Here is a 56,746-nt window from a genome sequence, read left to right as displayed (position 1 = left end):
CCAGCGGAACTGGTAGCCGTCGAGCCCGTTCCAGGAGCAGCCGCCGCGCTGGTCCTGGACCGAGGACTTCGCCGCCGTGCCCGCCGCGGACTTCACCTTCGGGACGAGTCGCGCCACGGTGGCCTGCGTCACCGACTTGCAGGCGTCGGGCAGCTTCGCGAACTTCGCGGCGGCGGCGGGAGCCGCCGAAGCGGACGTCTTGCCCGAGCCCGCGCCGTCCGGCTTCTTGGACGAGTCCGACCCCGACGAGCAGCCGGCGACGAGCAGTACCGGCACGGCGGCACAGGCGAGAACTCGGGCGATTCGCGGTGCTGAACGGTGCATGGGTCCTTCGCTCACTTCGTTGCTCCGACGGGGCGGTGGGCCGGCCGGGGCCGGGAAACGGACAGCCTACGGGGCGTCCGTTATCGGACGATCCGCTGTCACTTGATCGTCTTGACGAGCACGTCCGCCACTTGCTCCGCGCCCTGCTGCAGGTCAGCGCTCTGCGGAGCGGTGGCCTTGTCCGCCGACCACTGCGCGTACGAGACGGTCACGAGGACATTCGCCGTACGGAAAACGAGAGTGATGTCACGGTGCACCCCCGAGTCGCGGGTCATCAGCTCGTCGTCGAGGAAGGCCGCGTCGCCGACATCGGTGAGCAGTCGCGGTGCGAGATCGGGGGAGGTCACCGGAGAGGTCGCCGGAGAGGCCGGCGCGGTGGTGGGCGTCTGGCCCGGCAGACCGGCCGGGCTGCCGGGCGGCGCCACGGGCGGCGTCGTCGCCGGAGCGCCCGGAGCGCCCGGAGTGCCCGGGGTCGTCGGGATGCCGGCCTGCAGCACCTTGGTGTCGTAGTCGGACTCGGCCTGCGCCTCGTCGCTCACCCCGGGGTCGTACGACACGACCCGCTCGAAGTCGATCTGCAGATAGCGGTTCCCCTGCGACGTCTCACCGGTCCAGGTGCAGCCGACCCGCCGGTTGGTGTCGTAGGTGAGCTCGGCATCACCCGTGTAGTCCGGTGCGTTCGGCACCAGCTTCTTGAGCGTGTCGGGTCCGAGCGAGCCGCACGGCTCCGGCAGCTTGCGGTACTTGCCGGGCGGCGCGGGGACGATCGTCTGGTCACCGGTCGCGGACTTGGCGTCCACCGCCGCCGGGTCCGCATCGCCGTCCGCGGTGCAGGCACTCAGCCCCGAGACGGCCAGTACGGCCGCGCAGACGATGCCCAGCAGTCCTCGCGATGGCTGCACTGGCCAGGCTCCTTCCGCCGGGGGGTGCCCCGAAATCCCTTGGCGCGCGCGTGCGTGCCGTGGACACAATGTCTACCGCACCTGCTGACGCGGCTGCGTGGCCGCCTGTGGTTATCGGGCGTTTCGTCCACATTATTGATGTCGTCACGGCGTGATTTCGTTGTGCCCATTTGTCCGTTCGAGAAGGGGGATGGAGATGTCCTACACCGAGGTGCCCGGCGTCCGGGTGCCGATCCGCATGTGGACCGACCCGGCTTCCGTCGAGGACGGCGCGATGCAGCAGCTCCGCAACGTCTCGTCGCTGCCCTGGATCAAGGGCCTCGCCGTGATGCCGGACGTCCACTACGGCAAGGGCGCGACGGTCGGCTCCGTCATCGCCATGCACGGCGCGGTCTGCCCCGCGGCGGTCGGCGTCGACATCGGCTGCGGCATGAGCGCGGTGAAGACCTCCCTCACGGCCAACGACCTGCCGGGCGATCTGTCCCGGCTCCGCTCGAAGATCGAGCAGGCGATCCCGGTCGGGCGTGGCATGCACCAGGAGATGGTCGACCCGCGCCGTATGCACGGCTTCCCGACGGCGGGGTGGGACGAGTTCTGGGCGGGCTTTGACGGGCTGGCGAAAGAGGTCAAATTCCGTCATGAACGGGCCACGAAGCAGATGGGAACGCTCGGCGGAGGCAATCACTTCTGCGAAGTAACGATCGCCGATGACAACTCCGTGTGGCTCATGCTGCACTCCGGCTCCCGCAACATCGGCAAGGAGCTCGCCGAGTACCACATCGGCGAGGCGCAGAAGCTGCCGCACAACCAGGACCTGGCCGACCGCGACCTCGCGGTCTTCATCTCCGACACCCCGCAGATGGCGGCCTACCGGCGCGACCTCTTCTGGGCGCAGGAGTACGCCAAGCGCAACCGCGCGATCATGATGGCACTCTTCCAGGACGTGGTCCGCAAGGAGTTCAAGAAGGCCAAAGTGACCTTCGACGACGTGATCAGCTGCCACCACAACTACGTGGCGGAAGAGCGTTACGACGGCATGGACCTGCTCGTCACCCGTAAGGGCGCGATCCGGGCCGGCTCCGGTGAGTTCGGCATCATCCCGGGCTCGATGGGCACCGGCTCGTACATCGTGAAGGGCCTCGGCAACGCCGACGCGTTCAACTCCGCCTCGCACGGCGCGGGCCGCCGGATGAGCCGGGGCGCGGCGAAGAAGCGGTTCACGACGCGCGACCTGGAGGAGCAGACGCGGGGCGTGGAGTGCCGGAAGGACTCCGGCGTCGTCGACGAGATCCCGGGCGCGTACAAACCGATCGAGAAGGTCATCGAGCAGCAGCGGGACCTGGTCCAGGTCGTGGCGAAGCTGAAGCAGGTCGTCTGCGTCAAGGGCTGAGACACGTCGGTACGGCGGTGGGGGCGGGTGTGATCACCTGCCCCCACCGGCATGTCCTGCTCAGAGCTCGCGGTGGACCTTGTAGTTGGAGGCCTGGGCGCGGGGGCGGACGACGAGGAGGTCGATGTTGACATGCGCGGGGCGGGTGACGGCCCAGGCGATGGTGTCGGCGACGTCGTCGGCGGAGAGGGGTTCCGCGACGCCCGCGTAGACCTTGGCGGCCTTGTCGGCGTCGCCGCCGAAGCGGGTGACGGCGAACTCGTCGGTCTTCACCATGCCGGGTGCGATCTCGATGACGCGGACCGGGTCGCCGCACAGTTCGAGGCGGAGGGTCTCGGCGATGACGTGCGCGCCGTGCTTGGCGGCCACGTAGCCGCCGCCGCCCTCGTAGCTGGCCAGGCCGGCGGTGGAGGAGAGCACGACGACCGTGCCGTCGCCACTGGCGGTGAGGGTCGGGAGCAGAGCCTGGGTGATGTTGAGGACGCCGAGCACGTTGACCTCGTACATCGCGCGCCAGTCGGCGGGGTCCGAGGTGGCGATGGTGTCGGCGCCGAGGGCGCCGCCCGCGTTGGCGACGAGGACGTCGCAGCGGTCGAGGGACGCGGCGAAGGCGTCCACGGCGGCGCGGTCGGTGACGTCCAGGGCGTGCGCGGCGGCCGAGTGGCCCGCGGCGGTGAGCTCCTTGGCGAGCGCTTCGAGGCGGTCGGCGCGGCGGGCAGTGAGCAGCACGTGGTAGCCGGCGGCGGCGAGCTTGCGGGCGGTCGCGGCACCGATGCCGCTGCTCGCCCCGGTGACCACTGCGGTACGGATGCTCATGTCACGGCGCCTTTCGACTGCGGATGGCTTGCCCATCGAGCATAAGTGGCGGGTCGGTGGCGTCCGCCGTCCGGATCGGATCTTCATTAGCATCGTCGTGCCCGGGTGTTCCGGCCGGGCCGGATCGTTCATGGAGGAATCAGTTCAGTGGTCGGCACGGGCACGGACGCCGCTGCGGCGCGGGTGGCGGAAGCGGGGGCGCGCCCGGCGCGGCGGCGGTTGCTGTGGCCGGTGGCCGTATGGCTGCTGACCCGGCTGGTGCTGGTGTCCGCGGCGCTGCGGCTCGGCCCGTTCAGCAGCAAGGACGGCCCGGACGTCTCGGTGTCGAAGGTGTACCGCGGCTGGTACGACGTGCTGAGTTCGGGCAGCTTCCCGCACGACGACGTGTCCTGGCAGTACCCGCCGGGCGCCGCGCTGCCGATTCTCGCCCCGCGGCTGGTGCCGTTCCTGGACTACTCGCACGCGTTCATCGTGCTGTGCGCGGTGTGCGACGCGGCGGTGCTGGCGGCGCTGGTGTACGCGGCCCGGTACCCGGACGGCCGGCGCAGTGTCGCCGGCGTCTGGATGTGGGTGGCGGGGCTGCCGCTGCTGAGCACGGTGCCGTGGAGCCGGTTCGACGTGATGGTGACGGCGGTCGCGGTGGGGGCGCTGCTGGCGGCCGGTACGCGGCGGGTGTGGGCGGACCGGGTGTTCGGGGTGCTGGTCGGGATCGGCGCGGTGGTGAAGGTGTGGCCGGTGCTGCTGCTCGTGGGTACGGCGCGCGGGCGGCGCACCCGGCACGCGTGGGTGGCGGCGGCGGTGTCGGCGGTGCTGGTGACGGTGGTCTTCCTGCTGGCGATGCCGGGCGCGCTGTCGTTTCTGACGTATCAGGGGGACCGCGGCATCGAGGTGGAGTCGCTCGGCGCGCTGCCGTTCCATCTGGCGCGGCACTTCGGCTGGTCGGGGCACTGGGCGCCGCGCGACGGTTCGATGGAGTTCATCGGCCCGTATGTGCAGGTGGTGGCGCGGGTGAGTGCGGCCCTGACGGTCGTCGCGTTCGGCTGGCTGCTGTTGTGGCGGGTGCGGTCGCGGGTGGGGCGTACGGAGGCCTGGGTGCTGCCGGACGCGGCGCTGACGGCCGTTCTGCTGTTCGTGGTGACGAGCCGGGTGATCAGCCCGCAGTACATGGTGTGGCTGGTGGGCCTGGCGGCGGTGTGCCTGCTGCACCGGGGGACGACGCAGCGGCCGGTGGCGTGGCTGGTGCTCGCCGCGTGCGTGCTGACGACGGCGGTGTTCCCGTACCTGTTCCGGGATCTGCTCGGCGGCTCGGTCCCGGCGGCGCTGCTGCTGGCGGCGCGCGATCTGATCCTGCTGGGGGCTGCGGTGCTGTCCGCGGCGCGGCTGTGGCGGGGAACGGTGCCGCCCCGGCGGACGGTCAGCGGACCTTGAAGCCCTGCTCGGTGAGCCAGCGGAAGACGTCGGGGACCTGGGACTTCCAGACGGCGGTGCCGTGGCCGCCGGCGCCCTCCGCGATCTGCACGACCTTGACCTTCGTCGGGGTCTTCGCCGCCTTCCGCAGGGCCACACCGTCCTGGTAGCCGTCGCCCGAGGCGCCGGAGATGTAGAGCGCCGTGTGCGGCGGGTGCGCGGCGTGCTGCAGCATGAACAGCGGGTTGGCCTTCTCGCGCAGCACCGGGTCCTTGGCGGTGAGGGAGTCCTTCTCCGCGGCGGGGTTGTTGTACCCGGACAGGCTGACGCCGGCCGCGTACCGGTCGGGGTGCTCGATGGCGAGGCGCGCGGCGCAGTGGGCGCCGGCGGAGTATCCGACGACGGCCCAGCCCGCGGCGTTGTCCTGGACGCGGAAGTTGTCGGTCACCATGCGGCGGACGTCGACGCTCAGCCAGGTGTCGGCGTTGACCTTGCCGGGGATGTTGGCGCAGCCGGTGTCCTGGCCGCCGAGCAGCGTGGTGCGCGGTGAGATGAGGATGAACGGGGCGACCTTGCCGCTCGCCATCAGGGGCTTGAGCTGCGACTGGACCTTGAGGGTGCCGTACCAGGCCTTGGCGGAGCCGGGGTAGCCGGGGAGCATCTCGACGACCGGGAACTGCTTGTCCTTGAAGGCGGGGTCGTTGTACTGCGGCGGCAGCCAGACGTAGACCTCGCCCTGGACGCCGGACACCCGGCCCTTGAGGTCGGCCTGCTGGACGTCGTCCATGTTCGGGCCCTTGGCCTGCTTGAACTTCTGCTCGATCTTCGGCTCGCGCTTGGCCTGCGCCGCGCCTCCGTCGGGACCGAGGTCGGCGGTGGCCTGGACGTGGGTGCCGGTGCCGAGGAGGTCTTCCCAATTGTCGTACAGGTTGTTGGAGTTGTTCACGATCACGAAGACCATGAGCACCGAGGTCACCTGGCAGAGCAGCAGCATGCCGAATCTGGCCGCGTGCCGTACCGCCCGCGGTCCGCGCAGCCGGCTCCACAGGGTGAGCGGCAGTGCCAGGGCGACCAGCACGAAGAGGATCGTGCACAGGAAGAACGGGGTCCCCGTCAGGCTCATCACAACTCTCGATTCCCAATCTTGGGCGCAGTGCCCCGGCCCAGCGTTCCGCCCGCGTGTGAGCCTCTCGCCATGACGAGACGGAATTCGGGCTGTCTGGGTTGCCCGGCTTCTCCCCGGTAATTGGGACGAGGGTCACGCCGGTTACGGGCAACGGCGGCGGTGTGATCCACGGCACCCCGGCGGGCCGGAACGGTGGGTGGAGATCCGGAATCACAACAGGCGTAAGCGTCGCTTCGCCCTGTCGGGCCGGATGAAGAGGGGGACAACCCCGTGAAACGTTGGCCCATGGCAGCGGCCGCCGTCCTGGTGCTGCTCCTCTTCGCCGGTTACGGTTCGCGGCCTGTTCCGTTCAGCGGCAGCGGTCCGGACTTCCCGCACAGTTCGGCGGGGACGGCCGCGTCGGTCCTGACCGGCACGCACGCACCGTTCACGGAGCAGCGGACGACGCTGGCGAGCGGTACCAAGATCGGTGTGACGACGTACCGGGGGAAGAAGTCCGGGTTCACGGGCAAGGTCTGGGTGTGGGCGCCGCCGCAGTACTACGACCCGAAGTACGCGAAGAGCGCGTTCCCGGTGCTGATCGCGCTGCCCGGGGCCTACGGCTTCCCGGAGAACTACTGGACGCGCGGCAGCCTGGGCCTTCAGGAGGACGTGGCGCGGTGGACGTCGCAGGGCAGCAGCCTGCCGTTCATCATCGTCATGCCGGTGATGAATCCCGGGCCGCACTATCACGACTGCAGTGACATCCCGGGTCAGCAGAAGATGGGGACCTGGATGACGAGCGATGTCCCGGACCTGGTCCGGGCGAACTTCCGTACGTTCAAGGACCGCGACGGCTGGGCCTTCATGGGCTCGTCGTCGGGCGGTTTCTGCGCGCTGAAGAGCGTGCTCCAGCACCCGGAGACGTTCAAGGCGGCCATAGTGAGCGGCCCCGACATCGTGCCGGACTCGTCCCTGTGGCGCGGTCACCTCGACGCGAAGCAGGCGAACAACCCGCAGGTCCTGGCGCAGCGGCTGATCGACCGGCACGGGCCCGAGGTGTACCTCGCGTTCCAGGTCGGGACCGAGGAGAGCCGCGGGGAGCTGGCGAAGGTGAAGCAGTTCATCGCCGGCTACGGGACCGGCCCGGTCAGGACCCGCCTGCAGGTCATAGTGGGCGGCGGCCACAACGGGCTCTCCTACCTGCGGGGCATGGGGCAGGGCTCCATGAAGTGGATCAGCGACCATCTGCGGGGCCCGGCACCGGCGGCGTGACGGCCCTGCCGGTCCGGACCGGACGTGGCGTCGGCCTCAGCGCCGGAAGGCGAGGACGCGCCGGAGCAGTGCGGTGGCCCGCCAGTACGCGTCCAGGGCGAATCCGGCGGCGGCGGCGAGCGCCAGCACGGGCCGGGCGAACGGCGGGGCGGTGAGCTGACGACCGGTCGCCATCGTGCTGGATGTCGGAAATGTAGCCATATTTGGACGGTAGCGACTGGTCCGGCGCATGTCCTGCCAGACGCACCCGAACCGCGCCAATGCCTTCCGATGGACGTTACTCGCTGCGCGAGGCCAGATACGCCCTTGCTTTCACCAGTACGGCCGCACGGGCGCCGAACGCCACGCATTCCCCCCGGCCCGGAGATCCGCACCCGCATTCCGCCGTCCGGGTTCCGTTCCAGCGCGACGACGTCCTTGGGCGCGAACGTCCATCCGTCGATCCTCAGGTCGGACACACCCGTGAACGACAGGAACATCTCGAACGCGTTGAGCCCCTTCTCCGTCCATTCGGGCAGCGGGTGATCGGGAAGCCGGTCCAGTGCGAAGCCGAGGGTGACGCGGGCAGGGCCCCCGGTGGTTGCCGAGCGCTACGCAGCGGGTGTGGCGGGTGTGGGGAGGAGGGTGCGCAGATCGGCGATCTCGTAGCCGCGGGCGCGGACCGCGTCGATGATCAGCGGGAGGGCCAGGGCGTCGAGGATCGGGCCGCGGCCGTTCGGGTCGCCGACGTGCATCTGGATGATCTCGCCCGGCGCCAGGGAGTTCAGGGCACGGTTGACGGCCTTCTGCACGGTCATCCCGCCCGCCGTGCCGAGGTAGCCGTTGGTGTCGTCGGTCCACTCGATGTTGGCGAAGCCCATCGCGTTGACCTCCGCGACCTGCTGCGCGTTGGTCTCGCCGTAGGGGAAGCGGAAGAACGGCAGCGGCGCCGTCCCGATCGCCGCGCGAAGGGCCTGGTCGGCGAGGCGCACCTCGCGCTCCCGGCCCGAGCAGGTCAGGTCGGCGAAGTGCGGGTGGCTGTAGCTGTGGCTGGCGATGCCGTGTCCGGCCGCCGCCATCGACCGGGCCGCGGCCGGGTGCAGTTCGGCGAACTGGCCGGTGAGGAAGAAGGTGGCCGGCGCCTGGTAGTCGTGCAGCACCTTCAGGACGGTGTCCAGGCCCGTCTCGTCCCACGCCGAGTTGAACGTCAGCGCGACCACCTGACGATCGGTGGGCATCGTGCGGACCGTCCTGCCGAGGAGGTTCGACGGCAGCGCGGCTGTCGGCGTCGTGCCTGTCGTGCCTGTCGGGCATACGGCTGCCGGTGCGGGTGCCGCGGCGGCCACGACGGCGAGCCGGTCGGGCCGGTCGGGCCGGTCGGGAGGAGTCAGGCCGGTCGCGGGGACGGCGGCCGACGCGACGATCGCGGCCATGGCGGCGACGGTGGTCAGCACCCGGCCGAGGATCCGGGGCGGCTGTGAGCTCGGGAGAGCGGTGCGCTGGTTCATATCGCGGTCAGCGTAGGAGCGTCCGGCACGGTGGACAGGACGGCGCGAGGCGGGGCGCGTGTCGTTCGCCGGGGTGGCCCATCCCGGGGCATGCCGGGCCGCCGGTACGGCGGACTGATCCATCCGTGTGAGGGTCCCGTCCTTGACGCGAATTGCCGTGCGACGGCGTACTACGTTGCTGGTCCAGGCATATGCCGTAGGGCCGAGGCGAGGATGAAACGGGCATGGTTGCGACACCGGTTGACGGCACGGGGGACGGTCGGCCGGCGCGACCGCGCTCGGCCTCGCAAGCCGGAGCCCCGCCCGCGCCGACGCGCCGCCCGCCGGCCCGCACCGTGGGATGCCCCGTCCGGCGGTCACCGGTGCCTTCGCGCGCCGGGACTTCAAGTGGCTGCCCATCACGGATCAGAAGGCGGCGCTGACCTTCGACTGCGGCGCCGGCCCGGACGGCGCCGAGATGATCCTCAAGACGCTGCGGGACCGGCGGGTACCGGCGACCTTCTTCATGACCGGACGCTTCGCCGCGGACAACCCCGCGCTGGCCCGGTACATCGCGCGCCGCTACCCGGTGGGCAACCACTCCATGACCCACCCGTCGTTCCCCACCATCACCCCGCAGCGGCGGGCCGAGGAAGTCCAGTCGGCGGCCGACGCGATCGAGACGGCCATCGGCAGGCCGTCCGAGGCGCTGTTCCGCTTCCCCTTCGGGCTCCGCACCCGGCCGTGCATCACCGAGGTCAACGCCGCCGGCTACGTCCCGGTCAAATGGACGGTGGACACCGCGGGCTGGAAGGGCACGATCGGCGGGGCGAGCACGGCGACGGTCGTCGACCGGACCCTGCAGGCCCTGCGGCCGGGCGCGATCGTCCTGATGCACCTCGGTGCCACGCCGGAGGATCACTCCGCAGTCGACGCCACCGCGCTGCCCGACCTCATCGACGCCATCAGGACCCGCGAATACGGCTTCACCACCCTCCGGGGCCTGCTCGCCGCGCGTTGACCTCCCGCTCACCCGTCCGGCAGAAAGCGATCATGGGCCAGATCTCCCGCAGGACCCTGACCACGGCCGCCGCGGCCGGGGCGGTGACGGCCGGGTCCGTCACGATCGGCGGCGGCACGACGTCGTACGCGGCGTCCGGGCGCCGCGACGGAGCACAGAACGGGCGCCGGCAGTTCCGCGGCATGTGGCTGACCACCGCGTTCAACCGCGACTGGCCGTCCCCCGGGCTGTCCCCTGCCGGGCAGCGGCGGGAGTTGGCCGGGCTGCTGGACATCGCGGTCACCCGCCGGTTGAACGCGGTCGTTCTCCAGGTCAGAGGGCTGGCGGACGCGCTGTGGCCCTCGCCGTACGAGCCGTGGGCGAAATGCCTCACCGGTGTTCAGGGACGCGATCCGGGCTGGGACCCGCTGGACTTCGCCGTACGCGAAGCGCACCTGCGCGGGCTGGAGTTGCACGCCTGGTTCAACCCGTACCGGATCGCCACACACCCTGACCCGACACGGCTGTCGGCCGCCCACCCGGCGCGGCTGCACCCCGAGTGGGTGGTGCCCTACGGCAAGGCGCTCTTCTACAACCCCGGGCTTCCCGAGGTCCGCCGCTTCGTCCAGGACGCGATGCTCGACGCCGTCGCCCGCTACGACGTGGACGGCCTGCACTGGGACGACTACTTCTACCCGTACCCGATCCCCGGGCAGACCTTCGACGACGACGCCGCGTACGCGCGGTACGGCGGGGACTTCCCCGACCGGGCCGCCTGGCGGCGCGACAACATCGACCTTCTGGTGCGCGAGACCGGGCTGCGGATCGAGGAGCTGAACCGGTCCCCGCTGGGCGGCGGTTCACCGCGCGAGCGGCGGGTGCGCTTCGGCGTCAGCCCGTTCGCGATCTGGCGCAACCGGACCACGGACCCCGAGGGTTCCGACACCCAGGGCGCCGCCGAGTCCTATGACGGCATCTACGCCGATACGCGTACCTGGGTGCGGCGGGGATGGATCGACTACATCGCGCCGATGATCTACTGGCATATCGGGAACGATGTGGCCGACTACGCCCGGCTTGTCTCCTGGTGGGCGGAAACATGCCGTGGCACGAACACGCATCTGTACATTGGTGAGGCTCTGTACAAAGCGGGCAACCCGGCTCAGTTCAGCGCCTGGCAGGATCCGGCGGAACTCTCCCGGCATCTCACTTTCGGCCACCGCTTCCCCGAGGTGCGCGGCAACATCTACTTCGCCTCGAAGGAAGTGGCGGCCGACCGGATCGGGGCCATGCGGCGCGTAGTGGCCGACCACTATCCGACCCGGGTGCGGACCCCGCGCTGACCCCGGCCGGCCCCGCGCCGATCCGGTGAACGACGATCGCGCGGACCCCGGTCGAAGCGGTCCGCGCGATCGGAGGGTCACATCCGGCGGTCTTGTCCGACCGCGCCGACGGCCGTGATCACTCGACCGAGACGCTCGAATCGGCGTCGACCGAGGCTTCCGCGCCCGGCTGGATGGTCGAAACCTGATCGTTCGCGTCGGTGTTGCACTCCCAGGTGTCCCACACCACGACGACCTTGTCCGTGTTGTTCTTGACCGGCATGGGATCCGGCGTGGCACTCGAACCGCCATTGGACGAGTCGGGGGGAGTGAGGTCGAAGCAGCCCACCGGGTCGACGTGGTCGACGCCGTTGATGGTGAGGGTGCCGGTGGCAGCCTGCGCGGAACCAGGCACCGCCACCATGAGCAGGGCGGCGGAGGCGAGAGCGCCCAGAATCGTAACCATGTGTGACCGCATCATGACTCCCTGTCAGGGGGAGTCGACCTTATCCCGCCGAGGTGGGCATATTCGCCCCGAAAGTGCGCATTCGGGCGTACGGGCGAAATCGGGCGAAGCGTGGCAGGTCAGGGCCAGACCAGGCAGTACAGCTGGTGGCCGGCCTCATGGCAGCGGGACGCGAAGCCCTGCCATTCATGGAGCATCTGGTAGATGACGAAGGCATCTCGGGGGCCGCGCCGGTCCGGGACGGTGGACCAGATGAAGGCGGCGGCGCCGAGTTCCTCTTCGCCGGCCTTGCGGAGGGGTTCCACAACGCTCATGGGGAGCTTGACGACGGCGTAGTCCGGGTGGAGGACGACGAGTTCCAGCGGCGGGACCTTGGCCGGGGGTATGCCCTCGATGCCGGTGAGCACCATGGCGGCCATGGTCTCCGGCTTGACCTTGGTGTACATGCCGTTGCCGAGCTCGTCACCGCCGAGCTCCTCGGGGCGCATGGAGATCGGGACCCGGGCGGCTGTGGCGCCATCGGGTGCCCCGAAGTACTTGTAGGTCACCCCCACTCGGCCACCCCTGCTCCCACTCTCCGCGGCTGCTCTGCGATCGCGATCGGCGGACCGACGACGCCTGCCGGTGGGCCGGGCGTGTTGGGGCTCGTGGTCGCCCGTTCCCTCGCCCAGTTCGCCACCGCGCTGCATTTCACTACCCGACCATTCACAGACCCAACCGCGCAACCCGATCATCGTCTCAGATGCCGGGTCGAGACCTGCGCGCGCAACGCCCGGCGTTTGAGAGCATGTGCCTGTGAGCTATCCGTACGAAGCCCCAGTTTCGCAGGTTCTGTTCGACCGAGCTGCCGCCGTGACGCCCGGAGGTGTGAACTCCCCGGTCCGCGCCTTCCGCGCGGTGGGCGGTACGCCCCGGTTCATGGTGTCCGGGAAGGGTCCGTACCTCACGGACGCCGACGGCAGGGAGTACGTCGACCTCGTGTGCTCGTGGGGTCCGATGATCCTCGGCCACGCGCACCCGGAGGTGATCGGCGCCGTACAGGAGGCCGTGACGCGCGGTACCTCCTTCGGCACCCCCGGTGAGGGGGAGGTGCTGCTGGGCGAGGAGATCGTGGCGCGGATCGGCCCGGTGGAGCAGGTCCGCCTGGTGTCGTCCGGGACCGAGGCGACCATGTCGGCGATCAGGCTGGCGCGTGGCTTCACGGGCCGGGCCAAGGTGGTGAAGTTCGCTGGTTGCTACCACGGTCATGTGGACGCGCTGCTGGCGGCGGCCGGTTCCGGGGTCGCCACGTTCGGGTTGCCGGACACGCCCGGGGTGACGGGCGCGCAGGCCGGCGACACGATCGTGCTGCCGTACAACGATCTCGAGGCCGTGCGGGCGGCGTTCGCCGCGCACCCCGGCGAGATCGCGTGTGTGATCACCGAGGCGTCGCCCGGCAACATGGGTGTGGTGCCGCCCGCGGCGGGCTTCAACGCCGGGCTGAAGAGCCTCTGTGCGGAGAACGGCGCGCTCTACATCTCCGACGAGGTGATGACGGGCTTCCGTGTTTCGAAGGCCGGCTGGTTCGGGCTCGACGGTGTCGAACCCGACCTGATGACCTTCGGCAAGGTCATGGGCGGCGGCTTCCCGGCCGCCGCATTCGGTGGCCGCGCGGACGTCATGGGCCATCTCGCACCGGCCGGTCCGGTCTACCAGGCAGGCACGCTGTCGGGTAATCCGGTGGCGACCGCGGCGGGTCTGGCGCAGCTGCGGCTCTGCGACGACGCGGTGTACGCGACCGTGGACGCGGTGTCCGAGCGGGTGTCGTCGCTGGTCAGCGAGGCGCTCACCAAGGAGGGCGTCGCCCACCGGCTGCAGAAGGCCGGGAACATGTTCTCGGTGTTCTTCACCGACGAGCAGGTGACCAACTACGACGAGGCGAAGCGGCAGCAGGCGTTCCGCTTCACCGGGTTCTTCCACTCGATGCTGGCGCACGGCGTCTACCTGCCGCCGTCGGCCTTCGAGTCCTGGTTCGTTTCGGCGGCCCACGACGACGCGGCGATCGAGCGGATCGCCGCCGCGCTGCCGGCCGCGGCGCGCGCCGCGGCCGAGGCGACGGAATGAGCGGGGACGACGGAAAGATGAGCGGCATGACTGACGACACAGAGATCACCGTGGTCCACCTGATGCGGCACGGCGAGGTGGAGAACCCGTCGGGTGTGCTCTACGGGCGGCTGCCCGGCTACCACCTGTCGGAGCTGGGCCGGAAGATGGCCGACCGGGTCGGCGAGCACCTGGCGGGCCGCGACATCACGTATGTCGTGTCGTCCCCGCTGGAGCGGGCGCAGGAGACGGCGGTGCCGATCGCGGCCCCGCACGGGCTGGAGATCGCCTCGGACCCGCGGCTGATCGAGGCGGAGAACGTCTTCCAGGGCAAGACCTTCGGCGTCGGCGACGGGGCACTGAAGAACCCGTCGAACTGGAAGCACCTCACCAACCCGTTCAAGCCGAGCTGGGGCGAGCCCTACGTCGACCAGGTCGTGCGGATGATGGCGGCGCTCGGCGCGGCCCGGGACGCGGCGCGCGGCCACGAGGCGGTCTGCGTCAGCCACCAGCTGCCGATCTGGATCACCCGCAGCTTCGTCGAACGGCACCGGCTGTGGCACGACCCGCGCAAGCGGCAGTGCACGCTCGCCAGTGTGACGAGTTTCACATACCAGGGCGACAAGATCGTGTCGGTCGGCTACGCGGAACCGGCCCGCGATCTGGTGCCCTCGCATCTGCTGGCGGGCGCGAAGCCGGTGAAGGGCGGATCGAAGGGCTTCGGGGCGTAGGCAGGTCCGGGCCGGCGCCGCCGCGGCCCTGGTCATCCGCCGGGGCGGCCTGTTGGATTGGCCGAAAGGGTCGATCCAATGGGTCAATCCGGTGTTCCTGAGGGCGCTTACGTGCGCCAATTGAGCTAACCGGTGGGATTTTTCTGACTTTTCGGTAACCGTACGGCTGTGACAGCCGTCCTGGATGGTGGCCACCTTTTTCGTGATCGCCATCCATGAGGCCCGAGAAATGGGGATGTACATGCGCGCCATGACCCGTAGGAGTCTGCTCACGGCCACTGCCGGAGTCGCGGTCGGTGCGGCTGCGGCCGGATGCTCCTCGGGGGGCGACGGAGGCAAGACCGGCGGCAACGGGACCAAGCCGGGCGGGGCCACCGGCCAGAAGGAGCCCGAGAAAACGGTTCAGCTGATCGGGGACGGCTCCACCGCGAACACCGGACCCCAGCCGGGCCAGCCGAAGCCGGAGCGGATGGAGCCGGGCCAGACGCCGCCGCAGTTCGTGATCTTCTCGTGGGACGGCGCGGGCGAGGTCGGGAACGGCCTGTTCCCGCGCTTCCGCAAGCTCGCCAAGGACAACGGCGCGTCGATGACGTTCTTCCTGTCCGGGCTGTACCTGCTGCCCGAGTCGAAGAAGCGGCTGTACGACCCGCCGAACAACAACCTGGGCGCGTCGGACATCGGCTACCTGACCGACGAGCACGTCAAGATGACGCTGGACAACATCCGTGAGGCCTGGACCGAGGGCCACGAGATCGGCACGCACTTCAACGGGCACTTCTGCTCGGGCCGCGGCACCGTCGGGAACTGGACGCCGACCCAGTGGCAGAGCGAGATCGACCAGGCCAAGTCGTTCGTCAAGAACTGGAAGACCAACACCGGGCTCAAGGACGAGGCCCCGCTGCCGTTCGACTACGACAAGGAGCTCGTCGGCGCCCGCACGCCGTGCCTGCTCGGCCAGGACAACCTGCTGCCGACCGCCCACAAGCTCGGCTGGCGCTACGACGCGAGCTCGCCGGGTGGCCGGCAGGTCTGGCCCGAGAAGCGTGGCGGGCTCTGGGACCTGCCGCTGCAGCTCATCCCGTTCCCCGGCCACTCCTTCGAGGTCCTCTCCATGGACTACAACATGCTCGCGAACCAGTCGAAGAACGCCACCCAGAGCGACCCGAGCAACTACCCGGGCTGGCAGCGGCAGGCCGCCGCCTCGTACATCGCGGGCTTCCAGCGCGCGTACGAGACGAACCGCGCGCCCTTCTACATCGGCAACCACTTCGAGAAGTGGAACGGCGGCATCTACATGAACGCCGTCGAGGAGGCGTTCAAGCACATCGCCGGCCAGGAGAAGAAGGACGTCCGGCTGGTCTCCTTCCGGCAGTACGTGGACTGGCTCGACGCGCAGGACCCGAAGGTGCTCGGCAAGCTGCGCCGGCTGGACGTGGGGCAGAAGCCGGCGGGCGGCTGGAAGGCGTACCTCGCGCCGGAGGGCGCGGCCGGTACCCCCGCCTCCCCGACGACGGCGGCCACCACGTAGGCACCCCGTAGGCAGCGCGTGGTCAGGGGCGGCGCGGCCGGTCCCGCTACCTGATCCTTACTTGGGGCAATTGCCGCTTTTGGCGTCAGTGTCGGGGGCGCGAAAGATCGCCGGACGACGCATGCGAAACTTTTCACATGAGTCCTACGCGTGCCCGCCGACGCCGCCCGCTCCGCCGTGCCGCGGCACTGGCAGGAGTCGCCGCGCTGGCGCTGGCGCTCTCGGCCTGTTCCAGCAGCGGCTCGTCCTCCGGCGGCAGCGGTACCAACTTCGTCGGCGGCTCGGGTGAGATCTCCCGGGTGGCCAAGGGCGACCGGCTCGCCGCCCCCGCCATCTCCGGGGAGTCGGTCGACGGCAAGCAGTTGAACCTGGCCGACTACAAGGGCAAGGTCGTCGTCCTCAACGTCTGGGGCTCGTGGTGCGACCCCTGCCGCGCCGAGGCTCCGCACCTGGTCAAGGTGGCCAACGCCACCAAGGCCGAGGGCGTCGAGTTCCTCGGGATCAACATGCGCGATGCCACGAAGGTCAACGCGAACGGCTTCGAGACGCAGTTCGACATCCCGTACCCGAGCTTCTACGACCCCAACGGGAAGCTCATGCTGAAGTTCCCCAAGGGCAGCCTCAACCCGCAGGGCATCCCGAACACCCTGATCATCGACCGGGACGGCCGGATCGCCGTGCGGATCCTCAAGGCCGTCGGCGAGGACAGCCTGCGCCAGGCGCTCGACCCGATCGTCGCGGAGAAGTGACGTGACCGAGACGGTCTCCTCCGGGGCGCTGCTCCTCGCGATCCCGATCGCGATGCTCGGCGGCCTGGTCTCCTTCTTCTCCCCGTGCGTCCTGCCGCTGGTGCCCGGCTACCTCTCCTACGTGACCGGCACGTCAGGCGCCGACCTGGCCGAGGCCAAGCGCGGCCGGATGGTCGCCGGCGCGTCGCTGTTCGTCCTCGGCTTCACCGCGGTCTTCGTGTCCGGCGGGGCGCTCTTCGGCTACTTCGGGCTGCGGCTGCAGGAGCACAAGGAGATCATTTCCCAGGTGCTCGGCGTCGCCACGATCCTCATGGGCCTCGCCTTCATGGGGATACTGGGCGGTCTGACCCAGCGCGACCTCCGCTTCCACCGCAAGCCCGCGATGGGGCTGGTCGGCGCGCCCCTGCTCGGTGTGCTCTTCGGCGTCGGCTGGGCGCCGTGCGTCGGTCCGACGCTGGGCGCCGTGCAGGCGCTGGCCTTCAACGAGGCGAGCGCGGGGCGCGGGGCGCTGCTCACCGTCTTCTACTGCGTGGGCCTCGGCCTGCCGTTCATCGTCGCCGCCGTGGCCTTCCGCCGCGTACTGGGCGCGTTCGGCTGGGTCAAGCGGCACTATGTGTGGGTCATGCGGATCGGTGGCGGCATGCTCGTCGTCGTCGGTGTGCTGCTGCTCACCGGCGTATGGGACGACATGGTCTTCTCCATGCAGACCTGGTCCACCAACTTCACCCCTGGGGTCTGATTCATGAGTACGGAATCCGGGCCGAAGACCGCCCGCGACGCCGAGGCACGCGAGGTCGAGGAGCGTGACGTCGAGGAGCGTGACGCGGCGGGCGCGCAGCTGTCGACGGCGCCGGTCGAGGAACTCGGCCAGGTGGTGCCCGGCTCCTTCGGCGGTGTGCGCAGGCCAGGCTGGCGCGGCACGGTCGGCTGGACGCTGCGCGAGTGCTTCGGCTGGGTGCGCTGGATGTGGCGGCAGCTCACGTCGATGCGGATCGCCCTGATCCTGCTCTTCCTGCTGTCCATGGCCGCGATCCCCGGCTCGCTGGTCCCGCAGACCAGCGTCGACGAGGTCAAGGCGCAGGCGTGGAAGGACGTGCACCCCAACGCCACCCCGGTCTACGAGACGCTCGGGCTGTTCCACGTCTACAGCTCGCCGTGGTTCTCGGCGATCTACATCCTGCTGTTCATCTCGCTGGCCGGCTGCATCCTGCCGCGCAGCTGGCAGTTCGTCGGGCAGCTCCGCTCCCGGCCGCCGGCCGCGCCGCGCAATCTGACCCGGCTGCCGGCGTACACGACCTGGCGCACCGCGGCAGGTGAGGACGAGGTGCTGGACGCCGCGCAGCAGCTGATGCGCGGGCGCCGGTTCCGTACCCACCGGGTCGGCGGCGCGGTCGCGTCCGAGAAGGGCTTCCTGCGCGAGGCCGGCAACCTGATGTTCCACCTGGCGCTCTTCGGGCTGCTGATCTCCTTCGCGGTCGGTTCGCTGTGGAAGGGCGAGGGCGGCAAGCTGATCGTCGAGGGCGGCGGCTTCTCCAACAACCTCACGCAGTACGACGACTTCAAGCCCGGCACCTTCTACACCGCCGACGACCTGGACCCCTTCGGCTTCTCGCTGGACAGCTTCGAGGCCACGTACGCGCGGACCGGCCCGCAGAAGGGCACCCCGCGGACGTTCCGCGCCAACATCCACTACTGGAAGGGCGCGGACGGCAAGCCGGTCAAGTCCTCGATCGAGGTGAACAAGCCGCTGGAGATCGACGGTGAGACGGTCTACCTGATCGGGCACGGCTACGCGCCGGTCGTCACCGTGAAGGACGCCCGCGGCACGGTCGTCTACCAGGGGCCGACGCCGTTCCTGCCGAGTGACGGCAGTCTCACCTCGCGCGGCGTCGTGAAGGTCACCGACAACTACCGCAACAAGGCGGGCGGCAAGGACCAGCTGGCGTTCAGCGGGATCTTCGCCCCGACGATGGTGATCGACAACATCCAGGGGCCGCACTCGGTGTTCCCCGCGCTCGACCGCCCCGCGCTGATCCTGACCGCCTACCACGGCGACCTGGGCATGGACAGCGGCCTGCCGCAGAACGTGTACCAGCTCAACGACAAGAAGATGAAGCAGTACAAGGCCGCCGACGGCCAGCCGCTCCGCCAGGTGCTAGCCGTCGGGCAGGTCCTGCAACTGCCGGACGGCGGCGGCTCCATCCGCTTCGACGGCGTCAAGACCTGGGCCAGCTTCCAGGTCTCCCACCAGGTCGGCAACGGGTGGGCGCTCGGCAGCGCGGTCGCCGCGATCCTGGGTCTGGCCGGCTCGCTGTTCATCCAGCGCCGCCGGGTGTGGATCCGGGCCACCCCGGGTGCGGACGGGGTGACCGTCGTGGAGCTGGCCGGACTCGGCCGCAGCGAGTCCGCGAAGATCGCCGACGAGATCGGGGACCTCGCCTACCGGCTGCTGCCCGAAGCGCCCCAGCTACCGGACCCCGGCGGCCCCGGCGGCGGCACAGCCACAGACCCCTCGGAAGAACCTCTCCTGCCAGACGAAGGAGCGCGCGCGTGACTATCGCGGCCGCGGTCAATGAGAACTTCGCGAACTACAGCAACTACCTGATCTACTCGGCCATGACGGTCTACACGCTCGCCTTCCTCGCGCACATGGCCGAGTGGGTGTTCGGCAGCCGCAGCCGGGTCGCGATCACCGCGGCGGCGCTGACCGCACCCGCGGCGGCTCCCGCGATCGAGGTCGTCCAGCGCGGTGGCGGCACCGCCACCCTGGAGCGTCCCAAGGTCGTCACCCGCTCCACGGCGAGCGACCGCGGCATCCCGGACGGCCCCGGCGCCGCCGGCACCGACGCGGACGGCGACAAGTACGGGCGGATCGCGGTCTCGCTGACCGTGCTCGCCTTCGTGTTCCACCTGGCCGCCGTCGCGTGCCGCGCCGCCTCCGTGCAGCGGGTGCCGTGGGGCAACATGTACGAGTTCTCGACCACGTTCGGCATGGTCGCGGTCGGCATGTACCTGGCCCTGCTGGCGCTGAAGAAGCGGGTCCGCTGGATCGGGCTCTTCCTCGTCACCTCGGTGCTGCTGGACCTGGGCCTGGCCGTCGCGGTGCTCTACACCGACAGCGACCAGCTGGTCCCGGCGCTGCACTCGTACTGGCTGTGGATCCACGTCTCGTGCGCGATCATCTCCGGCGCGGTCTTCTACCTCGCGGCGGTCGGCACGTTCCTGTTCCTCTTCCGCGACTACTACGAAGCCGCGCTCACCGCCGGCCGCAGGGTGAACCCCACCTGGGCCAACATCATGGACCGGCTGCCTTCCGCGGCGACGCTCGACAAGTTCGCGTACCGGATGAACGCGCTGGTCTTCCCGCTCTACACGTTCACCGTCATCGCGGGTTCGATCTGGGCGCAGGCCGCCTGGGGCCGGTACTGGGGCTGGGACCCCAAGGAGACCTGGTCGTTCATCACCTGGGTCGCGTACGCCTGCTACCTGCACGCCCGCGCGACCGCCGGCTGGAAGGGCCGCAAGGCCGCCGCGCTGGCGCTGGTCGCCTTCGCGTGCTTCATCTTCAACTACTACGGCGTGAACATCTTCATCACCGGCAAGCACTCGTACGCCGGGGTCTGACGCCACAGGGTCCTGGTCCGGCCGGCCGCTCCCCCCGGGGCGGCCCGGCCGGCGCTCAGCTGCCGGACGGCGGGGTGTCGTCCTTCAATCCCTTGAGGAAGTCCGGGTTGTCGTCCGGCGCGACCCACTGCGGGCGCGCGGGCGCGCGGCGGCGGTTGCGGCCCGCGACGAGCCAGGCGATCGGTCCGACGAGGACCTCGCCGAAGAGCAGGATGATGATCACCCACACCACCTTCGGCAGCCCGCGGACCTCCTCCTCCGGAGTGTTCAGGCAGTCGATGAACGCGTAGATCCACAGCGCGAGCACCAGCAGGAACGGTAGATACCTGACCATGGCGGAAGAGCCCCCCTGAGCCGGAAGACGGGCCGCGACAGGGGCCCGGTGACGGGTACAGGGTAGTGCGTGGCGGATACTGGACGGCATGGCTTACGACGATCTTCGATCCTTCCTGAGGGCCCTGGAGAAGGACGGCGACCTCAAGCGGATCAAGGCCGAGGTCGACCCGTATCTGGAGGTCGGCGAGATCACCGACCGCGTGAACAAGGCGGGCGGCCCCGCGCTGCTCTTCGAGAACGTGCGCGGGTCGTCGATGCCGCTCGCGATGAACGTGTTCGGGACCGACCGGCGGATGCTGAAGTCCCTCGGGCTGCAGGCGTACAGCGACATCAGCGACAAGATCGCCGGGCTGCTGAAGCCGGAGCTGCCGCACGGCTTCACCGGCGTGCGGGAGGCGTTCGGCAAGCTCGCCGGGATGACGCACGTGCCGCCGAAGAAGGTGAAGTCCGGCGACGCGCCCGTGCAGGAGGTCGTGCTGCGGGGCGACGACGTGGACCTGGACGCGCTGCCCGCGCTGTTCACCTGGCCGGAGGACGGCGGCTCGTTCTTCAACCTCGGGCTGACGCACACCAAGGACCCGGAGTCCGGGGTGCGCAACCTGGGCCTGTACCGGTTGCAGCGGCACGACCGGAACACCATCGGGATGCACTGGCAGATCCACAAGGACAGCCGCAACCACTACAAGGTGGCCGAGCGGCGCGGTGAGCGGCTGCCGGTCGCCATCGCCTTCGGCTGCCCGCCCGCGGTGACGTACGCGTCGACCGCGCCGCTGCCCGGCGACATCGACGAGTACCTGTTCGCGGGCTTCGTGCAGGGCAAGCGGGTGGAGATGGTGGACTGCAAGACCGTCCCGCTCCAGGTCCCGGCCAACGCCGAGGTCGTGCTGGAGGGCTGGCTGGAGCCCGGGAAGACGCTTCCCGAGGGGCCGTTCGGCGACCACACCGGCTTCTACACCCCGCAGGAGCCGTTCCCGGCGCTGACCATCGACTGTGTGACGATGCGGAAGCGGCCGCTGCTGCAGTCGATCGTGGTGGGCCGGCCGCCGACGGAGGACGGGCCGCTGGGCCGGGCCACCGAGCGGTTCTTCCTGCCGCTGCTGAAGATCATCGTGCCGGACATCGTGGACTACCACCTGCCGGAGGCGGGCGGCTTCCACAACTGCGCGATCGTCTCGATCGACAAGAAGTACCCGAAGCACGCCCAGAAGACGATGCACGCGATCTGGGGCGCGCACATGATGTCGCTGACGAAGCTGATCATCATCGTGGACGCCGACTGCGATGTGCACGACCTGCACGAGGTCGCCTGGCGCGCGCTCGGCAACACCGACTACGGCCGCGACCTGACGGTCGTCGAAGGGCCGGTCGACCACCTCGACCACGCCTCCTACCAGCAGTTCTGGGGCGGCAAGGCGGGCATCGACGCGACCCGTAAGCTCCCCGAGGAGGGGTACACGCGCGACGGCGGCTGGCCCGAGATGGTGGTCTCCGATCCGGAGACGGCCGCGAAGGTCGACCGGCGCTGGAAGGAGTACGGCCTCTCGTGACCACGGATTCCGCAACCCCGGACCTCTTCGCGCCGGAGCCCGCGCCGCCCGGCAGGATCAGGGCGTTCCTGCGGCTCGTCATGATCGAGCACTCGATCTTCGCGCTGCCCTTCGCGTACATCGCCGCGCTCAGCGCGATGTTTCACCTGGACGGCTCCGTCCACTGGTGGCGGCTCGTCCTGATCACCGTGGCGATGGTGGGGCTGCGCACCTTCGCGATGGCGTGCAACCGGATCATCGACCGGGAGATCGACGCCCGCAATCCGCGGACCGCCCAGCGCGAACTGGTCACCGGGGCGGTGTCGGTGCGCTCCGCGTGGACCGGTGCGCTGGTGGCCGTGGTCCTCTTCCTGGGCGCCGCGGCGCTGCTCAATCCGCTGTGCCTGGCGCTGGCGCCGATCGCCGTCATCCCGATGGTGGTCTACCCGTACGGCAAGCGGTTCACGAACTTCCCGCACGCGATCCTCGGCCTCGCGCAGGCGATGGGCCCGGTCGGTGCGTGGCTCGCGGTCACCGGTGAGTGGTCGTGGGACGCGGTGATCCTCGGGCTGGCCGTCGGGGTGTGGATCGGCGGCTTCGACCTGATCTTCGGTTCGCAGGACGTCGCCGCCGACCGGGCGGACGGCGTCAAGTCCGTCCCGGCCCGCTTCGGCGTCGCCGCCGCCCTGTACGGGGCGCGCGGCTGCCATGTCGTCACGACGGTCCTGCTGGCCTGGTACGGGGTCGCCACCGGCGCGGGCGCGTTCTGGTGGGTGGGTCTGACGATCGTCGCGGGTGCGTTCCTGTACGAGCACTCGATCGTGCGGCCGCACGATCTGAGCCGGCTGAACCGGGCGTTCTTCCAGGTGAACGGGTTCATCGGCATCGCGCTGTTCCTGTGCGCGCTGCTCGACCTCGCGGTCCGCGGCCTCGGTATCTGAGAACACGGCCCGGCCCCGGTATCCATCGGATACCGGGGCCGGGCCGTGGCTGTCGAGGGTGTCGGGCGTTACGCGCCGAGGTCCGCCTGGTCCAGGCCGCTGAGGTCCAGGCCCTTGACGTCCATGTCCTTGAGGTCCAGGTCCTTCATGTTCATCGCACCGAACATGAACAGGCCCATGAGGTCCTGCGGGGTGAGCGCCCTCGCGCCGGCCGGGGCCGTGACCGGGTCGCTGCCGCCCTGGAGGCCGATGGTCAGCGGGAGCTTGCCCTGGGGCTTCTCGTCGAACTGGGCGACGTCCAGGGCGATCCCGGACAGCATGCCGTCCTTGATCGACAGGTCGACGGCGAGATCCTTCGCCGGGACCTTGCTGACGTCCGGCGCCTTGAAGCCCGGGATCTGCTTCTCCAGCGGGGCGAAGCCCTTGGCGAGCTCCTTGGCCGTCTGACCCGCCGGGACCGTCATGGTGACGTGGTCCACGCCGTTGCTGCTGCCCTTGTCGGTGAACTTCGCGTTGTGCGCGACCGCGCTCTTGACGGCGTCGATCAGCTGCTGCTGGGTCTTCGCGTCGAAGGACGACGCACCCGGCATCGGCACCGGCAGCGGCGACTTGCCGAGGCCCTTGTCGCCGCCGAGGGTCTTGCCGAGATCGGCGAACGCCGCCGGGTCGATCGAGATCCACTTGCCGGCCAGCGCGTCCTTGACGACGCCGAGCGACGACGGCAGCTCGTCCGCCTTGGGGAGGAACTGGTCGAGCGGCGAGTGGTCGCCGCCCTTGGCGGCGCCGCCGAGCGCGGTCAGCGCCTTGATGTCGGCCCGCAGGTAGAGCTTCTTGCCGATGGACCGGATCTCGACCAGGTTCTGCTTTCCCTCGGCGTCCGAGGACAGCTGGAAGGAGAAGGAGGACGTGTCGCTCGGGGCGTCCTTCGCGTCCTTGGTGGCCGCGGCGTCCTTGAGTGGCTTGTCCGAGCTCAGCCCGAGCTTGGCGTGCAGACCCGCGAGCATCTTCGCGTTGTCCTTGGTGAAGCCGTCGGAGCCCTTCATCGCGGTCCAGATCTGGTCCGCGGTGGCGTCGAAGGAGACGGTCGCGGTGACCGCCTTCTGCGCGCCGAGCTTGTCCACGGCGTTCTTGACCTTCGCCGCCGCGCCGGCCTGCTGGACGGTGCCGCAGGCGGCGGAGGCGCCGGCTATGAGGGCGACGCAGCCGATGGCGGCCAGACCCTTGTGTGCGGTGCTGATGTGGTGACTCCCGTAGAACAAGCGGGCCTTCGGCCGGTGGCCTTCGACGCCGGGTGAGATCTGAAGATTAGCTGTGGATGCCGCTCGGCCCGAACGGGTTTTCCGGCGGATCGACCCGTCGTCGCATGCATCCGTCGGGGCGCGGGGATCCGTCAGGGCGCGTCGATCCGTCATCGCATCAATCCGTCGGGCGTGCGCGCGCGGAAGAAGAAGGCGGAGGCGACACCGCCGAGCAGCCCGAAGAGGTGGCCCTGCCAGGAGACGCCCTGGGCGGTGGGCAGCACGCCCCACAGGATCGACCCGTAGAGCACCGCGACGCCGAGCCCGACGGCTATGTCCAGCAGCCGCCGGTCCACGAACCCGCGCACCAGCAGATAGCCGAAGAGGCCGAAGACGACGCCGGAGGCGCCCGCCGTGTTGGTGTGGGCGGGTGCGACGAGCCAGACGCCCAGGCCGCTGGCCAGGATGATGACGAAGGACACACTGAGGAAGCGGCGGATGCCGCGCAGCGCGGCGATGAACCCCAGCACGAGCAGCGGCAGGCTGTTGGCCGCGACATGGGCGAAGCCGAAGTGCATGAACGCGGCCGGGATGATGTCACGCAGCTCGCCGGTCTCGCGCGGCACGATGCCGAAGGTGTCGAGCGAGTGGTTCGTCGCCACGTCGACGGCTTCGAGCAGCCACAGCAGCCCCACCCAACCCAGCATGAGCGCGGCGGCCGCCGTGACCCTCGCTCCGCCGCGCGGCGGCGCCAGACCGATACTCGCCTGCGCGGATCGGTCCGCGGTCGGTTCGTAGCTGTGACTCACCGAGGCCCCCCTCAGATCCATGTGTCCCTACCGTAGACAACGCCACCGACATCCGGAGTGGTTCCCGGCGAGAGCCCTCTCCCGCCGCCGGCCGTCCCGGGCGGCCGGATAGGCTCGCCGGGTGGACACGAGCCTGCGCAAACCGTGGATCGTCGGGGTCTCCGGAGCATCCGGGACGCCGTACGCCGCCGCCGTGCTCCGGGGGCTGCTGAGCGCCGGCGAGGCGGTGGACCTGGTGGTCAGCCGGGCCGCCCGGCTGACGCTGCTCGACGAGACGGGACACGCGTTCCGGGACGCGCACTGGCGCGAGGACCTGCGGACCTGGCTGGCGCGCGGCGCCGACGGCAAGGACGGGCAGTTCGATCTGTCGGACGCGGAACTCTCGGACGTCCGGTTCTGGGCCGCGGGTGATCTCGCGGCCGGACCGTCCTCCGGTTCCTACCCGGTCAAGGGGATGCTCATCGTGCCGGCCAGTACCGCCTGTGTGGCGGGGGTCGCGCTCGGACTGTCGAAGGACCTGCTGCAGCGGGCGGCGAGCGTCACCCTCAAGGAGCGCAGGACCCTGGTGGTCGCGGTCCGCGAGACACCGCTGAACGGCCAGACGCTCAAGCACCTGGTGACGCTCGACGAGGCGGGCGCGGTCGTCCTGCCCGCGTCACCCGCCTTCTACGCGGGCGCCCGGCACATCCAGGACCTGGTGGACTTCGTCGCCGGGCGGGTGCTGGACGCGGCTGCGGTGCCCCACCAGCTGTACCGCAGGTGGGAAGGCGAGCTCGGATCGGCCGGTTCCGCCTGACCGGCGCGCTGATGCGCAGGCCGCAGGGTCGCGGATGCCTTAGATTCTTGTTCGCACGGCGCAATCGATGCATGAACGGGAGGGTCCAGGCATATGGACGCGGTGGACAGGCAGCTCATCCAGGCGCTGCGCGAGAACGGGCGGGCCTCGTACGCGGAGCTGGGACGGCTGGTGGGGCTCTCCGGGCCCAGCGTCACCGACCGGATCAACCGGCTGGAGCAGGCCGGGGTGATCACCGGCTACCGGGCCACCGTCGCGCCCGTGGCGCTCGGCCTCGGCGTGACCGCCCTGGTCGGGCTGCAGCTCAGCGACGCGGCGGACCATGAGGACGTGGCGCACCGGCTGCGCGACCTGGACGAGATCGAGGACTGCTGGTTCATCGCCGGCGACGACTCGTACATGCTCAAGGTCAGGGTCGGCGACGTGGACGGCCTGGAGCGGACGATCCGCCGGCTGTCCGGGACGAAGGGCGTGGCCCGTACCCGGACCACGATCGTGCTCTCCACGAAGTGGGAGAACCGGGTCGGCTCGCTCCCCGAAGAGGTGTGAGCGGGGGCTGCTCGCCGTCGTGAACCGGGGGAGTAGTTTTGGTCGGGTCGAATGCAACTAGGAGGCGGCAGCATGGACGCTGGACTCAAGCGTGAGCTGGAGGAGAAGGTCTACGCGGGTGAGCGGCTGACCCGTGAGGACGGAATCGCCCTCTACGAGTCCGACGACCTCGCTTGGCTGGGTGGTCTCGCACACCACGTACGGACGAAGAAGAACGGCGATGTCGTTCACTTCAACGTCAACCGGCACCTCAACATGACGAACGTGTGCACCGCGTCGTGCGCCTACTGCTCGTTCCAGCGCAAGCCGGGCGAGAAGGACGCGTACACGATGCGCATCGAGGAGGCCGTCCGTCTCGCGAAGACGATGGAGGGCGAGAACCTCACCGAGCTGCACATCGTCAACGGTCTGCACCCGACGCTGCCGTGGCGCTACTACCCGCGCTCGCTGAAGGCCCTCAAGGAGGCGCTGCCGTCCGTCTCGCTGAAGGCGTTCACGGCGACGGAGATCCACCACTTCGAGACGATCTCCGGTCTGTCGGCCTCGGACATCCTGGACGAGCTGATCGACGCGGGCCTGGAGTCGCTGACCGGCGGCGGCGCCGAGATCTTCGACTGGGAGGTCCGGCAGCACATCGTGGACCACCGCACCCACTGGGAGGACTGGTCCCGGATCCACCGTCTCGCGCACTCCAAGGGTCTCAAGACCCCCTCGACGATGCTCTACGGGCACATCGAGGAGCCGAAGCACCGGGTGGACCACGTGCTGCGACTGCGCGAGCTGCAGGACGAGACCGGCGGTTTCCAGGTCTTCATCCCGCTGCGGTACCAGCACGACTTCGTGGACATGAAGGACGGCAAGATCCGCAACACGCTGCAGGCCCGCACCACCATGGCCAGCGGCGCGGACGCGCTCAAGACGTTCGCCGTCTCCCGGCTGCTCTTCGACAATGTGCCGCACGTCAAGGTCTTCTGGGTGATGCACGGGGTGCAGACCGCCCAGCTGGCGCTGCAGCACGGCGCGGACGACATGGACGGCTCGGTCGTCGAGTACAAGATCACCCATGACGCGGACGACTTCGGCACGCCGAACAAGCTGAACCGGGACGACATCCTCGAGCTGATCCGCGACGCCGGGTTCCGGCCGGTCGAGCGCAACACGCGCTACGAGATCATCCGCGAGTACCCGGGGCCGAACGCCGAACGGCGCGAGTCCCCGCAGCCGATGCGCCTCTGACGTCATCTCTGTTCGCCGAAGGCCCCGGTGCCACGCGCAGGTGCGTGGTGCCGGGGCCTTCGCGCTGTCCCAAGCCGTGGAAGCCCGTTGCCGGGCCGCCGGAGTAATGGCTAGCATTGACCTATGACCCTTACCTTTGCGCGTGACCCCGAGCTGTCCACCGGCCTCCGCGAAGAGATCCTCCGGATCTGGACCGACGCCTCCAACGCCGGCGGCGCGGTCGGCTTCGTCCCGCCGGTCAAGGCCGAGGACGTACGCCCGGTCGCCGACGGGCAGTTCGAGTCGGTCGGCGCGGGGACCCAGCGGCTGCTCGTCGCGTACGAGGACGGGCGGGCGGTCGGCACGGTCTTCCTGAAGCTCAACACCCACCGGCTGATGCGGCACTGGTGCACGCTGGTCACCGTCATGGTCGACCCGGTCCTGCAGGGCGGCGGGCGCGGCCGGCGGATGCTGGCCGAGGCCGTCGACTTCGCCCGCGACCTGGGCTTCGACGCGCTCCGGCTCGGGGTGCGCGGCGGCACCGGCGTGGACGCCTTCTACGCCGCCTGCGGATTCAAGGAAGTCGGCCGCGTACCGGACGCGATCCGCGTCGCCGCCGACGACTTCCGCGACGACATCACTATGTGGCTCCCCCTGCACTGATCGTCGGGGGGCCGTGCTTCACTGGAAGCATGTTCCGTTACACCGCCATGCGTTTTGGCCTCTTCGTCGGCTGCTTCGCGGTCATCTGGGGTCTGGTCTCCCTGCGGATCCTGCCGGCCGGGCTCGGTGGCTCCAACCTCCTGTGGGTTGCGCTGCTCGCGCTCGTCATCTCCGCGCCGCTGAGCTTCGTGCTGCTGCGCGGCGCCCGGGATGCCGCGTCGGCCCAGGTCTCCGCGCGCGTCGAGCGCAGCCGGGCGAACTTCGCCAAGAGCCAGAGCGCGGAGGACGCGGCGGACGACGCCGCGCGCACCGCGTAACGCCAGTTGGGCCGTAGGTCCGCACGACCGCCCGGGGGTCGGTGGGTAACCCTCGTCACACGCTTCGCCATGCCCCGCCGGAACACCCCGTTCCCGGCGGGGCTTTGTGCTGTCCACGCGCCGGCCCGAACCGTTTCCGGCCGTCCACGTCATGAGAACCCAAAGAATGACTTTGAGTTTCCCAAAGCTCCGGTGTTAGCGTCCGGAACATGTCTCCTACATCCAGTCGCGTACGCATACCCAAGATCCCGTTCTGGGCGCAGATCCTCGGCGGCCTCGTCCTCGGTGTGTGTCTCGGCTGGATCGCCCGCAGCGGCGACATCGCCTGGCTCGGCAAGACGCTCGACGAGATCGGCTCGATCTTCGTCCAGCTGCTCAAGCTGGCCGTCGCGCCGCTGGTCTTCTTCGCCATCGTGGTCTCCATCACCAACCTGCGGAACGTCTCCAACGCCGCCCGGCTGGCCACCCGCACGCTGCTCTGGTTCATGATCACGTCGCTGATCGCGGTCTCCATCGGCCTCGCGATCGGCCTGCTCACCAACCCCGGCTCCGGCAGCGGCCTCACCCCGGCCGACGGCGCCAAGCCGAAGCACACCGGCTCCTGGCTCGACTTCCTCACCGGCATCATCCCGACCGACGTCATCTCGCCGTTCACCGAGCTGAACGTGCTGCAGATCGTCTTCATGGCGGCCGTCGTCGGTATCGCGCTGCTCCAGCTCGGCGAGAAGGCCGAGCCGATCCTCACCCTCAGCTCCGCGGTTCTCGAACTGCTGCAGAAGGCCCTGTGGTGGGTCATCAAGCTCGCCCCGCTGGGCACCCTGGGCCTGATCGGCAACGCCATCAACACCTACGGCTGGAACCTGATCAAGCAGTACGCGACCTTCACCGCCGATGTCTACGTCGGCTGCGCCCTCGTCCTGTTCGGCGTCTACCCGCTGCTGCTCGCCACCGTCGCCAAGGTCAGCCCGCTGCAGTTCTTCCGCGGCGCCTGGCCCGCCATCCAGCTCGCCTTCGTCTCGCGCTCCTCGGTCGGCACCATGCCGGTCACCCAGCGCGTCACCGAACGCCTCGGCGTCCCGCGCGAGTACGCGTCCTTCGCCGTCCCGTTCGGCGCCACCACCAAGATGGACGGCTGCGCCGCGATCTACCCGGCCCTCGCCGCGATCTTCATCGCCGAGGTCTTCGACGTGCACCTGGGCATCGGCGACTACCTGCTGATCGCCTTCGTCTCGGTCATCGGCTCCGCCGCCACCGCGGGCCTCACCGGCGCCACGGTCATGCTCACCCTGACCCTCTCCACCCTCGGCCTCCCCCTCGAAGGCGTCGGCCTCCTGCTCGCGATCGACCCCATCCTCGACATGATGCGGACCGCCACGAACGTGGCCGGCCAGTCCGTCATCCCGATCATCGTCGCGGCCCGCGAGAACATCCTCGACCGCGACAAGTACGCCACCGCCCACGGCGCGGACCTCGACAGCCTGATGGACGACGACGCGAACACGGACCGCGAAGAGCGCGTCCCGGTCGCCGCGTAGTCGTATACGCGGAAGCGCCCCCGACCTTCGCGAGGACCGGGGGCACTGCCGCGTCTCGCCGAGGGGGCTGGTGTCTCAGCCGTCCAGGGGAGAACCGGGGTCGTCGAGCCAGAATCTCTGTTCCTCTGCCGTGACGGTGATGCCGAAACGAGCGGGCGTCGGGCGGTCGTGGTCTCGCCACCAGCGGCTTGCTGTCTCTACTTCGTCCCAGAGGCGACGTGGGCCGTGCTGCCAGACGGTGAACTGGTCGTCGTGCTCGCCGTCGTAGTCGACCGCGGCCCATGAGGTGGCGTCGGTGGTGGCGACCCACAGACGTGTCAACACGCCTTTCACGTCGGGGTTCTGCTGGCGCGAGTACCAGACATCGCGCAGCCGAACTCCGATCGCGAACTGTGCGTCGATGTCCGGGCCGGTCACGTCCCACGGCGCCAGACCGGTCCTGGACTCGTCGGGCTGGTGCTCGTCGCGGACGACATCCCGGTAGATCCGTAGGTCGGTCCGCTGGTCGCGCATCAGCATGAAGGCGCTGTGCGGGCTGAACCGGCCTTCGCCGACCCCTGCGTTCACCTCCAGCCGCAGCAACCCGTACGTGATCCACGGGTTGTCCCACGCTGTGACGATCACCCCTCCGGGCCGGGACTGCTTCACCCATGCGTGCGGCACGCGCCGCACCGAGCAGGTGCAGATGATCCGGTCGTACGCGGCCTGCGGCGGCCAGCCCTTCTCTCCGTCGGCACAGACCACTTCGGGGTACAGGCCTGCGTTGTGGAGTGCGGTACGTGCCCTGGCGGCCACCGCGCCGTCGATCTCCAATGTGGTCACGTTGGCCTCGCCGACCCGGTGTGCGAGCAGCCCGGCGTTCCAACCGGTTCCCGCGCCGATCTCCAGCACGTGCGCGCCGTCGTGAACGTCGAGGTCTTCCAGCATGCGCAGCACGATGGAAGGTGCAGAAGCCGAGGAGGAGGCCCACACATCGCTTTCCTCGGGCTCAGCACCGTCGTTGACCTGCGTCACTACGGGCGCATCGGCGTAGGCGGCGGTGTACCACCGCTCAGCGTCGCTGTGCTGGTCGCAGGGCGCGTATCCGCCCTCGCCGTCGTCCAGCCAAATCCGTTCGGGCAGGAAGTGGTGTCGCGGAACGGCGTCCATGGCTTTCACCCACTCCGGGGCCGGCGCATGGCCGAGGTCCGCTTCGATCGCGCGGAGCAGGTCGCGTTGTGCTGCGTTCTGCTCCGCCTGGTGCGCGTGCGTCACTTCTTGTCACCGCCCTTGTGCTTGGGCTCCGGAGCGGGCCGTGACCCGTCCGGAGACGGCTTGCTGGTGCCCGGGTCCTTCCCTCCGGAGTGCTTGCCGTCGCCTCCGCTACCGCCCTTGCCAGTTCCCCATCCCATAGCTGATCTCCTTCGTCTCATTGCTGATCTTGAGGGTGTGTGGTCCTACGCGGCGGTGCGGCCGTGGGCGGGGATCGGGTTCGGGTCCGGAGGTCGGGGTGCCGGTGCCTGCGGTCGGCGGGGTGCTGGCGGGGGTGGCTTGGCCATGAATTGTCCTCTCTGGGCATGCTGCCGCTCGGCGGACTGCCGCGCGGGGCATTTCAGGGATGCGGCGCCCGGCTCCTGCTGTCACGGTCGGGGGATCCGCTATCCCGAGACGGCTGGAGCCGGGCGCGCTGGTACCGGACTCCGACGGAACGAGTCATCGACGGAGACCGGAGATCAGAGGCCGGGCGGCGGAGTGTCCGAAGCGGCCGCAGCGAGACTTCGAGCGGGCGGGGCGGCGGGGTGCCCGCGGCCGAGTTGCACGGCGACCGCGGGTGCGCCGAGCACATTCAGGAGCATCAGGAGTGCGCCTGCGGTGCGGCCGTCGCTGGAGGGGCAAGGCGGGCGGCGGTGGCGTGGCCGGTCGACCACGGACCGGGTCACGGGGTGTCATCCACGGGTTCGAGAGCGGCCAGGGGGGCGCTCCATTCGACGCCGCCACCCGGTGGCCGCAGCCACGCGAACTCCTCGGGACTTGCGCCGGTGGGGTAGGCCGACCCGATCTGTTGGACCTCGCCGACCTGGTGCGTGGCAGTGTCCAAGACGAGGGCGTCCTGCTTGATCCAATCCAGGTCGGTACCGGTCTGGCGGTCGGCTCGGGTCATGGTGTCGTCTCCGTAGCGGTGGGGAGCCGCTGCCGGTGCTCCGAGGCTTCACGGGCTACCGGTCGCGGTGGGACGTGGGCCGCACGGCGGGGGTTGGGTAGGAGAGGGATTGTTCGTAGTGCGGCTGATGTTGAGTGAACTCGGGTACGCCGTCCGGGAGAACGGGGAATGCTGGACGGGACCGTGAATGCCGTGAACGCTGAGGGGAGTCATCGCATGGCACCACGCACGCGCACACCGAATACCGCCCTTCGCGCCCTGATGACGGAGGCCCAGTGGACAAGGCCAGCTGGTGAGGGCGATCACGCGGGTCGGGATCGAGTCGGGAACGGTGCTCAGCTACGACGACTCGACCGTGTCGCATTGGCTCAAGGGCTCGTTACCGGGCCCTGAGGCCAGGCCGCTGATCTGCGAAGCGTTCTCCCGGCACCTGCGCCGCCCAGTAACGTCCACCGACGCCGGGTTCGGCAATGAGACTGGGGCCGGCGCCGTTGATCTGGTGGCCGGAGTGGTGGACCTCGGAAGGGCAGACATGGATCCGTCACGGCGTGGGGTCTTGGCCGCAGGACTGTATTCGGCCGCCTTGATGGTGCCGCGCTATACGGAGCTGTCGACCAGGCTGGAAGCGTCCACGACCGGCCGCACCGTACGGATCGGAGCCGGCGAGGTCGCCACCGTCCGCACCATGACCGACCGCATCGCCGACATCCTCGATGAACTCGGCGGCGGCCATGCGCGGCCGATGGCGGCTGCTTTCCTGGTGAACACCGTCTCGCCGTACCTGCGGGCGGACGGCTCGGAGTCGGTGAAGAAAGACATGCTGTCCGCAGCATCCGACCTCGTGTACCTCACCGGGTGGATGGCGATGTACGAACGCGAGCACGGTTTGGGCCAGCGCTACTACGTCCAAGCACTCCAACTGGCCGGCAGCGCGGAAGACCACCTCACCTACTGCCGCACCCTTCGCGGCATGGCCCTGCAAGCCTCTAACCTCGGGCACGGCACCAAGGCACTGGAGCTCGCCGATTCGGCGGCCGAAGCCTCCCCGAAAGCGGGGCCGCGCCTCCAGGCGTTCCTGGCCGGGCAGCAGGCGCACGGCGCTGCGATGGTCAAAGACCAGCGGCAGGCATTCGCCCGGCTGTCAGAGACCGAAGCCGCCCTGTCCAAGGCCGATGGAAGGAACGACGCGGTGGGCGGTTACGACCAGGCCGCCTACCAATTCCATGTCTCCCACGTGTTGTACGAACTGGGTGATTTGCCCGGATCGGTCAAGGCACTCCAGCAGTCCAACCGCGCCCGCCCCTCGCAAGAGCGGCAGGGGCGTGTCCACGCGAACGGGCTTCTGGCACAACGGCAGCTGGAGATGGGCCACGTGGAAGCCGCGTGCGCCACCTGGGAAGCGTTCCTCGACGACTACGCCGCGATCTCCTCAGCCCGAGGTGACGACCACTTCCGCACGATGCGCCAACGCATCCGACCCCATCAGAGCAACCGAGCCGCGAAGTCGCTGATCCAGCGAGCCCGCACGGTGGCCCACCAGAAGGTGTGACGCACGTCGGCGCGATTGCTCAAGCATGGGACATTTCATATCCCCCAACGAGACCCGCATCGAAGGGGAGCGACCGCTCCGGCCTCTGCCGCATCGCGGCAGCAGCTGCTCCCCGCCCGCCCATTCCCGGTGGCGCGGTCGCCTCGCGCGCCTGTCATGCGTGACGGCTGGGGTACGGCGCCCCACCACGCGGAGCCGGCAGAGGGTCAGCCACGCAAGGCGGGCCACCCCTCCCTCGCTGCCGGCCGTCTTTGGCACCCCGTCCCGGCGGCAGTCGGCAGCGCTCCCGGCCACGCGTGCCATGTGACGGTTGCCGCGTCTGAACGCCCGCCTGACCTGCTCTGGGCTCGGGAAGGAGGTCCAGGACGCCCACGAAGCGTGGGAAGCCGGCGGCGGTACAGGGCCGGATCAGCCGGAGGCGAGGCGGAAGTAGAGGCTGCCGAAGGCCACGTGGTCGACGGGGTGGACGCGGACGGTGCCGGTGATGCGGAGGCCGTTGACGTGGGTGCCGTTGAGGGAGCCGAGGTCGGAGAGGAGCCAGGCGTTGTCCTGGTAGCGGAGTTCGGCGTGGGTGCGGGAGACGGAGTCGTGGCCGAGGCGGAGGTCGCACACCGGGGCGCGGCCGATGCGCAGGGGCTGGGGGCCGGGCTCGGGCAGCCGGAGGCCGGGGAGCTGCTGGGTGCGCCAACTGCCGCGCAGGCGTACGGAGAGCGCGGAGAGGCGGGCGACGGTGCGCAGCAGGAGTTGCGGGGCGCGGCCGCGGGAGGGGAGGTCGGCGAGGGCGCCGTCGACCTCGGCGCGGCTGCGGGCGGTGAGCACGATGTGCATGCGGTGCATGAAGGTGTCGTGGGAGAGCCGGCCGTCGCCGGTCCCGGCACGGAGCACCTCGAGTGCGTGGTCCCGCTCGTTCTCCGACGGCCGTACGCCCTGGGCGCGGAACTCGGGGGACGTCATGGTGGGATTGTCGGCCCGTCAGTAGGGCTCTGTCCAGATTCCCGAGGGGTGGCCGGTTGTCCGGAACCCGCCACGGGCCCTGTCCCGGGCGGCAGGCCGGGCGGAGACCCGCCCCGTAGGCTTACTTTCGGGTAGGGCTACGCGAGAGGTGGCACGGGGTGGGCGGGAAGACCAAGCGGGTGCCGCGGCAGGTGCGGGAGCAGCAGATGCTCGACGCGGCGGTGGCGACGTTCGCGCGGCGGGGGTACCGGGCGGCCTCGATGGATGAGATCGCCGAGCTGGCGGGGGTGTCGAAACCCCTCGTCTATCTGTATCTGAATTCGAAGGAAGAGCTGTTCACCGCGTGCATCCGGCGGGAGGCGGCGGCGCTCACCGAGGCGGTGATGGCCGGGGTGGAGCCGGGGGCGGCGCCGGACCGGCAACTGTGGTGCGGGCTGCGGGCGTTCTTCACGCATACGACGGAGCGTCCCGACGGCTGGACCGTGCTGTATCAGCAGGCGCGGACCCAGGGGGAGCCGTTCGCGGACGAGGTCGCGAAGATGCGCGCCGAGATCGCCGAGTTCGTCAGGGAGCTGATCGCCGCCGCGGCCCGGGAGGCCGACTGCGCCGGGGAGCTCGCCGAGCGGGAGGTCACGGCGCTGGCGCACGCCCTGGTGGGCGCGGCGGAGTCGCTGGCGGGCTGGGGCTGCGAGCAGCCCGGCCAGTCGGGGAAGGACACCGCGGCGACACTGATGAACTTCGCCTGGGCCGGCCTGGACAACCTCATGAACGGCCGGCGCTGGGAACCACCTCGCCCGTGAGGTGGACGCGGCCGTCGCCGCGCAGCTGGAAGCGGGATCTCGTCCCGGGAGTGGTCTCGGACGTGGTCTCGGACGTGGTCTCGGCCGCGTAGGTCACCGTGCCGGGGAGCAGCACCGGTGCTCCGAACGTGGCCCGCAGGGTGATCCGGTCGGCGTTCAGTGGCACCGCTTCGGCGGCGCAGCGGGCCACGGTCCACATGCCGTGGGCGATGGCGCGGGGGAAGCCGAGGGGCTTCGCGGTCCAGGGGTGGAGGTGGATCGGGTTGTAGTCGCCGGACACCCGCGCATGGCGGCGGCCCAGGTCCGCGGTGAGCCGCCAGGTGGCGACGGCGGGCAGCGTGGACCCCGCGGGCTCCGGCGCCTCGTCGGGGCGTGGGCCCGTGGCGCCGCTGTGCCGGGCGAGGTACGTACTGCGGTCGGACCACACGAGTTCGCCGTCGAGACGGGCCTCGGTCACGAGGACGGCTTCGGTGCCGCGGTGGTGCGGGCGGAGCGCCGAGGTGTGGACGGTCAGTTCAGGACGGTCGGTCGTGCGCAGGGCCCGCACCTGGGTGATCTCGATCGAGGTGTGCACCAGGCCGAGCAGCGGCAGCGGGAACGCGCGGTCCGCCATCAGCTGCGCGGCCAGCGGGAACCCGAGGATGTGCGGGTAGGTCAGCGGGACCGCGCCGGACGCGTTGTCGGGGTAGCCGCAGACCCGCGCGTACGCGGCGAGCCGGCCTGGGTCGATGCGCGCGGCGGGCAGGACCAGCCGGTCGGTGGGCGCCGCCAAGGCGCGCGGCCGCCCGCGCTTGCGGCGCGAGCCGAGCGCGCCCCGGGCCAGGACCAGGGGCAGCCGCGGTGGCGCGGCGAGGGTGCGGGTGGGCACGTCGGGTTGTCCCTTCCATTCGGCGATGCGGGATTCGGGCCACGCGGTGCGAGCCACGCGGTACGGGCCACGCGGTGCGGGTCACGCGCCCAGCAGGCTCTGGCCGCAGACGCGCACGACCTGCCCCGTGACACCGCCCGATCCGGGATCCGCGAACCAGGCGATGGTCTCGGCCACGTCGACCGGAAGCCCGCCCTGGCCGAGGGAGTTCATCCGGCGGCCCGCCTCGCGGATGAACAGCGGGACCGCGGCGGTCATCTTCGTCTCGATGAACCCGGGGGCGACGGCGTTCACGGTGATGCCGTGCCCGGTCGTGCGCGGATCCGTCGCGAGCGCGCGGACGAAGCCGATGACGCCGGCCTTCGAGGCGGCGTAGTTGGTCTGGCCGGCGTTGCCCGCGATGCCGCTGATCGAGGCGGTGGCGACGATCCGGCCGCCGTCCCGCAGGGTGCCGGACTTCAGCAGGTGGTCGGTGGTGCGGATGACACTGCCGAGGTTGACGTCGAGGACGGAGTCCCAGCGGTCGGCGGCCATGTTGGCGAGCTTGCGGTCGCGGGTGATCCCGGCGTTGTGGACCAGCACGTCCAGGCCGTCGGGGAGCGCGGCGGCGATACGTTCCCCGGCGTCCGGCGCGGTGATGTCCAGGGCGAGCGCGGTGCCGCCCAACCGCCGCGCGACATCGGCCAGGGCCTCTTCGGCCTGCGGGACGTCGAGGCAGACGACATGGTGGCCGTCACGGGCGAGCGTGGCGGCGACGGACTCGCCGATGCCGCGCGCGGCGCCGGTGACGAGCGCGGTCCGGGTGCCGGAGGCGGGAGCGGTGGCGGGGACGACCGGGCCCGCCGGGCCGACCTCGATGACCTGGCCGCTCACGTACGCGGACCTGGGGGAGAGGAGGAAGCGTAGCGTCGACCCGGAGTCCGCGCCGGGCGCCAGGCGCAGCAGTTGGACGGTACGGCCGCGGCCGATCTCCTTGCCGAGGGAGCGGACGAGGCCTTCGAGCGCCTGCTGGGCGGCGGCCTGGTGGGGGTCGGCCGGATCCGGGACGGCGCCGAGAACGACCAGCCGGCCGCAGGGCGCGAGCGAGCGGACGACGGGGTGCAGTGCCGCGTACACGTCGTGCAGAGCCCCCGGTTCGCAGATGCCGGTGGCGTCCAGAACGACAGCGGCAGGTGCGGCGGCCGCAGGCGCGTCGGGTGCGCCGGACACCGGCTCCGTACCGGTCGCGTCGTCCGGGCGCGGGGCGCCGGCCGTCAGGCGCAGGACCGGTCCTGCCAGGTCCGGGTGTTCCGGGGACCAGCGGCGGAGCGCGGTGGGCTGGGGGAGTCCGAGGCGGCCGGAGAGGAAGCGGCCGGGGGCCGTACCCGTGAAACGGAGATAGCGATCGGCCATTGGCCTTCTCCTTACTCTGGAGTAAGTTTACCGCCGGTAAGGCTACTGGTGAGTCAGCGCCCAGCCAAGGGAGAGCCAGCCGATGAGTGACCGCAGGGACAGTCCGCGCCGGGTCGCGGTGGTGGCGGGCAACCGCATACCGTTCGCCCGCTCCGACGGCCCGTACGCCACCGCGTCCAACCAGGACATGCTGGGTGCGGCGCTGGCCGGACTGGTGGAAAGGACCGGGCTGGCCGGTGAGCGCGTCGGGGAGTTCGTGGCCGGGGCCGTCCTCAAGCACAGCCGTGACTTCAACCTCGCCCGCGAGACCCTGCTCGGCAGCACCCTCGACCCCGCCACCCCCGCCTACGACATCCAACAGGCGTGCGGCACCGGATTGCAGGCGATCATCGCCGTCGCGAACAAGATCGCGCTCGGCCAGCTCGACTGCGGCATCGCGGGCGGCGCCGACACCGCGAGCGACGCACCGCTCGGCGTCAACGACCAGTTGCGGCGGATCCTGCTGGAGACGCGCCGCGCCAGGTCCGCGGGTGCGCGCGCCAGGGCGCTGGCGCGCATCCGGCCACGTCATCTCGTACCGGAGATCCCGCGCAACGCCGAGCCGCGCACCGGTCTGTCGATGGGCGAGCACGCCGCGCTCACCGCCAAGCGGTGGGACATCGCGCGCGAAGCGCAGGACGTCCTGGCCGCCGCCAGCCACCAACGCCTCGCCGCAGCGTACGAACGCGGCCTGTTCGACGACCTGGTGACGCCCTTCCGGGGCCTGGACCGCGACCAGAACCTGCGCCCGGACTCCACCGCCGAGCGGCTCGCCCGGCTGCGGCCGGTCTTCGGCGTGCGGGAGGGCGGCGCCACCATGACGGCCGGCAACTCGACACCGCTCACGGACGGCGCGGCCGTCGTCCTGCTGGCGAGCGAGGAATGGGCGGCCGACCGCGGGCTGGAGCCGCTCGCCTTCCTCACGGCGTACGAGACGGCCGCCGTCGACTTCGTCGGCAACCCCATGGGCGACGAGGAAGGGCTGCTCATGGCGCCCGCGTACGCCGTGCCGCGCCTGCTGGAACGGGCCGGGCTCGCCCTCGGCGACTTCGACCTCTACGAGATCCACGAGGCGTTCGCCTCGCAGGTGCTGGCCACCCTCGCCGCCTGGGAGGACAAGGAGTTCTGCACCGGACGGCTCGGCCTGGAACGCCCGTTGGGAACGGTGGACCGGGAGCGGCTGAACGTGGCCGGCTCGTCGCTCGCCACCGGGCACCCCTTCGCGGCGACCGGCGCCCGCATCGTCGCGACCCTCGCCGCGCTGCTCGCCGAACGCGGCGGCCCCGGGCGCGGGCTGGTCTCCATCTGCGCGGCAGGCGGCCAGGGGGTCACGGCCGTGCTCGAATGCCCCTGAACCGCCTCCCGCCCCGCCGCTCGGCCCCGTGAAGCGCTCGTCCAACACGTTGCCCTGAAACCGACCTCGTCCCCGCCCGATGCCGCCCTGAACGCCGCCGATCCGCGTAGCGCGAGCCGCCGTACGATTCCGCGAACCAGGAGAGCCCCTGATGTCCCGTAAGAGCCCGATACCGTCCCAACTCGTCGCCGTGGAACCGGATCTCGTCGTCTCGGGCGGTTCGGTCCGGCAGGCGTCCGTGCCGGCTCTCGTACCGCCCGAGAGCGCCGGGAGCCTCGCGGACATCCCGTTCCGCAACGCGGTGGAGGCTCCGCAGGAGGCCGTCCTCAGCCGTAAGGACGAGCGCGGGGCCTGGCGCGACATCACGGCCACGGCGTTCCGCGACGAGGTGGTCGCGGTGGCGAAGGGGCTGATCGCCTCCGGGCTGCGCCCCGGCGACCGGCTCGCGATCATGTCGCGGACGACCTACGAGTGGACGCTGCTGGACTTCGCGGCCTGGGCCGCCGGCCTCATCACCGTCCCCATCTACCCGACGTCCTCCGCCGCGCAGGCCGCCTGGATCCTCGCGGACTCCGGGGCGGTGGCCTGCGCGGTGGAGAGCGTCGAGCAGACCCGGCTGGTCAGCGGGCGGCGCCGCGAGCTGACCGGGCTGCGGCATCTGTGGCAACTGGACGCGGGCGGCATCTCCCAGCTGATCTCCGAGGGGCGGGAGCTGCCGGACATCCTCATCGAGGGGCGGCGCGGCGGCCTCCGACCCGACAGCGTCGCCACCCTCATCTACACGTCGGGCACCACCGGACGCCCCAAGGGCTGCATCCTCACGCACGCCAACTTCTTCGCCGAGGTCGACAACTCCATCGAGCTGCTGAACCCCGTCTTCAAGTCGGTGAGCGAGGAGCCCGCCTCGACGCTGCTCTTCCTGCCCCTGTCGCACGTCTTCGGGCGGATGGTCGCCGTCGGCTGTCTGCGGGCCCGGGTCAAGCTCGGCCACGCGCCCAGCATCGCCACCGACGATCTGCTGGCCGACCTCGCCGGCTTCCGGCCGACGTTCCTGCTCGCGATCCCGTACGTGCTGGAGAAGGTCTACAACACCGGCCGCGCCACGGCCGAGTCCATGGGCCGGGCCGCCTCCTTCGACCGAGCCGCCTCGATCGCGCGGCGGTACGGCGAGGCCCTGGAGGCGCAGCAGTCCGGCACCGGGCGCGGGCCCTCGCTCGGGCTGCGGGCCGCCCACGCGCTCTACGACCCGCTCGTCTACCGGCGGATCCGCGCCGCCCTCGGCGGCAAGGTCCGGTACGCGATCTGCGGCGGCTCACCACTCGGCCGCCGCCTCGCCGCCTTCTACGCGGGCGCGGGCGTCGTGGTCTTCGAGGGCTACGGGCTGACGGAGACCACGGCCGCCGCCACCGTCACCCCACCCCTGCGGCCACGGCTCGGCACCGTCGGCTGGCCGCTGCCGGGTGCCGCCGTCCGGATCGCCGACGACGGCGAGGTGCTGCTCAGCGGCGGCATGGTGTTCGGCGGCTACTGGAACGGCCGGGTCGGGGCGTATCACCCGGTGAACGGCGGCTGGTTCGCCACCGGTGACATCGGGGAGCTCGACGCCGAGGGCTATCTGACGATCACCGGCCGCAAGAAGGAGATCATCATCACCGCGGGCGGCAAGAACGTCGCCCCGGCTCCGCTGGAGGACCGGCTCCGGGCGCACCCCCTCGTGGGGCAGTGCATGGTCGTCGGCGACAACCGCCCCTACGTGGCCGCGCTCATCACCCTCGAACCGGACGGCCTCAGCCACTGGCGCCGGATGCACCACCGCGACGGCGTCCGTCCGGCGCAGCTCGCCGAGGACCCGGAGCTCCTCGCGGAGATCCAGCACGCCGTCGACGACGCGAACGACTCGGTGTCACGGGCCGAGTCGATCCGGCGCTTCCGGGTGCTGCCGGTGGAGTTCACGGAGGAGTCGGGGCATCTGACGCCGTCGATGAAGCTCAGGCGGGCGGCGGTCGCGAGGGACTTCACCAAGGAGATCGAGGATCTCTACCGCAAGCGGTGACGGCCGTGGTGATGTGCCGGCGAAGCGGTCGGCGAGCCAGGCCATGGCGAAGGGTGAACCCGCGATGGCTCCGGTGATGTGGCCGAGCGGCATCGACTGCCACTGGACGTCGACGCCCTTCGCGCACCAGTCCGCGCGCAGCTGCTGCCCCACGGTGTAGGGGATCAGCTCGTCGATGACGCCGTGGTAGAGGTAGACCGGGGCGTCGGGCGCGTGGGTGCCCAGCGCGTCGGCGCGCAGCGCGCTCTGCCAGTCGGCCTGGTAGAGCGGGTTGCTGACGGTCACCTGGTCGATGCGCTGGAAGAGACCGGCGATGGCGTCTATGGCGACGCACTGCGTCTTGACGATGTTCACCACCGACCGGCCGTTGTCGTTCAGGTACTTGGCGAGGTCGAGCGCCGGGTACGCGGCGTCGTGGCCGACGGCCGCGGCGAGGATCAGGCCCGCGCCGACGCCGCCGTTGTTGAAGTCGGCGACCTTGAGGAGATCGGCGGGGACGCCGCCGGTGGCGGTGCCCCTGACGTTCAGGTCGGGTGCGTAGGAGTCATGGATCTCGGCGGCCCAGCTGGAGGCCTGGCCGCCCTGCGAGTAGCCCATGATGCCGACGGGCGTGTCGGCGTTCAGGCCGGTGCCGGGCAGCCGTTCGGCGGCGCGGGCCGCGTCGAGCACGGCCTGCCCCTCGGCCCGGCCGACGGTGTACGTGTGGGTGCCGGGGGTGCCGAGCCCTTCGTAGTCGGTGACCGCGACGGCCCAGCCGCGCAGCAGCGCCTGCCAGATGAGGCTGCCCTCGGCGGTGGTCCCGGTGGGGAAGCCGCGGGAGGGAGCGCAGCTGTCGGCGAGGCCGACGGTGCCGACGGCGTACGTGACGAGGGGGCGCTGTCCGGTGCGGCCGTCGTCGGGGACGAGGACGGTGCCGGAGACGACGTTGGGGGCGCCGGTGGCGGTGGTGGACCGGTAGCGGATCTTCCAGGCCCTGGTGCTGGTGAGGACGAGGGGGTTGGGCATGAAGCGGCTCGGCTCGGCGCTGACGATGTCGCCGGGCTGCCCGGTGGACGTGGCGGACGCGGCGGCATGGGCCGCCGTTGTCGTTGCTCCGGCCGGGGCTGCGGCGGCGGTCAGTGCGGTCGTCAGTGCCAGGGCGGCCAGGGCCGCCAGGACGGTGTGCCGGATGCGTCGTACGGTGCTCTGCACTGCGGCTCTCCCATCAATACGGTGGAAGGTGTGGGGTACAGGGACCGTAGTGACTTGCGGGTAGCCCCGGCGTTGACCACGCCGCTCACCTTTGCTGACCCGGAACCGCATTCATCCCAAAGGATTCACTCCGGGCGCTCGCGCCAGGGGACCCGGCGCGGGAGCCTCACTCCGAGGGATGCGCCCCGAGGGCCGCATGGCGGTACGCGCCGGGGGTGGTTCCGGTCCAGCGGCGGAAGGCCCGGTGGAAGGCGGTGTCCTCGGAGAATCCGAGCCGCGCCGCCAGTTGGGCGATCGGTTCGTGCCCCTCGCTGAGCCCGGCGATGGCCGCGTCCCTGCGGACGGAGTCCTTGAGCCGCTGGAAGGACGTGCCCTCGGCCGTCAGCCGGCGGCGCAGGGTCGCGGGGCTGACCGCGAGCCGCGCCGCGATCTCCGGGGCCTCCGGCAGCCGGGTGCGGGTGATCAGGGCGCGGGCCATGGTGCGGCGGATCTGTTCGGTGACGGTGGTGCCGTAGTCGCGCCGGCTGAGCAGGTCGGCGGGGGCCCGGCGCAGCAGCTCGCCGAGCGCCGACTCGTCCTGGATGAGCGGGGCGTCGAGCCAGTGCGCGTCGAAGGAGGCGCCGGTGTGCTCCGCGCCGAAGCGGACCGGGCAGCCGAAGAGCAGGTCGTACTCGGCCCGGTGCGGGGGCGCCGGATAGGCGAACTCGGCGCGCAGCAGCGGGATGCGGCTGCCGACGAGCCAGCTGGAGAGCCGGTGCCAGATGACGACCAGGCACTCGGAGAGGAAGTGGTCCGGGTCGTCGGTGAGCTCGCCGCGCACGGTGAAGCGCGCGACACCGTCCGACGCGCCGACGGCGAGGGCGGGGCCGCTCGGGAACAGCCCGTAGAACCGCACCGCCCGGTCCAGCGCGGCGCCCAGGTCACGGCCGCCCAGGGCCGTGCAGCACATCATGGCGAAGGTGCCGCGCGGGCTGGGCGCGGGGCCGAGGCCGAGGAACTCGTCGTTCGTGGCCCGGTGCAGTTCCTTGACGAGGCAGGTGAACTGGGCGTCGGTCACCCGGGCCCGGTCGTCGCCGAGCAACAGGGGTGCGATCTGGGCCCGTTGGAGCAGCGGGGCGGTGTCGATGCCGAGCCGCTGGGCACCGCGTAACGCCGCTCTGACCCGGTGCACCGTGATCGTATGCGTGCCCATGACACTCAACGGTGCTCCCGCTGAGCGGCAGGGTCAACCCGTGTGACGGTTCGTGTCATCTTCGTGGGGCCCCGTGCTTCATAGCGTCATGGCTACACGACCAAGGGAGGCGCGCGATGGGCACCATGGCACCGCAGACCGATCGGCCAGGGACGCTGGCGTTGACAGCGGAATGGGTGGCGGAACGGCACGGCGACAGTCCCGCACTGCGCTTCCGCGCCGGCGGCGGCTGGCGCGACATCACCTATACGCAACTGCGCGACACCGTACGGCGGGCCGGCTGCGGGCTCGTCGCGCTCGGCGTCGAGCCCGGTGACCGGCTGGCGATCCTGTCCGAGACCCGGCCGGAGTGGACGTACGCGCACCTCGCCGCGCTGGCGGCGGGCGCGGTCATCGTGCCGGTCTATCCGACGGCCGGCGACGAGGAGGTCGCCTGGGTGCTGAGCGACTCCGGTACCTCCGTGATCCTCTGCGAGGACGACCGACAGGCCGCCAAGGTGGAGCGGCTGCGGGACCGGCTGCCGCAGCTCCGGCAGGTCCTGGTGCTCAGCGAGCTCGACGGGCTGGCGGCGGGCACTGCGGCTCAAGGCGCTGCGGCTGAAGGCACCGCAGCCGAAGGCACCGCGGCGGGCGGCATCGCCGCGGAGGACACGGTGGCGGAGGGCTCGGCCGGGACGCCCGCCCCGCTGGACGACGATCTGCTCGCCGAACTGCTGGCCCGTGCCGGGGCGCGCAAGCCCGAGGACCTGGCGTCCATCGTCTACACCTCCGGCACCACCGGGATGCCCAAGGGGTGCCGGCTCACCCACGGCAACTTCGGCGCCGTGCAGGACGCCACCGTGCCGCACATCGAGGGCGGCCTCCCCGGCGACACCACGTATCTGTACCTGCCGCTCGCCCACATGCTGGCCCAGCTGATCCAGTTCACGACGCTGCTGGTCGGCGGTGCGCTGTGCTTCTTCGGCGGGCGGATCGAGAGCATCGTCGCCGAGCTCGCCGAGGTCAGGCCCACCCATCTGCCGTCCGTGCCGCGACTGTTCGAGAAGGTGCACTCCCAGGTGCTGTCGCTCGCGGAGTCGCAGGAGGGCGGCCGGGAACGGTTCGGGGCGGCCGTCGCGCTCGGCGTGCGGGCGGCCGAGCTGCGGGACCGGGGCGAGGAGCTGCCGCCGGAGCTGCGCGAGGCCTACGACGCCGCGGACGCCGCGCTCTTCAGCCTGGTCCGCGCCGTCTTCGGCGGCCGGCTGCGCTGGGCGACCACCGGAGCCGCGCCCATCGCCCCGCAGACCATGGACTTTCTGCGGGCCTGCGGGCTGGCCGTCCTGGAGGGGTACGGCATGACGGAGTCCGGCGGCATCATCGCCGTCAACCACGCCACCGACTTCCGGCACGGCACGGTCGGCCGGCCCATCGACGGCTGCGAGGTGCGGATCGCGGACGACGGGGAGGTGCTCGCGCGGGGCGCCAACGTCTTCCCCGGCTACCACGGCGACCCGGACGCGACGTCCGAGGCGCTGGACTCCGACGGCTGGCTGCACACCGGGGACCTCGGCGCGTTCGACGCCGACGGCTATCTGACAATCACCGGCCGGAAGAAGGACATCGTCATCACCTCGGCCGGCAAGAACCTCACCCCGACCCAGATCGAGTTCGCCATCCAGCAGTCCCGCTACGTCTCCCGGGCGGTGATGATCGGCGACCGCCGCCCGTACCCGGTCGCGGTGCTCACCCTGGACCCGGACGAGATCATCGGCTGGGCGTCGCGCACCAAGAAGATCCTGGGCGCCCGCCCGACCCGGCACCCGGAGGTGCACGCCCTGGTGCAGGAGATCGTGGACGCGGCCAACGAGCAGGTCGCCCGGCCGGCGCGGATCCGGGCGTTCGTGATTCTCGACGAGGATCTGTCGGTGGAGGCGGGTGAACTCACCCCGACGCTGAAGCTCCGCCGCTCGGTGGTCGCGGAGCGGTACCGGGACCGGATCGACGCGCTCTACGCGGAGCTGGCGGAACGCCCGGAACACGTGGAAAGTGCGGAACGCGGAGAAAGCACAGAACGCGATGAAAGCGGGGAAGGCCGGGAAACTCCGGAACCCGTGCCGGGCCCGCGGTAGCGGCGGGAAAGGCAGGAGCCCCGCACAACCGGTGCGGGGCTCCTTGGCAATGCTGTGAGGCGATCCCGTCGATCAGACCGGGGTTACGTTCTCCGCCTGGGGGCCCTTCGGGCCCTGGGTGACGTCGAAGTTGACCTGCTGGTTCTCCTCGAGGGAGCGGAACCCAGCGGCGTTGATCGCGGAGTAGTGAACGAAGACGTCGGGGCCCCCGCCGTCCTGGGCGATAAAGCCGAAGCCCTTTTCAGCGTTGAACCACTTCACGGTTCCGGTAGCCATAAAGCCCTCCTTGGGCCCAAAGGGTTGCCCTGCTCCAGAACCTGCAACTGCGAAGTCTGAAAACTACAAAAGCCTACGGGGTCACATGCTCCGCAGGCTCTGTACTGCAAGGGAAACCAAACTGCAACTTGCGAGGAGAGTAGCACGCAGGTTCAGGGGTGGGGAAGGGTCTCAAGATCGGCCTTTCGAGGCCCTTCCAGGGGCTGTTCCGCCGCCCGGCCACAAGATCCGCAAGGACCAGGACTAGCCTCCTGATGTGGACAAATCTGCACCTGACGCCGAAAGCGGCCGGACCCGTCCGCGGGTCGGCCACATCCAGTTCCTGAACTGCGTGCCCCTGTACTGGGGGCTTGCCAGGACAGGAGCCCTCCTCGACCTGGAACTCACCAAGGACACCCCGGAGAAACTCAGCGCCCAGCTGGTGCGCGGGGACCTGGACGTCGCTCCCGTCACGCTCATGGAGTACCTGCGGCACGCCGACGAACTGGTGGCGCTCCCGGACATCGCCGTCGGCTGCGACGGCCCCGTCATGTCCTGCGTCATCGTGAGCCAGCTGCCGCTCGACCAGCTCGACGGCCAGCGGGTCGCCCTCGGCTCCACGAGCCGGACCTCCGTGCGCCTCGCCGAGCTGCTGCTCACCGAGCGGTACGGGGTGCGCCCCGAGTACTACAGCTGCCCGCCCGACCTGTCGCTGATGATGCAGGAGGCACAGGCCGCCGTCCTCATCGGTGACGCGGCCCTGCGGGCCTCCCTGCACGACGCGCCCCGGCTCGGCCTGCAGGTGCACGACCTGGGCCAGATGTGGAAGGACTGGACGGGGCTGCCGTTCGTCTTCGCCGTCTGGGCCACCCGCCGCGACTACTTCGCGCGCGAGCCGGAGGCCGTCCGCGAGGTGCACCGCGCGTTCCTCGCCTCGCGTGACCTCTCGCTGGAGGAGGTCGACAAGGTCGCCGAGCAGGCCGCCCGCTGGGAGTCCTTCGACTCCGAGCTGCTGAGCCGGTACTTCACGACGCTCGACTTCTCCCTCGGCGCCGGGCAGCTCACCGGCATCGCCGAGTTCGCCCGTCGCGTCGGCTTCCCCGAGGAGGCGCGCGTCGAACTGCTCTGACCACGCGCCTCCCGGGACCGGAGCGACCGCTGTCGCCCGGAGTGACCGGTGCTCCCCGAGCGACCGCTGTTACAGCGCGGTCAGCGGGACCTGGACGGTGCGGACCTCGCCGTCGCCCAGGTGCAGCAGGCCGCGGCCGGGCTGGATGGCCTGGCCGATGGAGCCGCGCTGCAGCCGGACGCCGACCAGGTCGCCGTCCGACATGTTCTGCGGGGACAGGAGAAGGCCGCGGCGGGCCTTCTTCATCTCGACCTGCCAGCCGTTGAAGCCGCCGCAGATGTCGTCCGCGTCGCCCGCGATGACCAGACCGATGTCCTTGCCGGTCGCGTTGCGCACCACGGACTGGAAGACGTCCCCCGCCTCGCAGTTACGCAGCAGCTCCGCATCGTCCACGATGATCACGCCGGGGCCGCTGAAGCGGGCCAGCGCCTCCTGGAGTTCCGCCGTGGTGATCTCGTCGGTGCCGAAGAAGCCCACGACGCCCGGGGCGTGCTTGAGACGGCGCAGCGGTGACTGGCGGCGCGGGGTGGCCAGGATGATCTGGGTGCCCGCGGTGAGGAACGAGCGCGTCATCGTCAGCAGCGCGGTGCTGCGCCCGGAGCGGGCCGGGCCCGCGATGACGAAGGCGGGCGTGCCCTCGGCGAGGTTCGGGCCCAGCACGGTCAGCTGGTCGCCGCCGATGGCCGCCATCGACCAGAGCCGGCCGCCGCCGCGCATGGCCTGCATCTCCTGCGGGTCGCGCATCTCCCACGCCTCCTCGAACTCGATCCGGGAGGGCAGCACATCGACCCGGAACGGCCGGCGGGAGCGCGGTACGGCGCTGTCCCGGTCCTTGGCCGCGGCGCCGATGGCGTGCAGGGCCGCGGACTGGGCCTGGCCGCTGGGGTCCTCGGTGAGCAGCGCCACATGGGTCTCGGTGGCGCCCTGCGCGCGGAACGCCCGGCCCGGCGGGATCTTCGCGGGGATCTTGCGCGGGTTGAGGCCGATCAGGGACAGGTCGCCCGAGTCGCTGAGCTGCAGCGCGATCTTGTTCTCGGTGAGGGTGGAGATCCGGCCGAGCAGCAGCGACCGGTCGCCCGTCATGATCACGTGGATACCGACGGACGCGCCCTCGCGCATCAGCTGGAAGATCGTGTCGGTCAGCGAGCCGTTGTTCAGATCGCCGAGCGACGGGGTGAAGCCCTCCCAGCGGTCCAGCAGCAGCACGATGTGCGGCAGCCGGTCGGCCTCGGCGACGCCCGTCCGCTGCTCGTTGATGTCGGTGAAGCCGCCCTCGGTGAGCAGCGCCATCCGGCGCTGCACCTCGGCGGCGAGCTTGCCGATCAGCCGGACCGCGCGGTCCGCCTCGTTGGAGCGGACCACGGCGCCGCAGTGCGGCAGCGCGGACAGCGCCAGCAGCGCGCCGTTCCCGCAGTCCAACGCGTACAGGTGCACATCGGCGCAGGAGTTGGAGCGGGCCAGCGAGCCCGCGATGGTGCGCAGCGTCTGCGAGCGGCCCATGCGCGGGGCGCCCGCGATCATCAGGTGACCGAAGGTCGTCAGATCGATGGAGGCGGTGCGCCGCGCCTGCTCGCTCGGCAGGTCGTCGACCGCGTACGGGGCCGGCAGCAGGCCGTCGCGGGAGACGTTGACCGGGGTCTCCAGCTCGTCGATGACCATCCGCTCGGTGAGCGCGGGCAGCCACGGGCTGTGCTGCGGCGGCAGCCCCAGCTGCTCGTTGGCGCCCTGGATGGCCTCGACGAGGACGGCGAGGTCGGTCAGCAGGTCGTCGTCGTTGGTACGGGGACCGGACGGCCGTTCGGGGACCGGGCGGCCGAGGCCGTCCCAGCCGATCTGCACGGTCCACGGCGCGGGCGCCTTGTTGGCGACCTGGCCGGGGCGCCGGCCGCCGACGCGTCCGGACTGGAACGGCAGCAGCGAGGAGGCGCCGAGCCGCACATACGCCCGGCCCGGGGTGGACTTGGCGATGTATCCGGCGTCGGGGGCGTCGATGACGTCGGACGATTCGCTGGCGTCGGTGACGCGCAGCGCGATGCGGAGGTTGGTGTTGGCGCGGATCTCGGGGGAGACGACGCCGGAGGGTCGCTGGGTGGCGAGGATGAGGTGGATGCCGAGCGAACGGCCTCGCTGGGCGATGTTGACCAGGCCGGTCACGAAGTCGGGCAGCTCACGGGCCATGGACGCGAACTCGTCGATGACGATGAGCAGCCGGGGCATCGCCGCGAGCCCCGGGTTGGTGCGCATCGCGATGATGTAGTCCTCGAGGTCCTTGGCACCGGCGGCCGCGAGGGTGTGTTCGCGGCGGCGCAGCTCGGCGCCGAGCGACTCCAGGGCCCGTTCCACCAGGTGCGTGTCGAGGTCGGTGACCATACCGACGGTGTGCGGCAGCTTCACGCAGTCCTTGAAGGCCGCGCCGCCCTTGTAGTCGACGAGGACGAACGTCATCGCGTCCGGCCGGTTGGCGACCGCCAGCGACGCCACGATGGTCTGCAGCAGCTCGGACTTGCCGGAACCGGTGGTGCCGGCGACCAGGCCGTGCGGCCCGTCGCGGACCAGGTCGATGGCGAACGCGCCGTCGAAGGACGAGCCGACCACGGCCTGGGTGGAGCGGCCGCCCATGCTCCAGCGGGCGGCGATGCCGCCGACGGTGGGCGGCTCCATCTCGATCACGTCGAGCAGCCGGCAGGAGTCCGGCAGGGCCGCGCCCTCGTCACCGCTGACGTCGCGGATCGGGGCCATCGCGCGGGCCATCTGCTCGCCCCACGCGGCGGTCACACAGTCGGGCCGCACCCCGGAGACCGGCTCGACGCCGGCCATCGAGACCTGCAGCAGCCCGTAGTAGTCCTCCTCGACGAGCGCACGGCACTCCTCGGGGAGCAGCCGGCGGTCGGCGTCGAGGCAGATGAGGTGGATGCCGACGCGGGGGCCGTCGCGCAGCACCTGGGTGAGGCCGGGCAGTGCGCGCAGCCGCCGGGAGCCGTCGAGGACGACGAGGATCGTGGGGCCGCCCCAGGCCTGGTTGGGCTGGGAGCCGGCCTCGCGGGCCGCGTCCTGGCGGGAGGTGACCTGGGCGAGCAGTTCGCTGATCCGGCGGGCGACGCTGTCGGCGTCGGTGCCGATCAGGGCCAGTGCGGACTGTCCCTCGCGGGCCCTGGCGTGCGGCAGCCAGCGCACCCACTCCCAGCCCTCTCGGCCGCTGGGGTCGGTGAGCACGCAGATCTGCAGATCGGCGGGGGAGTGCAGGGCGGCGGCCTGGGCCACCAGCCAGCGGCCGATGGCGCGCGGCAGTTCACCGCGGCCCGCGACGCCGAGCACACCGTGCTGCTGCATGGGGACGGTCACCGGAACGTCGGACAGCTTCCGGGCCTCGTTGCGCTTGTGCTCCTCCTGGGCCGGGTCCGAGACCTGGACCTCGGTGGGGAGGGTGCCGGTGCCGACGCGCAGCATCCCGTAGTCCGGGTCGGAGCGCCGCCGTTCCCACAGCCGCTGGCTCGGCCCGGTCGCGGCGACCAGCACCTCGGCCGGGTCCGGGGCCTGGGTGCGGCGGGCGGCGGTGTCGGCGGCCATGGCCTTGCGGGCCTGCCGCTCGATCGACTCCTTGTGCGTCTCGTAGTCGGCGTTGGTCTGGCGGAACGACTTCTTGCCGTGCTTCTTGTCGTTCATGTAGTTGCCGACCATGGCGACCGGGCTGAGCACCGCCATGAAGAGGAAGCGCGGCTGGTGCATCATCATCGCCATGAGCACCGCGCCGAACAGCGGCACGATCGCCATCAGCCAGGGCATGGGCCGGTTCTCGGACTGCTTGGGCTTGCTCGGCAGCTGGAAGTTGGTCGGCCGCGGCGGCGGGGTGATGCGCGGCGGCCGGTTGTAGTCGAGGCCGGTGCCGTCCTCGGAGGGCTTGAGCGCGGTGTCGGGGAAGCTCGGCAGGCTCAGTTCCAGCAAGGTCTGTCCGGCGGCGACGACGCTGCGCGGCCGCCAGGGGCTCGCGTCGGTGAGCGGCTTGCCGTCGATGGTGGCGGAGCTGCCGAAGGACGGGTGGACGGTGACCGTCCCGTCGACCGCGACGTCCACCTCCACCGCGGAGTGCGGCAGCGCCGGGTCGTTGAGCCGGATCCACGCGTCGGGCCCGCTGCCGACGACCGCGACGCCGGGACCGAGCCGGTGCACGCCGCCCGCGTCGGGACCGCCCACGATCCGTACTTCCACCGTGCCCTGGGCGTCGGGCGCCGGGCAGGCGTCGGGCGCGGCGACGCTGACCACCGCGCCGTCACGCACCGGCGAGGCGTCCAGGCTCAGCTCGGGGTCGATCTGGAAGCCGTTGATGTGCAGGGCGGGCGGGCCCTGTCCGTCGTCCGGACGTCCGAGCAGCCGGCCGATCTCCGCCGCGAGCGCGCCGACGGGCGCCGCGGGGTCGGCGTCGACCAGCATGTCCGCACGGTCGTCACGGACCGGGTCGATCACGCTGAGCTGGAGTTCCACTGCCGTCCCCCTGCACCACTGAGCACCACTGGTATTTGCTGTTGACCATCATGCAACAGGTGCCCGACAACGCACCGGCCGCATCGGCCGGAACCGGGCCCACGCCAGGAGGTGTCCTGACGGTAGGTGGGTCAAGAGTGAGAGAATTGACGGGCATTGGACGCGGAAGCCGCGTGCGGCGGGCGGCAGCAGAACCGACGGGGGAAGTATGGGTAGTCCTGACCGATTGAAGGTGGATCTCGGCGGTTTGGAGGATTTTGCCTCCAACCTCGATGCCGTGCGGACCACGATGAACGGCACACGCAAGCTCTTCGAGTCCTACGAGGCGAAGCTCGGCTCCGGGAAGGTCGCGGACGCGCTGGACAGCTTCGAGCACAACTGGAAGGACGGCCGGAAGGAGATCGACGGGCACCTGGAGGGGCTGGCCAAGATGGCCAACACCGCGGTGCGCGAGATCCGGAAGGCCGACAAGCAACTCGCCGACGACCTGGCGAAAGCGGCAAAGGGTGAGGGCGGCAAGTAGTGAGTGCAACTCCGCGGGTGATGCCGGTCGAGCGGGAGGGCTTCTCGCTCACCGTGCCGATGACATGGTGGGAGTTCGACCTGCACCCGGCCAGCCGGGACGAGAGCGTCCGCAAGCTGATGGCGCAGCGCGTGCAGGAGAACCCGGCGATCGGCGAGCACCGTGACGTGCTCGCCAAGTTCCTGCGCAGGGCGGCGCGTGAGGCGTACGACAGCGGGGCGGTGTACATCGGCTGCATGGCGCAGAACTTCGGCGGGATACCGCTGACCGCGTCCGTCACCGTGTCGCTGGTGGGGGCCCGGACGCCCGAAGGGCAGCTGCTGGCCACGGATCCCGCGTCGATCGTCGCGGGACTGCGGGAGAAGCCGGCCCGGCGCGAGGGGGACGCGTGGCGGAAGGTGACGACGGTGGAGATCCCGGAGACCGGAGCCGCCGCCCGTACGTACGGGATCGAGGACATCGAGATCCCCGGCGACAGCAAAACCGTACGCACGGTGCTGATGCAGACATTCATCCCGCTGCCGGGCGGCGGGGACCGGGTCGCGCTGGTCGCCTGCAGCAGTCCGGTGCTCGATCTCGCGGACTCGTTCTTCGACGTATTCGACGCTGTGACCTCGACGTTCCGCTACCGGGAACCGCAGGCTGCACCCGCGCCGTCCTCACCCGTAAGCTGAGGCTTCCGCAGACCATCACATCAATCTGCGACTCAAAGGCCACGGGGGTCGGCCCTGCGGCAAGGCCAATGGAAGGTATTTCCTCTATGTCTAATGTGAACGTTACATACCAGGACATGCGTGACGCGGCCAGCAAGCTCAAGACGGGCCAGGCCGAGATCACCGAGAAGCTGAACACGCTGCACAAGTTTGTTCAGGGCCTGGTGAACGGCGGCTATGTGACCGACCGTTCCTCGAAGCAGTTCGACCAGTCGTACACCGAGTTCAACACCGGTGCGACCAAGACCATCGAGGGTCTTGAGGGCATGGGCAAGTTCCTCGAGAGTGCCGCGCAGGCGTTCCAGTCCGCGGACGAGGAGCTCGCCAAGGGCCTCGGCCACTGATCGAGCGGCAACGGATGCGCCGCAGCGGATCACCGCTGCGGCGCATCGTGCGTCACGGGCGCCGCCCGGGGGCACACTCCGCTCAGAGGAGGCTCTGATGCAGCCGTTGGCTACGACAGATCCGTCGTCGATCGGCCCGTACCGTCTGCTCGGACGGCTCGGAGCGGGTGGGATGGGCCGGGTCTATCTCGGCCGCAGCCCCGGCGGGCGCACGGTCGCGGTGAAGGTGGTCCGTTCCGAGCTCGCCGAGGACACCGAGTTCCGCACCCGCTTCCGCCGTGAGGTGGACGCCGCCCGGCTGGTGGGCGCGGCCTGGAGCGCTCCGGTGCTCGACGCGGACACCGAGTCGCCGGTGCCGTGGATCGCCACCGGCTACATCGCGGGACCCACCCTCGCCGACGCCGTCACCGAGTTCGGGCCGCTGCCGCCGAGCGGAGTGCGGACGCTGGGCGCCGGGCTCGCCGAGGCGCTGGACGCGGTGCACCGGCTCGGCCTGCTGCACCGTGACATCAAACCGTCCAACGTGATGCTCTCGCTCGACGGTCCGGTACTCATCGACTTCGGTGTCGCGCGCGCCATGGACGCCTCCGGCGCGTCCGTCACCGGCAGCGGGGTGGTCGTCGGCTCGCCGGGCTACATGTCGCCCGAGCAGGTGCTCGCCCGGCCGCTCGGCGCGGCATCCGACATCTTCGCGCTCGGCGCCGTGCTCGCCTTCGCGGCGACCGGACACGGCCCGTTCAGCGGGGACAGCGCCGCCTCGCTGCTCTACAAGGTCGCCCACGAGGAGCCGGAACTCGACGGTGTGCCCGATGAGTTGCGCGACGTGGTGGAGTCCTGCCTCGCCAAGGCCCCGGCCGTCCGCCCCACTCCCGCCCAGCTCGCGGCCCGGCTGTCGCCCGACGGGGCCGCCGCGCTGGTGCGCCAGGGCTGGCTCTCCCGGCCGCTGATGGCGCAGCTCGGCCGTCATGCGGTCGAACTGCTGGACCTGGAGGCGGCTCCGCTGTCGGCCCGCTCCGAGGTGACGCCCGCGGGCGCGCACCTCGGGTCGGCCTACGGCTCGTTCGGCCCGCCGCGGGCGCCCTCGCACTCCTTCGGCATGGAGGCGTCGGGGCCGCGCGACGCGGTACCGGGCGCCCTGGCCCCCGGTGCGCGCTCCGCGCCGGAACCTTCCGTACGCCGCGGGCGCCGCCGGCTGCTGGCCGCGGTGGCCGTGCTGCTGGTCGCCGTCGTCGCCGCGACCGTGGTGGTCCTGCTGCGGCCGGAGGACAAGCCGGGCGGCGCCACCGGCGGCGGGCCGGGGAGCAGCACGCCGTCCAGCGACGCGAACACCGGCGCGGTCACCGGATCCGTGCCCGCCGCGTTCATCGGCACCTGGCAAGGCAACACCGTCTCCACCAACGGCGTCCCCAACGGGGTCCTGACGGTCACCGTCAAGGCGGGACGCATCGGCGAGAACGTCGGTGACAGCACTGTGGACCTGCTGGGCGTCCTCAACTGCGGAGGCACCTGGAAGCTGGTGTCCGCGACGACCAAGGTGCTGGTCTTCGACTCGACGGCCGGTGATCCGGGCGCGACGAGCGGCTGTTCCAAGGGCGCCACGGCGGAACGGCTGACCCTCAAGGACCCCACGACGCTGACCTACACCACCAACGACGCGGGGGCCGGCCGGCCCAGCGGCGACCTGAAGAAGATCAAATAGCCGCCGATGGCGCAGGGCCGGACGGTCCTCAGCCGGTCGTCCTGCAGAGCTCCTTGGACGGCGCGAACTGGAACTTCCCGTCCACCGAGATCACCGCGTTGACGGTGTAGCAGGTGTCGGCCGTCACCGACCCGGCCGTGAACACCACCGCGGGCTCATTGCCGTTCGGCGTCTTCTGCAGCGGCTCGCCGCCACCGGGCACCACGGCCCGCACGACATAGCCGGCGACCTGCGCGGCCTGCTTCGGCGGCTTCCACGTGATCTGCACATTTCCGTTGGCCTTCACGGCCTGGACGTTCAGTGGCATCAGACCCGCCAGCTTGTCCGACGGCACCTGCACCGGGGCGGCGCTCGACGTCGGGCCGGGAGCCGTGGAAGCGCTGGAGGAAGCTTTCGGCTCGGGCTTCGAGCCGCGGTCGCGCAGCACCAGCGTGGCCGCGGTCCCCGCCGCGGCGAACACCACCAGCGCGGTGGTCGCCGCGAGCAGCCGCTTGCGCGACTGCCGCTTGGCCTCGTCCTGCGCCCGCGCGCCCGCCTGTTCGACGGCCGCCTGCTCCTCCGGCGTCAGATCGTCCGCCGGGTCCCAGCCCGGCAGCGGCGATTCCATCGCCGGTTCCGGCTCCAGCGCGGGCACCTTCGTCGCGGACGACGGCGACAGCAGCGACCGCAGGGAGCGGTGCACCTCCGTCAGCGGCGGGCGCCCTTCCGGGTTCGCCGACATCATCCTGCGGACGAGGATCAGCAGCGGGTCCGGTATGTCGTGGCGGTGGGCGGGGTACGGCAGTTCGCCGCGCAGCACCTCCGCGTAGAGCGCGGACCACGAGGTGCGGCCCGCGTCCGCGTACGCCGGTTCGCCGTTGAGCAGCGCGTAGAGCGTCGCGCCGAGGGAGTACACATCGGCCGCCGGGCCCGGCTTCTCCCAGCCGAAGAGCTCGCGCGGCACGAACATCGGGTCGAAGACCGCGCCCAGTTGCGGCGCGGAGCGCTGCAGGACGCGCGCGAGACCGTGGTCCGCGAGCAGCGCGTCACCGTTCTCGTCGAAGAGGATGTTCGCCGGGCGGACGTCCAGGTGCAGCACCCCGCGGCGGTGCGCGGAGTGCAGGGCCAGCGCCAGGCGGGTGCCGATGACGATCGTCTCGTCGACGGGGAACGGCCCGGAGTTGGCGAGCTTCGCCTGCGCGTTGCCGCCGCGGCAGAACTGCTCCACCAGGTACGGGCGGTGGTCGGCGGTGAAGCCGGCGTCCTCGACCGTCACCGAGCAGGGGTGCCGCGCGGCGGCGCCCGCCGACAGGAGTTCGGAGTGCGCGGCAAGCCGGGTGCTCTCGCCGTCGACCGTGACGGCGAGCAGCTTGACGGCCACCTCGGCGCCGGTCGCCTCCTCGGCGCACAGCAGAACGGAACTGTGGCGGCCGGTGCCCGCCTGCCGGAGCAGCTTGTAACCCGGCGGGAGACGGTATCCCTCCGCCGACGTCTGCTGGGGTACGGCGACGGAACCCTCGTCACTCTCCGGGTTCTCCGTCGCGCCCTGGCCGCGCCTTCCCGGCGTCCGGTCCACCGTTGTCCTCCCGTGCCTCACCCGTTTCACGACAACCTACCGCCTCCGCCCCTCTGCGGGGTCGGCGCCTGTACCCCCTGCGGCCCGCCGGCCGGAGGCGGTCAGCCCCTCCGCAGCCGCAGGGCACGGCCGATCCGGTCGCGTCTGGGGATGGTGCGGAGCACGACGCGTTCGATGGCGTCGCAGTGCGCCCAGGCGGCGTCGGCCGACGCCGGGTCGGGGGTGCGGCCGGCGTAGCCGACCTCGTTCACCAGGCGGGCGAGATCGGGGAGATGCTCGCCGGCGGCGCCACCCACC

The 56,746-nt window shown here is 70.8% G+C and carries 52 protein-coding genes and 2 pseudogenes (2 of these 54 only partly in view); 30 read left to right on the top strand and 24 right to left on the bottom strand.

From position 1 onward, the window contains the following. Both O3W51_RS12450 and O3W51_RS12445 read right to left on the bottom strand, forming a co-directional pair. On the bottom strand, window positions 1–324 hold the beginning of the coding sequence (locus O3W51_RS12450) for a DUF3558 domain-containing protein (RefSeq protein ID WP_138355140.1). Its footprint begins 369 nt before the window's first position; only the first 324 of its 693 coding nucleotides appear in the window; its start codon is at window positions 322–324; its stop codon lies off the left edge, out of view. Window positions 325–422: 98 nt separating this feature from the next. After that, window positions 423–1,226, bottom strand: coding sequence for a hypothetical protein (locus tag O3W51_RS12445; protein WP_198357098.1), 804 nt, complete (start codon window positions 1,224–1,226; stop codon window positions 423–425). A 196-nt stretch (window positions 1,227–1,422) separates the two neighbouring features. Here O3W51_RS12445 and O3W51_RS12440 point away from each other — a divergent pair, with 196 nt between their 5' ends. After that, complete coding sequence (locus O3W51_RS12440; RefSeq protein ID WP_269285725.1) at window positions 1,423–2,616, top strand: RtcB family protein; 1,194 nt, start codon at window positions 1,423–1,425, stop codon at window positions 2,614–2,616. A 60-nt stretch (window positions 2,617–2,676) separates the two neighbouring features. Here the strand turns inward: O3W51_RS12440 and O3W51_RS12435 are convergent, their stop codons facing one another. After that, a complete protein-coding gene (locus tag O3W51_RS12435) occupies window positions 2,677–3,432 on the bottom strand; it encodes an SDR family NAD(P)-dependent oxidoreductase (protein ID WP_269285724.1) in 756 nt (251 codons plus the stop codon). A gap of 147 nt (window positions 3,433–3,579) precedes the next feature. Here O3W51_RS12435 and O3W51_RS12430 point away from each other — a divergent pair, with 147 nt between their 5' ends. Next, window positions 3,580–4,860, top strand: coding sequence for a glycosyltransferase family 87 protein (locus O3W51_RS12430; RefSeq protein WP_244809342.1), 1,281 nt, complete (start codon window positions 3,580–3,582; stop codon window positions 4,858–4,860). Here O3W51_RS12430 and O3W51_RS12425 read toward each other — a convergent pair. Beyond that, complete coding sequence (locus O3W51_RS12425) at window positions 4,847–5,962, bottom strand: alpha/beta hydrolase (protein ID WP_187144974.1); 1,116 nt, start codon at window positions 5,960–5,962, stop codon at window positions 4,847–4,849. The two genes, O3W51_RS12430 and O3W51_RS12425, sit on opposite strands and share 14 nt — an antisense overlap. Before the next feature lie 288 nt (window positions 5,963–6,250). On the opposite strand from O3W51_RS12425, the gene O3W51_RS12420 reads away from it, so the two are divergent. Beyond that, a complete protein-coding gene (locus tag O3W51_RS12420; protein WP_138355144.1) occupies window positions 6,251–7,219 on the top strand; it encodes an alpha/beta hydrolase in 969 nt (322 codons plus the stop codon). 36 nt (window positions 7,220–7,255) lie between these two features. On the opposite strand, the gene O3W51_RS12415 is transcribed toward O3W51_RS12420, so the two are convergent. The 3 genes and pseudogenes from O3W51_RS12415 to O3W51_RS12410 form a co-directional block, all read right to left on the bottom strand. Further along, window positions 7,256–7,420: a hypothetical protein gene (locus tag O3W51_RS12415; protein WP_232484687.1), complete on the bottom strand. Its 165-nt coding sequence runs from the start codon at window positions 7,418–7,420 to the stop codon at window positions 7,256–7,258. 155 nt (window positions 7,421–7,575) lie between these two features. Further along, a pseudogene (locus tag O3W51_RS48445) lies at window positions 7,576–7,773 on the bottom strand (hypothetical protein); the annotation flags it as partial. Between the two features lie 36 nt (window positions 7,774–7,809). Beyond that, window positions 7,810–8,706, bottom strand: a complete 897-nt coding sequence (locus O3W51_RS12410) for a polysaccharide deacetylase family protein (protein ID WP_244809343.1) — start codon at window positions 8,704–8,706, stop codon at window positions 7,810–7,812. 340 nt (window positions 8,707–9,046) lie between these two features. On the opposite strand from O3W51_RS12410, the gene O3W51_RS12405 reads away from it, so the two are divergent. Then, window positions 9,047–9,706: a polysaccharide deacetylase family protein gene (locus O3W51_RS12405; RefSeq protein WP_138355145.1), complete on the top strand. Its 660-nt coding sequence runs from the start codon at window positions 9,047–9,049 to the stop codon at window positions 9,704–9,706. Between the two features lie 32 nt (window positions 9,707–9,738). Then, complete coding sequence (locus O3W51_RS12400; RefSeq protein ID WP_138355146.1) at window positions 9,739–11,028, top strand: glycoside hydrolase family 10 protein; 1,290 nt, start codon at window positions 9,739–9,741, stop codon at window positions 11,026–11,028. A gap of 118 nt (window positions 11,029–11,146) precedes the next feature. Here the strand turns inward: O3W51_RS12400 and O3W51_RS12395 are convergent, their stop codons facing one another. Beyond that, complete coding sequence (locus O3W51_RS12395) at window positions 11,147–11,473, bottom strand: hypothetical protein (RefSeq protein ID WP_138355147.1); 327 nt, start codon at window positions 11,471–11,473, stop codon at window positions 11,147–11,149. A gap of 119 nt (window positions 11,474–11,592) precedes the next feature. Next, window positions 11,593–12,162, bottom strand: coding sequence for a hypothetical protein (locus O3W51_RS12390; RefSeq protein WP_187144975.1), 570 nt, complete (start codon window positions 12,160–12,162; stop codon window positions 11,593–11,595). 106 nt (window positions 12,163–12,268) lie between these two features. Here O3W51_RS12390 and hemL point away from each other — a divergent pair, with 106 nt between their 5' ends. From hemL to ccsB, 7 genes are all read left to right on the top strand, one after another. Next, the gene (gene hemL / locus O3W51_RS12385) at window positions 12,269–13,576 is read left to right on the top strand and encodes a glutamate-1-semialdehyde 2,1-aminomutase (protein ID WP_138355148.1); all 1,308 of its coding nucleotides are present in this window, start codon (window positions 12,269–12,271) and stop codon (window positions 13,574–13,576) included. 26 nt (window positions 13,577–13,602) lie between these two features. Continuing rightward, complete coding sequence (locus tag O3W51_RS12380) at window positions 13,603–14,286, top strand: histidine phosphatase family protein (protein ID WP_138355149.1); 684 nt, start codon at window positions 13,603–13,605, stop codon at window positions 14,284–14,286. A gap of 241 nt (window positions 14,287–14,527) precedes the next feature. Then, on the top strand, window positions 14,528–15,814 hold the full coding sequence (locus tag O3W51_RS12375; protein ID WP_138355198.1) for a hypothetical protein: 1,287 nt from the start codon (window positions 14,528–14,530) through the stop codon (window positions 15,812–15,814). Between the two features lie 137 nt (window positions 15,815–15,951). Beyond that, a complete protein-coding gene (locus O3W51_RS12370; RefSeq protein WP_138355150.1) occupies window positions 15,952–16,563 on the top strand; it encodes a TlpA family protein disulfide reductase in 612 nt (203 codons plus the stop codon). Window position 16,564: 1 nt separating this feature from the next. Beyond that, window positions 16,565–17,302, top strand: coding sequence for a cytochrome c biogenesis CcdA family protein (locus O3W51_RS12365; RefSeq protein ID WP_438817405.1), 738 nt, complete (start codon window positions 16,565–16,567; stop codon window positions 17,300–17,302). A gap of 3 nt (window positions 17,303–17,305) precedes the next feature. Further along, a complete protein-coding gene (gene resB / locus O3W51_RS12360) occupies window positions 17,306–19,117 on the top strand; it encodes a cytochrome c biogenesis protein ResB (RefSeq protein ID WP_198357097.1) in 1,812 nt (603 codons plus the stop codon). Further along, window positions 19,114–20,187, top strand: coding sequence for a c-type cytochrome biogenesis protein CcsB (ccsB, locus tag O3W51_RS12355; protein ID WP_138355152.1), 1,074 nt, complete (start codon window positions 19,114–19,116; stop codon window positions 20,185–20,187). Before resB ends, ccsB begins: the two co-directional genes overlap by 4 nt. Window positions 20,188–20,242: 55 nt before the next feature. Here ccsB and O3W51_RS12350 read toward each other — a convergent pair whose 3' ends face one another. Further along, a complete protein-coding gene (locus tag O3W51_RS12350) occupies window positions 20,243–20,521 on the bottom strand; it encodes a PLD nuclease N-terminal domain-containing protein (RefSeq protein WP_138355153.1) in 279 nt (92 codons plus the stop codon). A gap of 88 nt (window positions 20,522–20,609) precedes the next feature. Between O3W51_RS12350 and O3W51_RS12345 the strand changes: the two genes are divergently transcribed. Together O3W51_RS12345 and mqnP are read left to right on the top strand one after the other, a co-directional pair. Further along, the gene (locus tag O3W51_RS12345) at window positions 20,610–22,070 is read left to right on the top strand and encodes a menaquinone biosynthesis decarboxylase (protein ID WP_138355154.1); all 1,461 of its coding nucleotides are present in this window, start codon (window positions 20,610–20,612) and stop codon (window positions 22,068–22,070) included. After that, entirely contained in the window at window positions 22,067–22,990 is a 924-nt protein-coding gene (mqnP, locus tag O3W51_RS12340) for a menaquinone biosynthesis prenyltransferase MqnP (protein ID WP_138355155.1), read from the top strand. Before O3W51_RS12345 ends, mqnP begins: the two co-directional genes overlap by 4 nt. Before the next feature lie 68 nt (window positions 22,991–23,058). On the opposite strand, the gene O3W51_RS12335 is transcribed toward mqnP, so the two are convergent. Both O3W51_RS12335 and O3W51_RS12330 read right to left on the bottom strand, forming a co-directional pair. Beyond that, a complete protein-coding gene (locus tag O3W51_RS12335) occupies window positions 23,059–24,249 on the bottom strand; it encodes a hypothetical protein (RefSeq protein ID WP_138355156.1) in 1,191 nt (396 codons plus the stop codon). Window positions 24,250–24,398: 149 nt separating this feature from the next. Then, window positions 24,399–24,935: a rhomboid family intramembrane serine protease gene (locus O3W51_RS12330; RefSeq protein WP_232484780.1), complete on the bottom strand. Its 537-nt coding sequence runs from the start codon at window positions 24,933–24,935 to the stop codon at window positions 24,399–24,401. 223 nt (window positions 24,936–25,158) lie between these two features. Between O3W51_RS12330 and O3W51_RS12325 the strand changes: the two genes are divergently transcribed. The 6 genes from O3W51_RS12325 to O3W51_RS12300 all read left to right on the top strand — a co-directional run bounded on the left by O3W51_RS12325 (window position 25,159) and on the right by O3W51_RS12300 (window position 30,112). After that, the gene (locus O3W51_RS12325; protein ID WP_138355158.1) at window positions 25,159–25,833 is read left to right on the top strand and encodes a UbiX family flavin prenyltransferase; all 675 of its coding nucleotides are present in this window, start codon (window positions 25,159–25,161) and stop codon (window positions 25,831–25,833) included. Between the two features lie 93 nt (window positions 25,834–25,926). Further along, window positions 25,927–26,382, top strand: a complete 456-nt coding sequence (locus O3W51_RS12320) for an Lrp/AsnC family transcriptional regulator (protein ID WP_138355159.1) — start codon at window positions 25,927–25,929, stop codon at window positions 26,380–26,382. Window positions 26,383–26,454: 72 nt separating this feature from the next. Continuing rightward, a complete protein-coding gene (mqnE, locus tag O3W51_RS12315) occupies window positions 26,455–27,618 on the top strand; it encodes an aminofutalosine synthase MqnE (protein WP_138355160.1) in 1,164 nt (387 codons plus the stop codon). Window positions 27,619–27,741: 123 nt separating this feature from the next. Continuing rightward, window positions 27,742–28,260 (top strand): GNAT family N-acetyltransferase, encoded by a 519-nt coding sequence (locus O3W51_RS12310; protein WP_138355161.1) that lies wholly within the window; start codon window positions 27,742–27,744, stop codon window positions 28,258–28,260. Between the two features lie 29 nt (window positions 28,261–28,289). Then, window positions 28,290–28,577, top strand: coding sequence for a DUF4229 domain-containing protein (locus O3W51_RS12305; RefSeq protein WP_138355162.1), 288 nt, complete (start codon window positions 28,290–28,292; stop codon window positions 28,575–28,577). A 209-nt stretch (window positions 28,578–28,786) separates the two neighbouring features. Then, window positions 28,787–30,112, top strand: coding sequence for a dicarboxylate/amino acid:cation symporter (locus O3W51_RS12300; protein WP_164297550.1), 1,326 nt, complete (start codon window positions 28,787–28,789; stop codon window positions 30,110–30,112). 75 nt (window positions 30,113–30,187) lie between these two features. Here O3W51_RS12300 and O3W51_RS12295 read toward each other — a convergent pair whose 3' ends face one another. The 3 genes from O3W51_RS12295 to O3W51_RS12285 form a co-directional block, all read right to left on the bottom strand. After that, complete coding sequence (locus O3W51_RS12295; RefSeq protein ID WP_269285707.1) at window positions 30,188–31,366, bottom strand: methyltransferase domain-containing protein; 1,179 nt, start codon at window positions 31,364–31,366, stop codon at window positions 30,188–30,190. Beyond that, entirely contained in the window at window positions 31,363–31,503 is a 141-nt protein-coding gene (locus O3W51_RS12290) for a hypothetical protein (protein WP_187144976.1), read from the bottom strand. The genes O3W51_RS12295 and O3W51_RS12290 overlap by 4 nt, the downstream gene beginning before the upstream one ends. Before the next feature lie 524 nt (window positions 31,504–32,027). After that, window positions 32,028–32,252 (bottom strand): hypothetical protein, encoded by a 225-nt coding sequence (locus O3W51_RS12285; RefSeq protein ID WP_269285704.1) that lies wholly within the window; start codon window positions 32,250–32,252, stop codon window positions 32,028–32,030. A 292-nt stretch (window positions 32,253–32,544) separates the two neighbouring features. On the opposite strand from O3W51_RS12285, the gene O3W51_RS12280 reads away from it, so the two are divergent. Then, window positions 32,545–33,801 (top strand): hypothetical protein, encoded by a 1,257-nt coding sequence (locus tag O3W51_RS12280; RefSeq protein WP_331284063.1) that lies wholly within the window; start codon window positions 32,545–32,547, stop codon window positions 33,799–33,801. Between the two features lie 408 nt (window positions 33,802–34,209). Here the strand turns inward: O3W51_RS12280 and O3W51_RS12275 are convergent, their stop codons facing one another. After that, a complete protein-coding gene (locus tag O3W51_RS12275) occupies window positions 34,210–34,755 on the bottom strand; it encodes a DUF1707 and FHA domain-containing protein (RefSeq protein ID WP_269285702.1) in 546 nt (181 codons plus the stop codon). 206 nt (window positions 34,756–34,961) lie between these two features. Between O3W51_RS12275 and O3W51_RS12270 the strand changes: the two genes are divergently transcribed. Further along, window positions 34,962–35,555 (top strand): TetR/AcrR family transcriptional regulator, encoded by a 594-nt coding sequence (locus O3W51_RS12270; protein ID WP_187145313.1) that lies wholly within the window; start codon window positions 34,962–34,964, stop codon window positions 35,553–35,555. Here the strand turns inward: O3W51_RS12270 and O3W51_RS12265 are convergent. Together O3W51_RS12265 and O3W51_RS12260 are read right to left on the bottom strand one after the other, a co-directional pair. After that, on the bottom strand, window positions 35,518–36,423 hold the full coding sequence (locus O3W51_RS12265; protein ID WP_138355167.1) for a MaoC family dehydratase: 906 nt from the start codon (window positions 36,421–36,423) through the stop codon (window positions 35,518–35,520). The genes O3W51_RS12270 and O3W51_RS12265 overlap by 38 nt on opposite strands. Before the next feature lie 81 nt (window positions 36,424–36,504). Beyond that, on the bottom strand, window positions 36,505–37,815 hold the full coding sequence (locus O3W51_RS12260) for a 3-oxoacyl-ACP reductase (RefSeq protein WP_138355168.1): 1,311 nt from the start codon (window positions 37,813–37,815) through the stop codon (window positions 36,505–36,507). 82 nt (window positions 37,816–37,897) lie between these two features. On the opposite strand from O3W51_RS12260, the gene O3W51_RS12255 reads away from it, so the two are divergent. Together O3W51_RS12255 and O3W51_RS12250 are read left to right on the top strand one after the other, a co-directional pair. Further along, the gene (locus tag O3W51_RS12255) at window positions 37,898–39,208 is read left to right on the top strand and encodes an acetyl-CoA C-acetyltransferase (protein ID WP_138355169.1); all 1,311 of its coding nucleotides are present in this window, start codon (window positions 37,898–37,900) and stop codon (window positions 39,206–39,208) included. A 151-nt stretch (window positions 39,209–39,359) separates the two neighbouring features. Then, window positions 39,360–41,195 (top strand): annotated as a pseudogene (locus tag O3W51_RS12250) (AMP-dependent synthetase/ligase); the annotation flags it as partial. On the opposite strand, the gene O3W51_RS12245 reads toward O3W51_RS12250, so the two are convergent. Continuing rightward, window positions 41,112–42,431 (bottom strand): lipase family protein, encoded by a 1,320-nt coding sequence (locus tag O3W51_RS12245; RefSeq protein ID WP_443048277.1) that lies wholly within the window; start codon window positions 42,429–42,431, stop codon window positions 41,112–41,114. The pseudogene O3W51_RS12250 and the gene O3W51_RS12245 sit on opposite strands and share 84 nt — an antisense overlap. A gap of 187 nt (window positions 42,432–42,618) precedes the next feature. Next, window positions 42,619–43,644: an AraC family transcriptional regulator gene (locus O3W51_RS12240; RefSeq protein WP_138355172.1), complete on the bottom strand. Its 1,026-nt coding sequence runs from the start codon at window positions 43,642–43,644 to the stop codon at window positions 42,619–42,621. Between the two features lie 116 nt (window positions 43,645–43,760). Here O3W51_RS12240 and O3W51_RS12235 point away from each other — a divergent pair, with 116 nt between their 5' ends. Next, complete coding sequence (locus O3W51_RS12235) at window positions 43,761–45,752, top strand: AMP-dependent synthetase/ligase (RefSeq protein ID WP_232484685.1); 1,992 nt, start codon at window positions 43,761–43,763, stop codon at window positions 45,750–45,752. A gap of 72 nt (window positions 45,753–45,824) precedes the next feature. Here O3W51_RS12235 and O3W51_RS12230 read toward each other — a convergent pair whose 3' ends face one another. Then, window positions 45,825–46,028: a cold-shock protein gene (locus tag O3W51_RS12230; RefSeq protein WP_014144190.1), complete on the bottom strand. Its 204-nt coding sequence runs from the start codon at window positions 46,026–46,028 to the stop codon at window positions 45,825–45,827. A gap of 256 nt (window positions 46,029–46,284) precedes the next feature. Here O3W51_RS12230 and O3W51_RS12225 point away from each other — a divergent pair, with 256 nt between their 5' ends. Then, a complete protein-coding gene (locus O3W51_RS12225; RefSeq protein WP_138355173.1) occupies window positions 46,285–47,136 on the top strand; it encodes a menaquinone biosynthetic enzyme MqnA/MqnD family protein in 852 nt (283 codons plus the stop codon). 69 nt (window positions 47,137–47,205) lie between these two features. On the opposite strand, the gene O3W51_RS12220 is transcribed toward O3W51_RS12225, so the two are convergent. Beyond that, a complete protein-coding gene (locus tag O3W51_RS12220; RefSeq protein WP_269285694.1) occupies window positions 47,206–51,615 on the bottom strand; it encodes an FtsK/SpoIIIE domain-containing protein in 4,410 nt (1,469 codons plus the stop codon). 247 nt (window positions 51,616–51,862) lie between these two features. On the opposite strand from O3W51_RS12220, the gene O3W51_RS12215 reads away from it, so the two are divergent. The 4 genes from O3W51_RS12215 to O3W51_RS12200 all read left to right on the top strand — a co-directional run bounded on the left by O3W51_RS12215 (window position 51,863) and on the right by O3W51_RS12200 (window position 54,894). After that, the gene (locus O3W51_RS12215) at window positions 51,863–52,138 is read left to right on the top strand and encodes a hypothetical protein (RefSeq protein ID WP_269285692.1); all 276 of its coding nucleotides are present in this window, start codon (window positions 51,863–51,865) and stop codon (window positions 52,136–52,138) included. Beyond that, window positions 52,138–52,812 carry a hypothetical protein gene (locus O3W51_RS12210; protein WP_417791422.1) on the top strand — a complete coding sequence of 225 codons (675 nt, stop codon included), beginning with the start codon at window positions 52,138–52,140 and terminating at the stop codon, window positions 52,810–52,812. The genes O3W51_RS12215 and O3W51_RS12210 overlap by 1 nt, the downstream gene beginning before the upstream one ends. A gap of 86 nt (window positions 52,813–52,898) precedes the next feature. Further along, on the top strand, window positions 52,899–53,195 hold the full coding sequence (locus O3W51_RS12205) for a WXG100 family type VII secretion target (protein WP_138355176.1): 297 nt from the start codon (window positions 52,899–52,901) through the stop codon (window positions 53,193–53,195). Between the two features lie 97 nt (window positions 53,196–53,292). Beyond that, window positions 53,293–54,894: a serine/threonine-protein kinase gene (locus tag O3W51_RS12200; protein ID WP_138355177.1), complete on the top strand. Its 1,602-nt coding sequence runs from the start codon at window positions 53,293–53,295 to the stop codon at window positions 54,892–54,894. Window positions 54,895–54,922: 28 nt separating this feature from the next. On the opposite strand, the gene O3W51_RS12195 is transcribed toward O3W51_RS12200, so the two are convergent. Next, window positions 54,923–56,449, bottom strand: a complete 1,527-nt coding sequence (locus O3W51_RS12195; RefSeq protein WP_244809347.1) for a serine/threonine-protein kinase — start codon at window positions 56,447–56,449, stop codon at window positions 54,923–54,925. Between the two features lie 101 nt (window positions 56,450–56,550). Then, window positions 56,551–56,746, bottom strand: the 3' portion of a protein-coding gene (locus tag O3W51_RS12190; protein ID WP_269285686.1) for a transglutaminaseTgpA domain-containing protein. It continues 2,084 nt past the right edge of the window; only the last 196 of its 2,280 coding nucleotides appear in the window; the start codon falls outside the window, past its right edge; the stop codon is at window positions 56,551–56,553.

The sequence above is a fragment of the Streptomyces sp. H39-C1 genome (assembly GCF_027158125.1).
GTDB lineage: Bacteria > Actinomycetota > Actinomycetes > Streptomycetales > Streptomycetaceae > Actinacidiphila > Actinacidiphila fildesensis.
Note: the sequence above shows the minus strand (reverse complement) of the source record. Positions and strands in the feature narration are given on the sequence as shown.

Coding starts and splice junctions, on each gene's coding strand:
- O3W51_RS12370 (WP_138355150.1), top strand. CDS start 15,952: ATGAGTCCTACGCGTGCCCGCCGACGCCGCCCGCTCCGCCGTGCCGCG.
- O3W51_RS12260 (WP_138355168.1), bottom strand. CDS start 37,815: ATGGCCGATCGCTATCTCCGTTTCACGGGTACGGCCCCCGGCCGCTTC.
- O3W51_RS12380 (WP_138355149.1), top strand. CDS start 13,603: ATGACTGACGACACAGAGATCACCGTGGTCCACCTGATGCGGCACGGC.
- resB (WP_198357097.1), top strand. CDS start 17,306: ATGAGTACGGAATCCGGGCCGAAGACCGCCCGCGACGCCGAGGCACGC.
- O3W51_RS12420 (WP_138355144.1), top strand. CDS start 6,251: ATGGCAGCGGCCGCCGTCCTGGTGCTGCTCCTCTTCGCCGGTTACGGT.
- O3W51_RS12440 (WP_269285725.1), top strand. CDS start 1,423: ATGTCCTACACCGAGGTGCCCGGCGTCCGGGTGCCGATCCGCATGTGG.
- O3W51_RS12395 (WP_138355147.1), bottom strand. CDS start 11,473: ATGGTTACGATTCTGGGCGCTCTCGCCTCCGCCGCCCTGCTCATGGTG.
- O3W51_RS12235 (WP_232484685.1), top strand. CDS start 43,761: ATGGGCACCATGGCACCGCAGACCGATCGGCCAGGGACGCTGGCGTTG.
- O3W51_RS12205 (WP_138355176.1), top strand. CDS start 52,899: ATGTCTAATGTGAACGTTACATACCAGGACATGCGTGACGCGGCCAGC.
- mqnE (WP_138355160.1), top strand. CDS start 26,455: ATGGACGCTGGACTCAAGCGTGAGCTGGAGGAGAAGGTCTACGCGGGT.
- O3W51_RS12300 (WP_164297550.1), top strand. CDS start 28,787: ATGTCTCCTACATCCAGTCGCGTACGCATACCCAAGATCCCGTTCTGG.
- O3W51_RS12255 (WP_138355169.1), top strand. CDS start 37,898: ATGAGTGACCGCAGGGACAGTCCGCGCCGGGTCGCGGTGGTGGCGGGC.
- O3W51_RS12425 (WP_187144974.1), bottom strand. CDS start 5,962: ATGAGCCTGACGGGGACCCCGTTCTTCCTGTGCACGATCCTCTTCGTG.
- O3W51_RS12200 (WP_138355177.1), top strand. CDS start 53,293: ATGCAGCCGTTGGCTACGACAGATCCGTCGTCGATCGGCCCGTACCGT.
- O3W51_RS12350 (WP_138355153.1), bottom strand. CDS start 20,521: ATGGTCAGGTATCTACCGTTCCTGCTGGTGCTCGCGCTGTGGATCTAC.
- O3W51_RS12290 (WP_187144976.1), bottom strand. CDS start 31,503: ATGGGATGGGGAACTGGCAAGGGCGGTAGCGGAGGCGACGGCAAGCAC.
- O3W51_RS12275 (WP_269285702.1), bottom strand. CDS start 34,755: ATGACGTCCCCCGAGTTCCGCGCCCAGGGCGTACGGCCGTCGGAGAAC.
- O3W51_RS12400 (WP_138355146.1), top strand. CDS start 9,739: ATGGGCCAGATCTCCCGCAGGACCCTGACCACGGCCGCCGCGGCCGGG.
- O3W51_RS12285 (WP_269285704.1), bottom strand. CDS start 32,252: ATGACCCGAGCCGACCGCCAGACCGGTACCGACCTGGATTGGATCAAG.
- O3W51_RS12405 (WP_138355145.1), top strand. CDS start 9,047: ATGCCCCGTCCGGCGGTCACCGGTGCCTTCGCGCGCCGGGACTTCAAG.
- O3W51_RS12375 (WP_138355198.1), top strand. CDS start 14,528: ATGCGCGCCATGACCCGTAGGAGTCTGCTCACGGCCACTGCCGGAGTC.
- O3W51_RS12415 (WP_232484687.1), bottom strand. CDS start 7,420: ATGGCTACATTTCCGACATCCAGCACGATGGCGACCGGTCGTCAGCTC.
- O3W51_RS12230 (WP_014144190.1), bottom strand. CDS start 46,028: ATGGCTACCGGAACCGTGAAGTGGTTCAACGCTGAAAAGGGCTTCGGC.
- O3W51_RS12310 (WP_138355161.1), top strand. CDS start 27,742: ATGACCCTTACCTTTGCGCGTGACCCCGAGCTGTCCACCGGCCTCCGC.
- O3W51_RS12320 (WP_138355159.1), top strand. CDS start 25,927: ATGGACGCGGTGGACAGGCAGCTCATCCAGGCGCTGCGCGAGAACGGG.
- O3W51_RS12390 (WP_187144975.1), bottom strand. CDS start 12,162: ATGCAGCGCGGTGGCGAACTGGGCGAGGGAACGGGCGACCACGAGCCC.
- O3W51_RS12330 (WP_232484780.1), bottom strand. CDS start 24,935: ATGCTGGGTTGGGTGGGGCTGCTGTGGCTGCTCGAAGCCGTCGACGTG.
- O3W51_RS12410 (WP_244809343.1), bottom strand. CDS start 8,706: ATGAACCAGCGCACCGCTCTCCCGAGCTCACAGCCGCCCCGGATCCTC.
- O3W51_RS12435 (WP_269285724.1), bottom strand. CDS start 3,432: ATGAGCATCCGTACCGCAGTGGTCACCGGGGCGAGCAGCGGCATCGGT.
- O3W51_RS12240 (WP_138355172.1), bottom strand. CDS start 43,644: ATGGGCACGCATACGATCACGGTGCACCGGGTCAGAGCGGCGTTACGC.
- O3W51_RS12345 (WP_138355154.1), top strand. CDS start 20,610: ATGGCTTACGACGATCTTCGATCCTTCCTGAGGGCCCTGGAGAAGGAC.
- O3W51_RS12305 (WP_138355162.1), top strand. CDS start 28,290: ATGTTCCGTTACACCGCCATGCGTTTTGGCCTCTTCGTCGGCTGCTTC.
- O3W51_RS12270 (WP_187145313.1), top strand. CDS start 34,962: ATGCTCGACGCGGCGGTGGCGACGTTCGCGCGGCGGGGGTACCGGGCG.